The 56,415-nt window shown below is 68.1% G+C and carries 56 protein-coding genes and 1 tRNA gene (2 of these 57 cut by a window edge); 32 read left to right on the top strand and 25 right to left on the bottom strand.

Annotated features, from left to right (window positions below; translation table 11 throughout):
* From SK803_RS27200 to SK803_RS27190, 3 genes are all read right to left on the bottom strand, one after another.
* On the bottom strand, positions 1-157 hold the beginning of the coding sequence (locus tag SK803_RS27200; RefSeq protein WP_319968944.1) for an MFS transporter. Its footprint begins 1,097 nt before the window's first position; only the first 157 of its 1,254 coding nucleotides appear in the window; it begins with the start codon at positions 155-157; the stop codon falls past the left edge of the window.
* A gap of 497 nt (positions 158-654) precedes the next feature.
* On the bottom strand, positions 655-1,329 hold the full coding sequence (locus SK803_RS27195) for a Crp/Fnr family transcriptional regulator (protein ID WP_030477589.1): 675 nt from the start codon (positions 1,327-1,329) through the stop codon (positions 655-657).
* Between the two features lie 179 nt (positions 1,330-1,508).
* Entirely contained in the window at positions 1,509-1,748 is a 240-nt protein-coding gene (locus SK803_RS27190) for a hypothetical protein (protein ID WP_319968943.1), read from the bottom strand.
* Positions 1,749-1,884: 136 nt separating this feature from the next.
* On the opposite strand from SK803_RS27190, the gene nth reads away from it, so the two are divergent.
* Genes nth through SK803_RS27170 form a run of 4 tightly spaced genes read left to right on the top strand, consistent with a single transcriptional unit; the run spans position 1,885 to position 5,011 of the window.
* The gene (gene nth / locus SK803_RS27185) at positions 1,885-2,592 is read left to right on the top strand and encodes an endonuclease III (RefSeq protein ID WP_319969003.1); all 708 of its coding nucleotides are present in this window, start codon (positions 1,885-1,887) and stop codon (positions 2,590-2,592) included.
* Entirely contained in the window at positions 2,589-3,152 is a 564-nt protein-coding gene (locus SK803_RS27180) for a TlpA family protein disulfide reductase (RefSeq protein WP_319968942.1), read from the top strand. The genes nth and SK803_RS27180 overlap by 4 nt, the downstream gene beginning before the upstream one ends.
* On the top strand, positions 3,149-3,808 hold the full coding sequence (locus SK803_RS27175; protein ID WP_319968941.1) for an NUDIX hydrolase: 660 nt from the start codon (positions 3,149-3,151) through the stop codon (positions 3,806-3,808). The genes SK803_RS27180 and SK803_RS27175 overlap by 4 nt, the downstream gene beginning before the upstream one ends.
* 15 nt (positions 3,809-3,823) lie before the next feature.
* Positions 3,824-5,011, top strand: a complete 1,188-nt coding sequence (locus tag SK803_RS27170) for a MarP family serine protease (protein ID WP_319968940.1) — start codon at positions 3,824-3,826, stop codon at positions 5,009-5,011.
* Here the strand turns inward: SK803_RS27170 and SK803_RS27165 are convergent.
* Positions 4,929-5,699: a TetR/AcrR family transcriptional regulator C-terminal domain-containing protein gene (locus tag SK803_RS27165; protein ID WP_319968939.1), complete on the bottom strand. Its 771-nt coding sequence runs from the start codon at positions 5,697-5,699 to the stop codon at positions 4,929-4,931. The two genes, SK803_RS27170 and SK803_RS27165, sit on opposite strands and share 83 nt — an antisense overlap.
* Before the next feature lie 69 nt (positions 5,700-5,768).
* On the opposite strand from SK803_RS27165, the gene SK803_RS27160 reads away from it, so the two are divergent.
* Positions 5,769-7,253 (top strand): FAD-dependent oxidoreductase, encoded by a 1,485-nt coding sequence (locus SK803_RS27160; protein ID WP_319968938.1) that lies wholly within the window; start codon positions 5,769-5,771, stop codon positions 7,251-7,253.
* Here the strand turns inward: SK803_RS27160 and SK803_RS27155 are convergent.
* The 4 genes from SK803_RS27155 to acs all read right to left on the bottom strand — a co-directional run bounded on the left by SK803_RS27155 (position 7,225) and on the right by acs (position 11,854).
* Positions 7,225-8,142, bottom strand: a complete 918-nt coding sequence (locus SK803_RS27155; RefSeq protein ID WP_319969002.1) for an alpha/beta fold hydrolase — start codon at positions 8,140-8,142, stop codon at positions 7,225-7,227. The genes SK803_RS27160 and SK803_RS27155 overlap by 29 nt on opposite strands.
* Positions 8,139-8,579: a phage holin family protein gene (locus SK803_RS27150; protein WP_319968937.1), complete on the bottom strand. Its 441-nt coding sequence runs from the start codon at positions 8,577-8,579 to the stop codon at positions 8,139-8,141. The genes SK803_RS27155 and SK803_RS27150 overlap by 4 nt, the downstream gene beginning before the upstream one ends.
* Positions 8,576-9,742 carry a Na+/H+ antiporter NhaA gene (gene nhaA, locus SK803_RS27145; protein ID WP_319968936.1) on the bottom strand — a complete coding sequence of 389 codons (1,167 nt, stop codon included), beginning with the start codon at positions 9,740-9,742 and terminating at the stop codon, positions 8,576-8,578. Before nhaA ends, SK803_RS27150 begins: the two co-directional genes overlap by 4 nt.
* A gap of 129 nt (positions 9,743-9,871) precedes the next feature.
* A complete protein-coding gene (acs, locus tag SK803_RS27140; protein ID WP_319968935.1) occupies positions 9,872-11,854 on the bottom strand; it encodes an acetate--CoA ligase in 1,983 nt (660 codons plus the stop codon).
* Positions 11,855-12,113: 259 nt separating this feature from the next.
* Here acs and SK803_RS27135 point away from each other — a divergent pair, with 259 nt between their 5' ends.
* Positions 12,114-12,842 carry an oxidoreductase gene (locus tag SK803_RS27135; RefSeq protein ID WP_319968934.1) on the top strand — a complete coding sequence of 243 codons (729 nt, stop codon included), beginning with the start codon at positions 12,114-12,116 and terminating at the stop codon, positions 12,840-12,842.
* Here SK803_RS27135 and kynU read toward each other — a convergent pair.
* On the bottom strand, positions 12,832-13,932 hold the full coding sequence (gene kynU / locus SK803_RS27130; protein WP_319968933.1) for a kynureninase: 1,101 nt from the start codon (positions 13,930-13,932) through the stop codon (positions 12,832-12,834). The two genes, SK803_RS27135 and kynU, sit on opposite strands and share 11 nt — an antisense overlap.
* Positions 13,929-14,744: a tryptophan 2,3-dioxygenase gene (locus SK803_RS27125; protein ID WP_319968932.1), complete on the bottom strand. Its 816-nt coding sequence runs from the start codon at positions 14,742-14,744 to the stop codon at positions 13,929-13,931. Before SK803_RS27125 ends, kynU begins: the two co-directional genes overlap by 4 nt.
* A gap of 106 nt (positions 14,745-14,850) precedes the next feature.
* On the opposite strand from SK803_RS27125, the gene SK803_RS27120 reads away from it, so the two are divergent.
* Positions 14,851-15,291: an Lrp/AsnC family transcriptional regulator gene (locus tag SK803_RS27120; protein ID WP_319968931.1), complete on the top strand. Its 441-nt coding sequence runs from the start codon at positions 14,851-14,853 to the stop codon at positions 15,289-15,291.
* A 125-nt stretch (positions 15,292-15,416) separates the two neighbouring features.
* Positions 15,417-16,541, top strand: a complete 1,125-nt coding sequence (locus tag SK803_RS27115; RefSeq protein ID WP_319968930.1) for a globin domain-containing protein — start codon at positions 15,417-15,419, stop codon at positions 16,539-16,541.
* On the opposite strand, the gene SK803_RS27110 is transcribed toward SK803_RS27115, so the two are convergent.
* From SK803_RS27110 to SK803_RS27100, 3 genes are all read right to left on the bottom strand, one after another.
* A complete protein-coding gene (locus SK803_RS27110; protein WP_319968929.1) occupies positions 16,530-17,441 on the bottom strand; it encodes an N-acetylmuramic acid 6-phosphate etherase in 912 nt (303 codons plus the stop codon). The two genes, SK803_RS27115 and SK803_RS27110, sit on opposite strands and share 12 nt — an antisense overlap.
* A complete protein-coding gene (locus SK803_RS27105) occupies positions 17,438-18,358 on the bottom strand; it encodes a MurR/RpiR family transcriptional regulator (protein ID WP_319968928.1) in 921 nt (306 codons plus the stop codon). The genes SK803_RS27110 and SK803_RS27105 overlap by 4 nt, the downstream gene beginning before the upstream one ends.
* Before the next feature lie 106 nt (positions 18,359-18,464).
* Positions 18,465-18,911 (bottom strand): carboxymuconolactone decarboxylase family protein, encoded by a 447-nt coding sequence (locus SK803_RS27100; protein ID WP_319968927.1) that lies wholly within the window; start codon positions 18,909-18,911, stop codon positions 18,465-18,467.
* Between the two features lie 49 nt (positions 18,912-18,960).
* Here SK803_RS27100 and pdxR point away from each other — a divergent pair, with 49 nt between their 5' ends.
* Positions 18,961-20,298, top strand: coding sequence for a MocR-like pyridoxine biosynthesis transcription factor PdxR (gene pdxR, locus SK803_RS27095; protein WP_319968926.1), 1,338 nt, complete (start codon positions 18,961-18,963; stop codon positions 20,296-20,298).
* Here pdxR and SK803_RS27090 read toward each other — a convergent pair.
* The 4 genes from SK803_RS27090 to SK803_RS27075 all read right to left on the bottom strand — a co-directional run bounded on the left by SK803_RS27090 (position 20,281) and on the right by SK803_RS27075 (position 26,093).
* Positions 20,281-21,804, bottom strand: coding sequence for a serine hydrolase domain-containing protein (locus SK803_RS27090; RefSeq protein ID WP_319968925.1), 1,524 nt, complete (start codon positions 21,802-21,804; stop codon positions 20,281-20,283). The two genes, pdxR and SK803_RS27090, sit on opposite strands and share 18 nt — an antisense overlap.
* 7 nt (positions 21,805-21,811) lie before the next feature.
* Complete coding sequence (locus SK803_RS27085; protein ID WP_319968924.1) at positions 21,812-23,017, bottom strand: exo-beta-N-acetylmuramidase NamZ family protein; 1,206 nt, start codon at positions 23,015-23,017, stop codon at positions 21,812-21,814.
* On the bottom strand, positions 23,014-24,669 hold the full coding sequence (locus tag SK803_RS27080; RefSeq protein ID WP_319969001.1) for a glycoside hydrolase family 3 protein: 1,656 nt from the start codon (positions 24,667-24,669) through the stop codon (positions 23,014-23,016). The genes SK803_RS27085 and SK803_RS27080 overlap by 4 nt, the downstream gene beginning before the upstream one ends.
* Before the next feature lie 629 nt (positions 24,670-25,298).
* Entirely contained in the window at positions 25,299-26,093 is a 795-nt protein-coding gene (locus SK803_RS27075; protein WP_319968923.1) for an HAD-IB family hydrolase, read from the bottom strand.
* 448 nt (positions 26,094-26,541) lie between these two features.
* Here SK803_RS27075 and ssd point away from each other — a divergent pair, with 448 nt between their 5' ends.
* The 8 genes from ssd to SK803_RS27035 all read left to right on the top strand — a co-directional run bounded on the left by ssd (position 26,542) and on the right by SK803_RS27035 (position 32,659).
* Positions 26,542-27,576 carry a septum site-determining protein Ssd gene (ssd, locus tag SK803_RS27070; protein ID WP_319968922.1) on the top strand — a complete coding sequence of 345 codons (1,035 nt, stop codon included), beginning with the start codon at positions 26,542-26,544 and terminating at the stop codon, positions 27,574-27,576.
* A 942-nt stretch (positions 27,577-28,518) separates the two neighbouring features.
* A complete protein-coding gene (locus tag SK803_RS27065; RefSeq protein ID WP_319968921.1) occupies positions 28,519-29,631 on the top strand; it encodes a TadA family conjugal transfer-associated ATPase in 1,113 nt (370 codons plus the stop codon).
* On the top strand, positions 29,625-30,395 hold the full coding sequence (locus SK803_RS27060; protein ID WP_319968920.1) for a type II secretion system F family protein: 771 nt from the start codon (positions 29,625-29,627) through the stop codon (positions 30,393-30,395). Before SK803_RS27065 ends, SK803_RS27060 begins: the two co-directional genes overlap by 7 nt.
* The gene (locus SK803_RS27055; protein WP_319968919.1) at positions 30,392-30,919 is read left to right on the top strand and encodes a type II secretion system F family protein; all 528 of its coding nucleotides are present in this window, start codon (positions 30,392-30,394) and stop codon (positions 30,917-30,919) included. The genes SK803_RS27060 and SK803_RS27055 overlap by 4 nt, the downstream gene beginning before the upstream one ends.
* A gap of 29 nt (positions 30,920-30,948) precedes the next feature.
* On the top strand, positions 30,949-31,110 hold the full coding sequence (locus tag SK803_RS27050) for a DUF4244 domain-containing protein (RefSeq protein WP_319968918.1): 162 nt from the start codon (positions 30,949-30,951) through the stop codon (positions 31,108-31,110).
* A 10-nt stretch (positions 31,111-31,120) separates the two neighbouring features.
* Positions 31,121-31,420: a TadE family type IV pilus minor pilin gene (locus SK803_RS27045; protein ID WP_319968917.1), complete on the top strand. Its 300-nt coding sequence runs from the start codon at positions 31,121-31,123 to the stop codon at positions 31,418-31,420.
* Positions 31,417-31,842: an Rv3654c family TadE-like protein gene (locus tag SK803_RS27040; RefSeq protein ID WP_319968916.1), complete on the top strand. Its 426-nt coding sequence runs from the start codon at positions 31,417-31,419 to the stop codon at positions 31,840-31,842. The genes SK803_RS27045 and SK803_RS27040 overlap by 4 nt, the downstream gene beginning before the upstream one ends.
* 196 nt (positions 31,843-32,038) lie before the next feature.
* The gene (locus SK803_RS27035) at positions 32,039-32,659 is read left to right on the top strand and encodes a bifunctional DNA primase/polymerase (protein ID WP_319968915.1); all 621 of its coding nucleotides are present in this window, start codon (positions 32,039-32,041) and stop codon (positions 32,657-32,659) included.
* A 440-nt stretch (positions 32,660-33,099) separates the two neighbouring features.
* Here SK803_RS27035 and SK803_RS27030 read toward each other — a convergent pair whose 3' ends face one another.
* Together SK803_RS27030 and SK803_RS27025 are read right to left on the bottom strand one after the other, a co-directional pair.
* Positions 33,100-33,867, bottom strand: coding sequence for an aminoglycoside adenylyltransferase domain-containing protein (locus SK803_RS27030; RefSeq protein WP_319968914.1), 768 nt, complete (start codon positions 33,865-33,867; stop codon positions 33,100-33,102).
* 31 nt (positions 33,868-33,898) lie between these two features.
* Positions 33,899-36,136 (bottom strand): DEAD/DEAH box helicase, encoded by a 2,238-nt coding sequence (locus SK803_RS27025; protein ID WP_319969000.1) that lies wholly within the window; start codon positions 36,134-36,136, stop codon positions 33,899-33,901.
* 275 nt (positions 36,137-36,411) lie between these two features.
* On the opposite strand from SK803_RS27025, the gene SK803_RS27020 reads away from it, so the two are divergent.
* From SK803_RS27020 to SK803_RS26970, 11 genes are all read left to right on the top strand, one after another.
* Complete coding sequence (locus SK803_RS27020) at positions 36,412-38,721, top strand: sodium-translocating pyrophosphatase (RefSeq protein ID WP_319968913.1); 2,310 nt, start codon at positions 36,412-36,414, stop codon at positions 38,719-38,721.
* Between the two features lie 64 nt (positions 38,722-38,785).
* The gene (locus SK803_RS27015) at positions 38,786-39,358 is read left to right on the top strand and encodes a hypothetical protein (protein ID WP_319968912.1); all 573 of its coding nucleotides are present in this window, start codon (positions 38,786-38,788) and stop codon (positions 39,356-39,358) included.
* Between the two features lie 29 nt (positions 39,359-39,387).
* Positions 39,388-39,957 carry a hypothetical protein gene (locus SK803_RS27010; RefSeq protein ID WP_319968911.1) on the top strand — a complete coding sequence of 190 codons (570 nt, stop codon included), beginning with the start codon at positions 39,388-39,390 and terminating at the stop codon, positions 39,955-39,957.
* 84 nt (positions 39,958-40,041) lie between these two features.
* Positions 40,042-40,647 carry a hypothetical protein gene (locus SK803_RS27005; RefSeq protein ID WP_319968910.1) on the top strand — a complete coding sequence of 202 codons (606 nt, stop codon included), beginning with the start codon at positions 40,042-40,044 and terminating at the stop codon, positions 40,645-40,647.
* Positions 40,644-41,234, top strand: a complete 591-nt coding sequence (locus SK803_RS27000; protein WP_319968909.1) for a hypothetical protein — start codon at positions 40,644-40,646, stop codon at positions 41,232-41,234. Before SK803_RS27005 ends, SK803_RS27000 begins: the two co-directional genes overlap by 4 nt.
* Positions 41,235-41,239: 5 nt before the next feature.
* Positions 41,240-41,794, top strand: coding sequence for a hypothetical protein (locus SK803_RS26995; RefSeq protein ID WP_319968908.1), 555 nt, complete (start codon positions 41,240-41,242; stop codon positions 41,792-41,794).
* Between the two features lie 48 nt (positions 41,795-41,842).
* Positions 41,843-42,415, top strand: coding sequence for a hypothetical protein (locus SK803_RS26990; RefSeq protein WP_319968907.1), 573 nt, complete (start codon positions 41,843-41,845; stop codon positions 42,413-42,415).
* Between the two features lie 140 nt (positions 42,416-42,555).
* Positions 42,556-45,324 carry a type I DNA topoisomerase gene (topA, locus tag SK803_RS26985; RefSeq protein ID WP_319968906.1) on the top strand — a complete coding sequence of 923 codons (2,769 nt, stop codon included), beginning with the start codon at positions 42,556-42,558 and terminating at the stop codon, positions 45,322-45,324.
* A 42-nt stretch (positions 45,325-45,366) separates the two neighbouring features.
* Complete coding sequence (locus tag SK803_RS26980) at positions 45,367-45,780, top strand: hypothetical protein (protein ID WP_319968905.1); 414 nt, start codon at positions 45,367-45,369, stop codon at positions 45,778-45,780.
* Between the two features lie 57 nt (positions 45,781-45,837).
* A complete protein-coding gene (locus SK803_RS26975; protein WP_406601587.1) occupies positions 45,838-47,889 on the top strand; it encodes a bifunctional MFS transporter/dTMP kinase in 2,052 nt (683 codons plus the stop codon).
* A 24-nt stretch (positions 47,890-47,913) separates the two neighbouring features.
* Positions 47,914-49,110 (top strand): DNA polymerase III subunit delta', encoded by a 1,197-nt coding sequence (locus SK803_RS26970; protein WP_319968903.1) that lies wholly within the window; start codon positions 47,914-47,916, stop codon positions 49,108-49,110.
* Positions 49,111-49,351: 241 nt separating this feature from the next.
* Here the strand turns inward: SK803_RS26970 and SK803_RS26965 are convergent, their stop codons facing one another.
* Genes SK803_RS26965 through kduI form a run of 3 tightly spaced genes read right to left on the bottom strand, consistent with a single transcriptional unit; the run spans position 49,352 to position 51,638 of the window.
* Complete coding sequence (locus tag SK803_RS26965) at positions 49,352-50,092, bottom strand: IclR family transcriptional regulator (RefSeq protein WP_319968902.1); 741 nt, start codon at positions 50,090-50,092, stop codon at positions 49,352-49,354.
* Positions 50,089-50,814, bottom strand: a complete 726-nt coding sequence (locus SK803_RS26960; protein WP_319968901.1) for an SDR family oxidoreductase — start codon at positions 50,812-50,814, stop codon at positions 50,089-50,091. The genes SK803_RS26965 and SK803_RS26960 overlap by 4 nt, the downstream gene beginning before the upstream one ends.
* Positions 50,811-51,638, bottom strand: coding sequence for a 5-dehydro-4-deoxy-D-glucuronate isomerase (gene kduI / locus SK803_RS26955; RefSeq protein WP_319968900.1), 828 nt, complete (start codon positions 51,636-51,638; stop codon positions 50,811-50,813). The genes SK803_RS26960 and kduI overlap by 4 nt, the downstream gene beginning before the upstream one ends.
* A 138-nt stretch (positions 51,639-51,776) precedes the next feature.
* Here kduI and SK803_RS26950 point away from each other — a divergent pair, with 138 nt between their 5' ends.
* Both SK803_RS26950 and SK803_RS26945 read left to right on the top strand, forming a co-directional pair.
* A complete protein-coding gene (locus SK803_RS26950) occupies positions 51,777-52,070 on the top strand; it encodes a hypothetical protein (RefSeq protein ID WP_319968899.1) in 294 nt (97 codons plus the stop codon).
* Positions 52,070-53,260, top strand: coding sequence for a glycoside hydrolase family protein (locus tag SK803_RS26945; RefSeq protein ID WP_319968898.1), 1,191 nt, complete (start codon positions 52,070-52,072; stop codon positions 53,258-53,260). The genes SK803_RS26950 and SK803_RS26945 overlap by 1 nt, the downstream gene beginning before the upstream one ends.
* On the opposite strand, the gene SK803_RS26940 is transcribed toward SK803_RS26945, so the two are convergent.
* Positions 53,214-54,587: a hypothetical protein gene (locus tag SK803_RS26940; protein WP_319968897.1), complete on the bottom strand. Its 1,374-nt coding sequence runs from the start codon at positions 54,585-54,587 to the stop codon at positions 53,214-53,216. The two genes, SK803_RS26945 and SK803_RS26940, sit on opposite strands and share 47 nt — an antisense overlap.
* A gap of 108 nt (positions 54,588-54,695) precedes the next feature.
* Here SK803_RS26940 and SK803_RS26935 point away from each other — a divergent pair.
* Positions 54,696-54,769 (top strand) — tRNA-Thr (locus SK803_RS26935).
* 24 nt (positions 54,770-54,793) lie between these two features.
* On the opposite strand, the gene SK803_RS26930 is transcribed toward SK803_RS26935, so the two are convergent.
* The gene (locus SK803_RS26930; RefSeq protein WP_319968896.1) at positions 54,794-55,165 is read right to left on the bottom strand and encodes a hypothetical protein; all 372 of its coding nucleotides are present in this window, start codon (positions 55,163-55,165) and stop codon (positions 54,794-54,796) included.
* Positions 55,166-55,318: 153 nt separating this feature from the next.
* Here SK803_RS26930 and SK803_RS26925 point away from each other — a divergent pair, with 153 nt between their 5' ends.
* A complete protein-coding gene (locus SK803_RS26925) occupies positions 55,319-56,371 on the top strand; it encodes a hypothetical protein (protein WP_319968895.1) in 1,053 nt (350 codons plus the stop codon).
* On the opposite strand, the gene SK803_RS26920 is transcribed toward SK803_RS26925, so the two are convergent.
* Positions 56,372-56,415, bottom strand: partial view of an HNH endonuclease family protein gene (locus tag SK803_RS26920; protein WP_319968894.1) — the 3' portion only. The gene runs 640 nt beyond the window's last position; the window shows 44 of its 684 coding nt (coding positions 641-684); its start codon lies beyond the right edge, outside the window; the stop codon is at positions 56,372-56,374. It abuts the gene before it with no gap.

The raw sequence follows: 56,415 nt of genomic DNA, 5'->3' as shown, positions 1-56,415 counted from the left end.
CCGCGAACGACCCCGTCGCGCGCTCGACGTAGAGCAGCAGCGAGAGCCCGACCATCGCGATCGGGAGGCGGGCGAGCAGGGACGCGACGACAGGGCCGCGCATGCCGGGGGTCGTCAGGGCAGCACGGTAGTCGGAGAGGCGGGCAGAGTGGGACATGTGTACCAGTATGCCAAACCTGGTACGGATGTACCAGTTCAGGTGCGCAGGGTCACCACGGTTGCGATTCGGTCACAGGAATGGGATGACCGGGTGAAAGATGCAACGAATCAGCCACACACGAGGTCCTTGAGGGTGAAAGGGCTTGAGCGGCTGGGGTGCAGACGTGCGAAAGTTGACTCATCGACCGAGACCAACCTCTGGCCTGAGGGTCGGGGCCTGCGCGCCAGAGGGATGGAAGGCACGGTTCGTCGGGGGATGGGCCGTGCAACACAAAGGACCGGTGCGCCACGTCGGGGGTGGCGCCCGGTCCTCTGTGTTGGTCGCTGCTCCGCAGACTCCGGGCGAGTTCGCCGAGGAGCTGGTCATCCGCCCGCCGCTTCGCCGAGATTAGGCTTCGCCGAATCCCGACGAAGAGGCGAACGGATGACCAGCGCGAACTCGCGAACAGCAACTGGGCCCGCTGGTTACCAGCGAGCCCAGTTCGTGTGCCTTGACTAGCGGGCTCGGCGCGCGAGGCGCTCCGGGTCCAGGATCAGCACGCTCTTGCCTTCGAGCCGCAGCCAGCCGCGGTGCGCGAAGTCGGCGAGCGCCTTGTTCACGGTCTCGCGGGACGCACCGACGAACTGGGCGATCTCCTCCTGCGTCAGGTCGTGCGTGACGCGGAGCAGACCGGCCTCCTGCGAGCCGAAGCGCTGTGCGAGCTGCAACAACGCCTTGGCCACGCGGCCGGGCACGTCCGTGAAGATCAAGTCGGCCAGCATGGAGTTCGTCCGGCGCAGCCTGCGGGCCAGGGCCCTCAGCAGCTGCTCGGCGATCTCCGGCCGGTTGGTGATCCACTGCCGGAGCGCGGGGCGGTCCATCGACACCGCGCGCACCTCGGTCACCGTCGTCGCGGTCGACGTGCGGGGGCCGGGGTCGAAAATGGACAGTTCACCGAACATGTCGGAAGGTCCGAAGATCCCCAACAGGTTCTCGCGGCCGTCCGGCGACTTGCGGCCGATCTTCACCTTGCCGGACTGGATGATGTACAGGCGATCGCCCGGCTCACCTTCCGCGAAGATCACATGGCCACGCGGGAACTCCACCGTCTCCAGGGTCGTCGCCAGCGCCTCTGCGGCCGCCGGGTCAACACCTTGGAAGATGCCCGCTCGCGCCAGGGTCTCGTCCACCTCGTCCCTCCTAATCGACGCGACGGCACGCCTACCACCATCTTTGGTGGAGTCAGCGCCGTGCCGCCGATCACTGCGTTGCAGTCTAAGGGCTGTGTTGTGGATCGCCGCCCGGCTCGCCGTCTTACTAGGAACAACCGCACTGACTCGATCCAGCCCGACGGGCCAGTCTACGCCATCTAGCGGACCCGCTTGCGCGGTGCTCCACGACCGCGACGACGCAGCCGGAACAGCTCAAGGGCGCGACCGATGCCGTGTCCGTAGAGCGCCTTGACCTCATCAGGCCTGGCGGACTCCAGGAACTCCTCGACCTCGTTCTCCTGCACGGCCACGTGCCGGAGCTTCGCTTCGACGCGCTCCATGAAGAGCGCGAAGAACATGATCACGATCGGTACGACGATCACAAACCAGGCAGTCATGATGCTCCGCAGTGTGGCGCAAGTGGGATTCGAGTACGCGTCTAGGGGGTGGTTCCGGCGTGTTGACTACGCTGAATCAGTGCCCGCAACCAAGAAACCGGAAACCAAACTCGGCCTGACCCGCAGGGCCCGCCGGATGGTGCGCGTGCTTGCCGAGGGATACCCCGACGCGCACTGCGAGCTGGACTTCACCACGCCGCTCGAGCTCGTCGTGGCGGTGGTGCTGTCCGCGCAGTGCACCGACAAGAAGGTCAACGAGGTCACTCCCGCGCTCTTCGCGAAGTACCCGACGGCCGCCGACTACGCCGGCGCCGACCGGGTCGAACTCGAAGAGATGATCCGCCCGACCGGTTTCTACCGGAACAAGGCAACGTCTCTGATGGGTCTCGGTGCTGCCCTCGTGGAGCAGTACGACGGTGTGGTTCCGGGCACTCTGGAGGAGCTGGTCAAGCTCCCTGGTGTAGGACGCAAGACCGCCAACGTGGTTCTCGGCAACGCGTTCGATGTGCCCGGCATCACAGTCGACACCCACTTCGGCCGTCTCGTCCGCCGCTGGGGCTGGACCGATCTCGAAGACGCCGTCAAGGTCGAGCACGCGATCGGCGAGCTGATCGAGAAGCGTGACTGGACCATGGCGTCGCACTGGATCATCTTCCACGGCCGCCGCGTCTGCCACGCCAAAACGCCTGCCTGCGGGGCCTGTCTGCTGATGAAGGACTGCCCGTCGTACGGCCTCGGCCCGGAGGATCCGGACAAAGCGGCCAAGCTCGTGAAGGGCGACGAGAAACCACACCTGATCGAGCTCGCCGAGCGGGTTCGGGCCGGTGAGAAGCTGGTGGGGTGAACAACCGCACGCGCTGGCTCGTCCTCGTGCTCGTCCTGGGCGTCGCGGGTGTCGTGGCGCTGTGGCCCCGTGACGAAGCACCGGGACCGCCGCCCACGCCGTCCCGGCCGTCGCAGGACGTGTCGGCGTTGCGCGCGCAGGCCCAGCTACGGCCGTGTGTGCCGGGCGGTGAAGGTGGTGTCGAGGTGACGTGCCTCGGCGACGGCACCCGGACGGCCCTCGCGCTGAAAGGGCCGATCCTGATCAACTTCTGGGCGACCTGGTGCCAGCCGTGCCAGGAGGAGCTGCCAGTGCTGGATTCCTACGCGAAGCAACCAGGTGCCGTCCCGGTCGTCCCAGTTCTTGTGGAGAGCAGGGAAGCCGACGGCCTCGAGCTGCTCGCCCGGCTCGGCGTGCGGCTTCCCTCGGTCCACGACGGGTCCGACGAACTTCGCAAGCGGGTGAAGGCGCCGATGACGCTTCCGGCCACGTATTACGTAGCAGCGGACGGTCAGGTCCGGCAGATCACCGATCCGCCGTACTTCAAGGCGCCAGAGCAGGTGGAGAAGGCGGTTCGATGACGGAGGCAACAGAGCCACCCGACTGGATGCAGCGCCTGGCCAAGGCCACCGAGCAGATCGACGCAGGAACGTTCATGCGGGTCCCGCGCGCTCCGTCCGAGGGTGTGCGCAAGGCGTCCGTGCTGATGTTGTTCGGCGAGGACGAGAACCACGGCCCTGACGTGCTGCTGCTGCGGCGCTCGGACACGCTCGGCTCGCATCCGGGCCAGGTCGCGTTCCCCGGCGGGGCGTTCGACGAGACCGATGACGGGCCGGTGGGCACCGCATTACGCGAGGCTTACGAGGAGACCGGTGTACTTGCGTCAGGAGTGAGACCGCTCGCCCTTCTGCCGGAGCTGTACGTGCCGGTGTCCGGGTTCGTGGTCACGCCCGTGCTCGCCTACTGGGAACAGCCGAGCCCCGTCGCACCTGTCGACCCGGCGGAGACCGCCGCCGTCGCCCGTGTGCCCGTGTCGCATCTCGCCGATCCTGCCAACAGGTTCCGGGTGCGTCACCCCGCGGGTTACGTCGGAGCGGCCTTCTCCGCGCCGGGCATGCTGGTGTGGGGCTTCACCGCGGGGTTGATCAACGGCCTGATCGCACTCGGCGGCTGGGAACAGCCGTGGGATGCGACCGATGTGCGTGACCTTGAACTAGCGTTGCGCGCTACACAGTGAGGCGGAGGTTTCGGGTTGAACTGGGTTGACCTGCTCGTGCTGGGCCTTGCCGCGATAGCCGCGGTGTCCGGGGCCAGGCAAGGCATGGTCGTCGCGCTGCCCGCTTTCGTCGGTGTGCTCGTCGGCCTGATCCTCGGCACGCAGATCGCACCGCTGCTGGTGTCCCAGTTCGAGAACGTCGTCACCAAGGTCGTGTTCGCGGTCGGCATCGTGGTGCTGCTCGTGGCGCTGGGCGAGACGATCGGCGTCTACATCGGCAGGACCATCAAGGCACGAGTCAACGCGTCACCGTTGCGCGGCGCGGACAACGCGCTGGGCGCGATCGTGCAGGGCCTGGTCGTCTTCATCGTGGCGTGGATGATCGCGCTCCCGCTGACCTCGGTCGTCGGCCTGCCCGACCTGACCTCGTCGCTGCGGCAGTCGGTGATCCTCGGCAAGGTCGACAAGACCATGCCGCAGGCCGCCCGCGTGCTGTCCGGCGATCTGCAGAAGCTGTTCGACGTCTCGGGCTTCCCGCAGGCGATGGACCCGTTCAACCGCACGCCGCTCAAGGACGTCGAGCCGCCGAACGACCAGCTCGCGAGCTCGCCCGTGGTGCAGCGGCTGAAGCCCTCCGTGCTGAAGGTCCGCGGTCGCGCGCCGTCCTGCTCGCGTGCCCTGGAGGGCACCGGCTTCGTCATCGCGCCGGAACGCGTCATGACCAATGCGCACGTCGTCGCCGGCACCAACGAGGTGACGGTCGAGGTCGGCCGCGGCCAGTTCGACGCCACCGTCGTCGCCTACGACCCGCGCACGGACATCGCCGTGCTCGCGGTGCCCGACCTGGAGGCCACGCCGCTGCAGTTCCGTTCGGACGAGGTGCAGCCGGGCGAGGACGGCATCGTGCTCGGCTACCCGCTGGACGGCCCGTACATCGCGAAGTCGGCTCGGGTGCGCGAACGGATCCCGCTGCTGCGCGGTCCGGACATCTACGACGCGCAGACGGTCACGCGCGACGTCTACACCGTTCGCGCCGAGGTCCGCTCCGGCAACTCGGGTGGCCCGCTGGTCGATCCGAACGGCCGGGTGATGGGCGTGGTCTTCGGCGCTGCCGTGGACGACCCCGAAACCGGCTTCGTGCTCACCGCCCAGCAGGTGCAGCAGATGGTGCAGAAGGCGCCGACGCTGACCCGCCGGGCGTCGACCCAGGGGTGTGCCTCGTAGCGATGCCGTCGAGCACATAGCTCAGACCGGTGTCGAAGTACGACGCGGCGTTCGTGTGTTCCGCGTCGTACATGACCTTGGCCAGCGTCGGGAACTTCCCGGTGGCCAGCATCCGCTGCATGTAGGGACCGGACGCCGCCTGCCACTGCTCCTCGGTCATGCCGCTGCTCTGCTCGGCGCGGGCCTCGGCGATCTCGTTGCGGACCGCGCCGTGCACGAACGCCATCACGGCGCCGACCGCGCCGAGCACGTGGTCGATTGTCGGGAATTCAGGCTTGCCGTCGAGGGTGCCGAGTGACGCTTCGATGTGCGCGAGGGAGTTCGGTCCCCGGTGCGGGCGGCCGCCGAGCAGGTCGACGAGCCACGGGTGTCGCTTCGCCGCCGCGCGGATGCCGTGGGCGATCTGCGTCAGGGCCGAGCGCCACTCGGTGCCGGGCTCTGGCAGCGCGATCTCGCCGTAGACCTCGTCGACCATGAGGTCGAGCAGTTCGTCCTTGGTCTCGATGTAGCCGTACAGGCGCATGGGGCCGGCGTTCAGCGCGGCGGCGACCTTGCGCAGCGACACCTCGTCCAGCCCGCCACCGTCGGCGAGCCTGATCGCGGCGGTCACGATCAACTCCCTGCTCAACGGGGTCGGCGACGGCTTGCTGGGCGGCTCTGGGCGGTCCCACACGAGTTCGTTCGACATCGGACTGGACAATACATCGTCTCGTCGCGATACAGTGTATTGAGCGATACAGCGTATTGGGAGGATGCGATGAAGACTTCGGTGTTGGTTGTGGGCGGGGGACTGGCGGGGACGTCGGCCGCGCTGTTTCTGGCATGGCGCGGGGTGGACGTGACGCTGGTGGAGAAGCATCCGGGCAGCTCGCCGCACCCGCGGGCGGTCGGCTTCAACGCTCGGGTGGGCGAGTTGCTGCGCGCGGTGGGGATGGAGGACAGGTTGCCGCCGAGCCGGATGACGAAGGGTTTCGGCGTCCGGAGGGTCAGGGCCGAGAGCCTGGTGGGGAAGAGGTTCGACGAGACCTTCTGGACGCCGCCGGCCGAGCTCTCCGACATCGAGTACTCGCCGAGCACGGGCGTCGGCGTGGCGCAGGACCGGATGGAGCCGATCCTGCGGGACAAGGCCCGTGAGCTGGGCGCGGACATCCGCATGAGCACCCGGATGCTGGAGTTCTCGCAGGACGCGGACGGTGTCACGGCGATCGTGCAGGGCGACGGCGAGCCCTACGAGATCCGCGCCGACTACCTGGTCGCCGCGGACGGCCACCGCAGTCCGATCCGCGAGGCGCTCGGCATCACCCGCACCGGCCGCGGGTACATGCACACCTCCCGCAGCGTGCTGTTCCGCGCTCCGCTGCAGGAGTACCTGAAGGACGGGATCGGCCAGTTCGTGATCGACGACGTCGGCTTCCTGACCACCTACGGCGACGGCCGCTGGGTCCTGATGCTCGACGACCGCGAGTACACCGAACCCGAGCTGCGGGAGAAGATCGTCAGGGCCATCGGGCGCGACGACCTGGAGATCGAGATCATCACCACCGGCCGCTGGACGATCTCGGCTGGGGTCGCCGACCGGTTCTCTGCCGGGCGGATCTTCCTGGCCGGCGACGCCGCGCACACGTTGCCGCCGAGCCGCGGCGGGTTCGGGGCGAACGTCGGCATCGAGGACGCGCACAACCTCGCCTGGAAGCTCGCCGCCGTGCTCAACGGCGAGTCACGTCCGGAGCTGCTGGACACCTACGACGTGGAACGGCGCCCGGTCGCGTCGCTGTGCCACCAGCAGATCTTCGCGCGCAACGACGGCCACAATCGAGGCACCGACCCGGAAGACGCGCCGTTGTACGACAACTACGCGATGCACTACGGCATCCTCTACCGATCTTCGGCTGTGCTCGGTGCGGGCGAGGAACTGCCGCCGGCGCAACGGCCAGAGCAGTGGAACGGCCAGCCGGGCACGCGGGCGCCGCACGTGTGGGTCGGGCCCGGGAAATCCACATTGGACCTGTTCCAACGCGGCTGGGTGCTCGTCGCGGACCATCCGGAGTGGGAGGAAGCAGCGCAACAGGCAGGTGTTCAGTACGAACGGGTCGAGCAGCTGGACGTGTTCGGACTGTCCGAAAAGGGCGCTTCGCTGGTGAGGTCCGACGGCTACATCGCGTGGCGCTCCACCGACCTACCGAACGACCCGAGCGAGGTGCTCAGGGCCGCGTTCAGCTCATCTTCTGCAGGAACTCGCTGATCAGCCTGCTCGTGGTGTGGGACGCCTCCTGGTTCGGGAAGTGCCCCACCTCGGGCAGGCTCCGGAACTCCGACCCCGGCCCGAGCCACTGCCGCGACTCGCGCGCGGACGACTCCAGCGTGATCGGGTCCAGCGCGCCGTGGATCTGCAGCACCGGCACCTGCATCGGCTTGTCGACGGCCTCGGTGAACCGGCGGCCGTCGCTGCGGATCTGCGAGCGCACCGCCCAGCGGTAGTACTCCATCGCGCTGTGGGCGACGCCAGGAATCGTCATGGCCTGCCGGCAACGGCGGATGACCTCGTCGAACTCGGGCGCTGACCGCCACTTCGGCCCGGACCACGCGGACAGCAGCCGGGCGACCTGCATGGCGTTCTCGCCGGTCAGCCAGCGTTCGGGGTAGATCGGCAGCTGGAACCGCAGCACGTGCGAGTTCACCCGCGGGTGCCTGCGGAACGCGCGGCGCATCGCCAGCGGGTGCGGTGCGGACAGCACCGAGATCGACGAGACCAGGCGTGGGTGGATCGCGCCGACGGTCCAGGCCGTGGCGCCGCCCCACGCGTGACCCACGAGGTGTGCGCGCTGGGCGCCGAGTGCCTTGATCAGGCCCGCGATGTCACCCGCGAGCGTGTAGCCGTCGTAGCCGCGCGGTGGTTTGTCCGAGTCGCCGTACCCGCGCAGGTCGACGGCCACCGCGCGGTACCCGGCCTCGGCCAGTGCCGTCAGCTGGTGCCGCCACGACCACCAGAACTCGGGGAACCCGTGCAGGAGCAGCACGAGCGGTCCCTCGCCGAGTTCGGCCACGTGCAGGCGGATGCCGTTGGCCGACACGTCGCGGTGCGTCCACGGACCCGCGACCCGCACCACCGACGGGTCGGGTTTGCGGCTCAGTTGTCGTCGCCCCTGCGAGTAAGGGCCGCCACGGTGTCCTTCGCGGCCGCGATCGACTTCTCCGGCGCCCTGATCTTCTTCAGCTTGCGCACGCCGAGGAAGACGCAGGTGATGGTGGTAACGATCATGATGCCGAACACCAGGAAGAAGCCGCCCGACGTGGGCCAGCCGAACCACTCGGAGAACCCGTACCCGAGCGCCATGAACAGGAAGAACAGGCTGAAGCACAGCACTGTCAGCGCCACGATGAAGAAAACGCCGCCCTTGAGGCCCTTCTTGACCTCGGCGGTGACCTCGCCCTTCGCGAGCTCGAACTCCGCTCTGACCAGAGTCGACATGTGCGCGGTCGCGTCACGGACGAGGCCACCGATCGAGGCCTCGGCGGTCGGGTCGTCTGCGGTCAGCGGAATCGACGCGATGTGCTCCCTGGTCGTCACTCGGACATCGTGCCATGAGCCCGGCTGCGACGAATGAGCAACACCGCGGCGAGCAGCGACGAGATCATCGAGGCGATCAGCACGGCGGCCTTCGCCGTCTCGGGTTGATCGAGTGCCAGTTCCGCGATCAGCAGGCTCACCGTGAACCCGACCCCGCCCAGCACGGCCACCGCGATGATGTCCCGCGGCCCCGCTCCCGCCGGCCAGACGGCCGCCTTGATCCACACCGCCAGCGCGGAGGCACCCACGATCCCGATCACCTTGCCGACGACGAGCCCCGCGATCACGCCGATGGCGATCTTGTCAGAGAAGAGCTTCCCGAACGCCTCGGCGCCGATCGGCACACCGGCCGCGAACAGTGCGAACACCGGCACCGCCACCCCCGCCGAGAACGGCTGCAGCCGGTGTTCGAGCCGGACCGCCGGCGCCTCGTGCTCGTACGGGTCGCGCTTGACCCGCGTGAGCAACGCCAGCGCGACACCCGCGATCGTCGCGTGGATGCCCGACTCGTGCATGAACCACCAGGTCGCCAGCACGATCGGCACGTAGAGGAACGGCGTGGTGATCCGCTTGTGCTGGAGGAACCAGTAGAGCGCCAGCAGCAGGACCACGGCCCCGGCCGCGAGCAGGTTGAACGTCGACGTGAACAGGATCGCGATCACGATGATCGCGCCGAGGTCGTCCACCACGGCCAGGCTGAGCAGGAACACCCGCAGGCTCGACGGCAGCCCCGACGCCGTCAGCGCCAGCACTCCGAGCGCGAACGCGATGTCCGTGGCGACCGGGATCGCCCACGCCCGTTCGATCCCCGGCTGTCCCCAGCCGACCGCCAGCGCGATCACCGCGGGCACGATCATCCCGCCGATCGCCGCGACCACGGGCAGGATCGCGGCCTTGAGCTCCGAAAGCTCGCCGACGACGAGTTCGCGCTTGAGTTCGAGCCCGGCGACGAAGAAGAAGATCGCCAGCAACCCGTCCTTGGCCCAGTCGCCGACGGACAGCGGCCCGAGATGCAGATCCCTCAGTCCGAAGTAGGCGGACGACAACGGCGAATTGGCCCAGATCAGCGCGATCGCCGTGGCGACGAGCAGCACGGTGCCGCCGACGGTTTCCGTGCGGAGGTAGCGGGCGAACTCGGTGACTACGGCCTTCTTGCGCGACAACAGGGCTCCCAGGGCGGTCAGCGGATACGACAAATCCTCGTGCCGACCAGACTTCCCGGCTCACCCTGATGGGATCTTAACGCGAACGGGCGCCCCCTTCCGAGGACGCCCGTCACGTTCGAAGCGAAATCAGTCTTCGGACTTGCCCGACTGCAGACCGGCCGAGATCAGGTCCATCACCGACGAGTCGGCCAGCGTCGTCACGTCGCCGACCGCGCGGTTCTCCGCGACGTCGCGCAGCAGGCGGCGCATGATCTTGCCGGACCGCGTCTTCGGCAGCTCCGGCACGACCATGATCTGGCGCGGCTTCGCGATCGGGCCGATCTCCTTGGCCACGTGGTCGCGCAGCGCCTTGATCGCCTCGGCGCCACCGGCGTCGGAGCCCGCGCCACCGCGCAGGATCACGAACGCCACGATGCCCTGGCCGGTGGTCGCGTCGGACGCGCCGACGACGGCCGCCTCGGCCACGGTCGGGTGCGAGACCAGCGCGGACTCGACCTCGGTGGTCGAGATGCGGTGGCCGGACACGTTCATCACGTCGTCGACGCGGCCGAGCAGCCAGATGTCGCCGTCGGCGTCGTACTTCGCACCGTCACCGGCGAAGTAGAAGCCCTGGTCCTTGAAGCGCGACCAGTACGTGTCGCGGTAGCGCTCCTCGTCGCCCCAGATGCCGCGCAGCATCGACGGCCACGGCTCGTCCAGCACCAGGTAGCCACCGCCACCGTGCGGCACCTCGACGCCCTCGTCGTTGACGACCTTCGCGCCGATGCCGGGCAGCGGGCGCTGCGCCGAACCGGGCTTGGTCGACACGACACCGGGCAGCGGCGAGATCATGATCGCGCCGGTCTCGGTCTGCCACCACGTGTCCACGATGGGGGCCTTGCCGCCGCCGACGTTCTCGCGGTACCAGATCCAGGCCTCGGGGTTGATCGGCTCGCCGACCGAACCCAGCACCCGCAACGACGACAGGTCGTACTTGGCCGGGATGTCCGCGCCCCACTTCATGAAGGTGCGGATCAGCGTCGGCGCCGTGTAGTAGATCGAGACGCCGTACTTCTGCACGATCTCCCAGTGACGGCCCTCGTGCGGGGTGTTCGGCGTGCCTTCGTAGACGACCTGCGTCACGCGGTTCGACAGCGGGCCGTAGACGATGTAGCTGTGGCCGGTGACCCAGCCGATGTCCGCGGTGCACCAGTACACGTCGGTGTCCGGCTTGAGGTCGAACACGTGGTGCTGCGTGTACGACGCCTGCGTGAGGTAGCCGCCGGACGTGTGCAGGATGCCCTTCGGCTTACCCGTGGTGCCCGAGGTGTAGAGGATGAAGAGCGGGTGCTCGGAGTCGAACGCCTCCGGGGTGTGCTGGTCGGACTGCGCGTCCACCAGCTCGTGCCACCACACGTCCTTGTCGGTCCACGCCACGTCGCTGTTGGTGCGCTTGACGACGAGCACGTTCTCCACGCTCGGCGCGGCGGCGACGGCCTCGTCGACGGCCGGCTTGAGCGGGAACGGGTTGCCGCGGCGGTACTGGCCGTCGGTCGTGATCACGAGCTTGCACGAGGAGTCCTCGATGCGGGTGCGCAGCGCCTCGGCGGAGAAGCCGCCGAACACCACGCTGTGCATCGCGCCGAGACGGGCGCACGCGAGCATCGCGAAGATCGCCTCGGGGACCATCGGCATGTAGATCGCGACGCGGTCCTCCGCACCGATTCCCAGCGAGGTCAACGCGTTCGCGGCCTTGGAGACCTCGCGCTGCAGCTCGGCGTAGGTGATGGCGCGGGAGTCGCCGGGCTCGCCCTCCCAGTGGATGGCGACCTGGTCACCGTGGCCGGACTCGACGTGCCGGTCGACGCAGTTGTAGGCGACGTTGAGCTTGCCGCCGACGAACCACTTGGCGAACGGCGCGTCCGACCAGTCGAGGACCTGCGTCCACTTGGTGTCCCAGTGCAGCCGTTCCGCCTGCTTCGCCCAGAACGCCTCGCGGTCGGCCTTCGCCTCCTCGTACAGCTCGGGCTGCGCGTTCGCCTGCGCCGCGAACTCTTCGGAGGGCGGGAACGTCCTGCTCTCCGTGAGCAGGTTGTCCAGAGCTTGGCCCTGGCCTGGCGACTGCGTCATGGTGCGAGACCTCCTGGAAAATCCAGACCGGTTGGGGATGCGGGTACTGACCGTAGTGCGAGCCAGTTCACTTCCAACAGGCTCCTCCCCCGAAAGGTTCAGACCAATCTTGGGAGGATGGTTACACGGCCGTCATTGTGTAACCCGTTTTGTCTGGTTGAAGCACGTGTGGCGCGATGAACGGGTGCAGTTGCGCGCCCAGCGGTTCGGGCAGTGAGCTGGATCACGCGTTTCACCTGGTCAGGTACTCTGCGCGACCGTGACCGATCCGCTTGCTCCGCTGCTCTCCTTGCCCGGCGTGGCTGACGCCGCCGGTGCGGCCAAGGACGCCGTCTTCCAGGTGCACCGCCATCGGGTGAATCTGCGCGGCTGGGCCACGACCGCGGCCGAAGCGTCCGTCCGCGCCGCCCGCGCGTCGGCGGCGCTGGAGGGCGGGCCGACCGAGATCCCGGAGTCCGGCGAGGTCACGAACCCCGTCCTGGCAGGGTCTTTGCGCGTCGCCGAGGCCCTGGGCGGTCTGGTGGGCACGTGGCAGCGCGCGCCGTTGCAGGCTCTCGCACGGCTGCACGTTCTCGCCGCCGCAGACCTCACCACCGAAGTCGGACGGCCGCGCGTCTCCGCGGACGTGTCGGCGCGGCTCGACATGATCGGTTCGCTGGTCACCGGCGGAACGTCCGTGCCGGCGCCCGTTCTGGTCGCGGTGGTGCACGGCGAACTGCTCGGCCTGGCGCCGTTCGACGTGGCCAACGGCGTGGTCGCCCGTGCGGCGGCCAGGATGACGTCGATCTCCAGCGGCCTCGACCCCAAGGGGCTCGGCGTGCCGGAGGTGGCCTGCCTGCGCCGATCGGCCGAGTACGAGGCCGCGTCCGTGGCGTTCGCGTCGGGCACGCTCGAAGGCCTGGCCCAGTGGATCCTGTTCGTCTGCTCGGCTTTGGAGGCGGGCGCCCGCGAGGCCAAGAGCATCGCGGACGCCGCACTCACCGGGTGATGTCCGCGAGGACTTCGGCGGCCTTGATCGCGTCCTCTTCGGTCACGTAGAGCGGCGCGAACCCGAACCGCAGGACGTCCGGCGGCCGGTGATCGCCGATGACACCGCGCGCGATCAGTTCGTCCATCACGGCCTTGGCGTCCGGGCAGCGCACCGAGATCTGGTTGCCGCGGACCTCCGGAGTGATCACTTCGAGGTTCGTGAGCTTCTCGACGTGCTCGCGGAACAGCGCGGTCAGCTTGAGGCCGCGCTCGCGCAGCTCGGCGAGGTCGACGTCGTCCCACACGTCCAGGGCGGCGTCGAGGGCCAGCATCGACAGGATGTCCGGCGTGCCGACCCGCGCGCGGACGATGCCGGGGTCCGGTTCGTAGCTCGGTTCCATGGCGAACGGTTCGCGGTGGCCGTTCCAGCCGGACAACGGGTTCTCGAACGTCGCCTGCTTCGCGTGAGGCACGTAGATGAACGCGGGCGAGCCCGGTCCGCCGTTGAGGAACTTGTAGGTGCAGCCGACGGCGAAGTCCACGCCGAGCGCGTCCAGTTCGATCGGCAGCACGCCCGCGCTGTGGCAGAGGTCCCAGACCACTTGTGCGCCAACGGCATGTGCCTGTTCGGTCAGCGTCTTCATGTCGTTCAGCGCGCCGGTCCGGTAGTCGACCTGGTTGAGCAGCACCACGGCGGTGTCCGCAGTGAGGTCTAAAGAGGACGGATGCGCCGCCCGGATCTTCAGGCCTGTCAACGAGGCCACGGACTGCGCGATGTACCCGTCGGTCGGGAACGTCGACTCGTCGCACACGATCTCGCTGCGGTCGGTGCCTTTCACCGCTCCCATCAACGCCTTGAAGACGTTGACCGACGTGGAGTCGCCGACCACGACCTGTCCGGGAGCCGCCCCGATCAGCCGGCCGACGCGGTCACCGATCCGTTGCGGCGCCTCCCACCAGCCCTCGGACCACGACCGGATCAGCCGCGTGCCCCACTGGTGCTTGACGACTTCCTGCATCCGTTCGGCGACGTGCTTCGGTGGCGCGCCGAGGGAGTTGCCGTCGAGATAGATGACCCCGTCCGGAAGGTCGAACAGCTCCCGCTTCACACGTAGCTCCTCGCGGTCCACAGTTCCGGGAACACCGCCCGCTGGGTGCGCTTCTCCAGCCAGGCGACACCGGCGGAGCCACCGGTGCCGACCTTCGCGCCCATCGAGCGGCGGGTCGCGAGCAGGTGGTCGTAACGCCAGCGCGCGAACTCCTCGGCGATGTCCGTCAACGCCTCACCGAGTTCCAGCAGATCGCGGTCGTCGCCGCGGTAGATCTGCGCCCACACCTGCTCGACCTCGGCCGACGGCTCGTACGCCTTGGTCAGGTCGCGGTCGATGACGGCAGCCGGGATGTCGAACCCGCGCCGCTTGAGCGCCGCCAGCACGTCGTCGTACAGCGAAGGCTTCGCGAGCGACTCCTCCAGCTGCGCGTGCATCGCCGGCACCGCGCGGTGCGGCACGAGCATTGACGCGGACTTCTCGCCGAGCAGGAACTCCATCTCGCGGTACATGCCCGACTGGAAGCCCGACCCCTCGCCGAGCGCGTCACGGAACGAGTTGAACTCGGTCGGCGTCATCCGCGCGATCGGCCGCCACGCCGCCGACAACGCCTGAAGGTGCAGGTCAGACCGCCTGAGCGTGCGGACGGCAGCCCTGAGGTCGTTGGCGCGAAGCTCGGTCTGGGCCTGCCGCCACTCGAAGCAGAGCAGGCCGAAGTACAGCTCCATCACCTGCGTGATGACCAGGAACGACATCTCGCGGGGATCTTTGGACCACTGCTGTTGAAGGGTGTGCAACACCGACGCGTGCACGTAGTCCTCGTACGGCGTGGTGCCGCCGAAATCCAGCTTGGGGGACACGGGGCAGCTCATGCCTCCAATCCTCCTGCCTGGGCCCTGTCACCTGAATGGATGACGAAAGGCGTTCGCGCAAAACTTCTTCCAAACGCAAATCAGATCGACAGGTAGCTTTGCGTTCATGTTGGACGAGGTCGACAAGGCCCTGTTGGAGGCCCTCCAAGAAGACGCGCGCCTGTCGTACAACGAGCTCGCACGCCGAGTCCACGTCTCACCGCCAACGGTCGCGCAACGCGTCCGCCGCCTGGAGAACATGGGCGCGATCACCGGCTATCGCGCCGTGGTCGACCCCACCGTCGTCGGACGTCCAGTCGTCGCGTTGGTGCGCATGAAGTGCTACGGCCCGCGGTGCATCACGGTGCACCCGGAGCTGTTGGACGACTGCCCTGAAGTGGTCGAGGTCGTGCGGCTGACCGGCGACATCTGCTCGGTGGTGAAGGTCGTGACGACGTCGATCCTGGAGCTCGAACGGCTGCTGGTGCGGCTCGCGAGCCACGGGGAGACGTCCAGCGCGATGGTGTTGTCGACGCCGATCCCGTGGCGCCCGGTGCTGCCGGGATGACGGCCGTCCCAGCTCGATCAGCCGCCTCGTGCGCGAGCTGGAGGTAACGGCGAGGTCGTCGATCGCGAAGGCGAACTGCCGGGTCCGTTGAGTGCTCAGTCTTCGGCTGAGGTGAGGAGCAGTCGATGCTGTCCCCGAAGTCCGCTGAGCTGGTCGAAGCCACGCTGCCCGCCGTGGGCGCCGCCGTCGGCGAGATCAGCCAGCTGTTCTACCGGCGCTTGTTCGCCGAGCACCCGGTCCTGCTGCGGGTCCTGTTCAACCGCGGCAACCAGGCCAACGGCACGCAGGCCGAGGCGCTGGCCGGTTCGATCGCGGTCTTCGCGTCGGGACTGCTCGCCGGGCAGCAGCCGGACGCGATGTTGCGCCGCGTCGCGCACAAGCACGTGTCGGTCGGCGTCACGGCCGGCCAGTACGCGGTCGTGCACAAGCATCTGCTCGCGGCCGTCGCCGAGGTCCTGAACGTCACGCCGGAGATCGCGGCGGCCTGGAGCGAGGTCTACTGGCTGATGGCCGACACGCTGATCGGCCTCGAGCGGTTCCTGCCGAGGGGGCAGCAGGACTACCGGGTGATCGTCCGGTTCCAGGAGACCGAGGACGTGGTGACGTTCGTGGTCAGGCCGGTGCACGGTCCGGTGCCACTGAGCAAACCGGGCCAGTACGTGTCGGTGCAGGTTCCGCTGCCCGACGGCGCCAGGCAGATCCGCCAGTACAGCCTTTCCGGACGGACCGACGACGCGCTGCAGTTCTCGGTGAAGCGGGACGGCGAGGTGTCCCGGTACCTGCACGACTTCGCCCCGGTGGGCAGCACTCTGCGGCTCAGCCGGCCGGCCGGGGACGTGACGCTGGAGCCCGGTGACGGTCCGGTGCTGTTCGCGTCGGCGGGGATCGGCTGCACGCCGATGATCTCGATGCTCGCGGAGCTGGCCGCCACCGACTCGCCGCGGCGGGTGATCGCGGTGCACGGAGACCGCGACCAGTTGACCCATCCGTTCCGCGCCGAGCTCGCGCAGCTCGCGGCCAAGCTCGAGAACGCGCAGGCGCACGTCTTCTACGAGCGGCCCATCGGGGACTGGCCTGCCGAGCGGACCGGGCTGGTCGACCTCAAGGGCGTCTCTGTGCCGGAGAACGCCACCGCCTACCTGTGCGGGCCGGTGCCGTTCCTGCGCGCGGTGCGGGCCCAGCTGCTCGAAGCGGGTGTCACCGACATCCACTACGAGGTGTTCGGGCCGGACGTCGTGTCAGCCGGCTAGCCGGTCCAGGGCGTTGCGGACGTGGCCCTTGGTGTCTTCGAGGGCGGCGGCCGCACGTTCGGTCGGTACCCCGGACAGCAGGTGCACCAGCGCCACCTTGAGGTCGCCGGACGCTTCCGCCAACGCCCGTTCGCAGGCGTTCTCGGGCTGTCCGGTGGCCTCGTGCAGGATGCGGATCGTCCGCCCGCGCAGCTTCGCGTTGGTGGCGCGCATGCTGACCATCAGGTTCGAGTAGGTGCGGCCGAGCTTGATCATCACCGCGGTGGAGAACGACGTCAGCACCAGCTTCTGGGCCGATCCCGCCTTCATCCGGGTCGAGCCGGCGATGGCCTCCGGGCCGGTGTTCAGCGCGACCAGGACGTCCGGCGTGAACGGCACGGACGCGTTGTTCGAGACGAGCACGGTGCGGGCGCCAAGCGTTTGCGCCTCTTGCAGCGCGCCGATCACGAACGGCGTGCGCCCGGACGCCGTCACGCCCACCACCACGTCCTTCCCGGTGGCGTGCCGGCGGATCTGGGCCGCGCCGGAGCTGTCCTCGACCTCCTCGACCGCGCGGACGAGGGCCTCGGAGCCGCCCGCGTGGTGGGCGACGAACCAGTCGGACGGGGCGTTGAACGTGGGCACCAGCTCGGCGGCGTCCAGCGTCGCCAGGCGTCCTGACGTGCCGGCGCCGACGTAGTGGACGCGGCCGCCGGACATGATCGCGGTGACGCCGAGGTCGACCGCTCTGGCCAGCTCCGGCAGTGCTTCGGCGACGGCGGACGGGACCGTGCGGTCCTCTTCGTTGATCATCCGCAGCACGTCGATCGTCGAGACCCGGTCGATGTCCGTGGTGCGAGGGTTCCGTTGCTCGGTCGGAGATTCCACGTGCACCACCACACCGTTCCGGGGGGAGATCATTTAGTCGTCTCCCGCGGCCGCCGCCGGCCGTCTGGTCTCGCGCCCAGGCGATGACCGGACACCGCCTCGTAGGTGGCCTCCAGCGCCGTCTTCGCCGAGTCCACGTGGTGCTGGGCGACGCCGATGAACAGGCAGTCGATCACGGTGAGCTGCGCGATGCGGCTCGCCATCGCGCCGGAGCGGAACGTGGTCTCGCGCGCGGCCGTGGTCAGCACGTGGTCGGCGACCTCGGTGATGGGCGAGCGCGGGAAGTTCGTCAGCGCGACGGTGGTGGCGCCGGTCTCGCGGGCGACGCGGAGGGCCTCGACGGTCTCCGAGGTCGAGCCGGTGTGCGAGATGCCGACGGCGACGTCCGCCTCGGTCAGCACGGCGGCCGACGTCAGCGCGATGTGCGTGTCGTTCCACGCGAAGCAGGTGAGGCCGATGCGGTGCAGCTTCTGCTGCATGTCGAACGCCACGAACGCGGACGCGCCGAAGCCGTAGACGTCGACCCGGCGGGCGCCCGCGACGGCTTGGACGACCTTGTCGAGCGACTCGATGTCGAGCTGCTCCGCGGTCTCCTCGACGGCGCGGGCGTCGGCGAACGCGACCTTGCCCACGACCTGCTTGAGGTCGTCGCCAGGCAAGATGTCGCCGCCCATGTCGTGGTTGGCCCTGGCCTGGCTGCGAGCGGTGTCGGCGGCGAGCGCGATGCGCAGCTCCGGATATCCGCCGACGCCGATGGCCTTGCAGAACCGCGTCACCGTCGTCTCACTCGTGCCCGCCTGCTCGGCGACCTCGGTGATGCTGCGGTGCGCGACAGTTCCGGGGTTCTCCAGGACCACCTTCGCGACGCGCTGTTCGGCGCGCGCGAGACCCGGCAGCAACGACCGGATCTTCACCAGGGGACTGGACTCGGCACTGCTTTCAGTGGACACGTGGGAAACTTACTAACCGCCACACCGGGGGTCAACGGAGTGTGGGCGCAACTCACCCCAACTGTGTCCGAAAGTCACCCCGTCGGCGCGAATTTTCGGCGGCGTGTCACCGAACGTCGGGCTTCTTCCTGGTGGAGACGGCGATCCGGTTCCACGAGTTGATGGTGAAGATGAGCGCGATGAGCTGCGCCAGCTCCTCCTCGCCGAAGTGCTTCGCGGCCTGCTCGTAGACGTCGTCGCTGACGTACTCGTGGCTGCTCAGGACGGTGATGGCCTCGGTGAGGCGCAGCGCGGCCCGCTCCTTCTCGGTGTAGATCTCACCGGCTTCCTCCCACGCGTTGAGCAGGTAGATGCGGGCCTCGGACTCACCACCCTTTCGGGCGTCGACCGTGTGCATGTTGAGGCAGTAGGCGCAGTGGTTGAGCTGGGAGGCGCGGATGCGGACGAGCTCGGCGAGCTGCTCGTCGAGACCTTCGCGGGCGGCGGCGTCGAGGGCGATCATGGCGCGGTAGACCTTCGGGGCCTTCTTGGCGAGGTCGATGCGGTTCGTCATGACACAAACATATGGCGCTGATTGGCTCTGGGCGTGGTGCAATTTGATCGTGGAATCGTGGGCCAATCTTGACTTCCACCTGGACCTGTCCGGGCCGGGTGGGCTGCGGCACCGGTTGACGGCGTCGCTGCGGGAAGCGGTCCGTTCGGCGCGGCTGCCTCCCGGGACCCGGCTGCCCGCCTCGCGGTCGCTCGCCGCCGATCTCGGGATCGCGCGGAACACCGTCGCGGAGGCGTACGCCGAGCTCGTGGCGGAGGGTTGGCTGACCGCCCGCCAGGGTTCGGGAACCGTTGTCGCGCAACGGGTTTCACCGCCACCGCCGGTGAAGCGCGCGGCGACGGGACCGGACGTGCGGTTCGACCTGACCGTGTCGACGCCGGACATCACCGAGTTCCCGCGCGCGGAGTGGATCCGCTCGACGCGGCGGGCGTTGACGGCGGCCCCCTCGGAGGCGTTCGGGCCCGGTGATCCGCAGGGACGGATCGAGCTGCGCACCGTGCTGGCCGAGTACCTGGCGCGGGCGCGGGGCGTGCGGGCCGATCCCGGAAGGATCGTGATCTGCTCGGGGTTCGCCGACGGCATCCGGATGTTCAACCGGCTGCTCAAGCCACCGGTCGTCGTCGAGGAGTACGGGCTGGGTCCGCACCGCGATCTGTGGAAGTCGACGGTGCCACTGGCGGTGGACGACCACGGCGCGAACACCGAGCAGCTGCCGGACGACCGGCGTGCCGTGGTGCTGACGCCGGCGCACCAGTTCCCGTTGGGCGGCCCTCTGCACCCACGGCGTCGCGCGTCGGCGGTGGAGTGGGCACGGCGTGTTGGTGGCCTTGTGCTGGAGGACGACTACGACGGCGAGTTCCGTTACGACCGGCAGCCCGTCGGGGCGGTGCAGGGCCTCGATCCGGAGCACGTCGTCTACCTGGGCACGTCCAGCAAGGCGTTGTCGCCGGCGTTGCGGATCGGGTGGATGGTGCTGCCGGACCGGTTCGTCGATCCGATCCTGGCGTTGAAGACCGATCGTGAGCAGTACATCAGCATGCTCGATCAGCTGACGTTGGCGGACTTTCTCGAGTGCGGGGCGTACGACAGCCATGTCCGGCGGATGCGACTGAAGTACCAGCGGCGTCGTGATCGGCTCGTGGAGGCTGTCTTGCCGTACGCGTCGGTGTCCGGTATCGCGGCTGGCATGCACGCCGTGCTCGACACACCGCACGAGACTGCCATCGTGCAGACGGCGCGAGAACGTGGGATCGAGGTCAGTCCTCTCTCGTGGTTCCGGCACGAGCTGAGCGACGACGACCGCACGGGGATCGTGGTGAGCTTTGGAGCGCCCGCGTTTCCACGGGCGCTCCCGATGTTCACCGAGGTGCTAGCGGCGTGCCACTGACCAGCCCTCGGCCGTGACGTCACCGCGGGCGTGGACGTAGACGCCACGGCCGTTGTACTGGCCCGCCTTGGTGTAGACGAACCTGGACTTCACGGATTCCGTTGGCACCCAACGACGTCCGGTCGTCGTGATGGTGCGAGCGTCCTGCCAGTCGGTGCCGTTCCAGTGCTGGATCGTCAGCTTGTCGCCCTTGTCGACGTCGACGAAGACCTCGACCGGGCGTTCCGCGGTGAGAGTTCCGCCGGAAGTCGTTGCCCGCCACTGCTTTCCGTGCGACTTGACCGCGAGTGCGTTGGCCAGGCCGTCGGCGACCGCCCGGCGCGCCGGGTTCACGCTGCCCCAGTCACGGCTCGGGTGCACGCGGTTGGTCAGCAGGATCGCGATCGACCGCGAGGCCCTGTCGATCACGAACGACGTGCCGGTGTAGCCCGTGTGACCTGCGGTTCCCTGCCCGCTCAGACCGCCCATGTACCAGCGCTGGTCGAGCTCGAAGCCGAGCCCGTGGGCGTTGTCGGGGAACTGCTGGTTGAAGTTCGTGAGCATCAGCTCGACGGAGTGCTCGGTCAGGATCCGGCGACCCTGGTACGTGCCGCCGTTGAGGATCGTCTGGCCGAGGACGGCGAGGTCTTTGGCCGTGCCGAACACACCCGCGTGGCCGGCGACCCCTCCGAGGGACCACGAGTTCTCGTCGTGCACCTCGCCGCGGACCATGCCGCGTGGCGGTGCTGCCTGGAACTCCGTCGCAGCTGTCCGGTTCGTGGCCTTCGGGTTGTAGCCGGTGTCCTTCATGTTGAGCGGCTTGGTGATGCCGTCGCGCACCGCCTGGTCGAGCTTCTTGCCGCTGACCCTGTGGACCAGTTCGCCGAGCGTGATCAGGTTCAGGTCGGAGTAGACGTACGTGGTGCCGGGCGTGGACTTCGGCTTCACGTCCATCACGGCTTTGATGCGTGAGGGTGCGTCCGGGTACAGCTTCCACAACGCGATGAACGGTTCGAGACCGCTCGTGTGTGTGAGGAGCTGCTTGACGGTGATGTTCTCTTTGCCGTTCACGCCGAACTCAGGCAGGTAGGTGGCGACCTTCTCGTCGATGTTCACCCGGCCCTGTTCGACCTGCTGGATCACCGCGATCGACGTGAAGAGCTTCGAGATCGAGGCGAAGTCGAAGATCGTGTCCTTCTGCATGGGGACGCGTTCTTCTTCTGGCAGCTGGGTTTGCTGGTCCTTGTAGAGGACCGCGTAGCCCGTGCGGTCGTGCGTGACGATCTTGCCGTCGTGCACGTACATCGTGACGGCGCCGGCGAACAGCGGTTTGCCGTTGGCCTGGGGTTTCGTGAAGTCGCGGACCTGGCGCAGGGCCGCGTTGATCGGTTCCGGGTCGAGGTTGGCCCAGTACGGGTTGGATTCGCGCAGGGTGGTCCACGGCTGCGCGAAACCGTCCTGGGGCTGGTCGAAGTGGCCGGGGATCGCGGCTGTCACGAGTGCGACGGCCAAGGCAGGGATGAGCATGGCGTCCTCACCGGTAGCGCAGGTAGGGCAGGCGGGTGCGGCGGAACTGCTGCAGTTCCTGTTGCCACGCACCGACGATCTCGTTCAGCGGCGCCTGGGCGTCGATCATCTTGCGCAGCCGGTCGGAGCCGCTGAGCTTGTCGATCCAGTTGTCGGGCCGCCACGCGAACACGGCGGGGTACAAGGACTTCGCGGTGATCAGCATGGCGACGGCCGCTTCGATGGCGTCGAACTCGGCTGCGTTGGTGACGTGCAGGGTGACACCGCCGCAGGTCTTGCCCTGGAACTTGTTGAACGTGGGCGCGAAGTAGGTCTCGCGGAACCTGATCCCCTTGAGGCCCAGGGCGTTGAGTTCTTCTGCCCAGCGCCAGTCGATGCCGGGTGCGCCGACGGTTTCGAACGGGCGGGTGGTGCCGCGGCCCTCGGACAGCACGGTGCCCTCGAACAGGCACGTGCCGGGGTAGACCAGCGCGGTGTCCTGGGTGGGCATGTTGGGGCTCGGCGGTACCCACGGCAGACCGGTGTCGAGCTGGTTGCGCCGCCAGTTCCTGACGTTGACCACTTCGAGCCTCGTGGTCAGGTCGAACTCGCCCTTGAAGAGGCGGGCCAGTTCGCCGACGGTCATGCCGTGCTGCTGGACGATCGGCTTCAGGCCCACGAAGGTCGCGTAGGCGGGGTCCAGCTGCGGGCCGTTCGCGGTGCCACCGATGGGGTTCGGGCGGTCGAGGACGATGAAGTCCAGGTCCTTGGCCGCTTCCATCGCCTGGTACAGCGACCAGATGTAGGTGTAGAAGCGCGCGCCCACGTCCGCGATGTCGAACACGACGGTGTCGATGCCCGCCTTCGTGAACATCGCCTGGATCTTCGTGGGGTTGGCCTGGTACGTGTCGTACACCGGGATACCGGTGCGTGGGTCCGCGTAGTCGCCTTCGGAGCCGCCTGCCTGTGCCGTGCCGCGGAAGCCGTGTTCCGGGCCGAACACCGCGGTCGGCTTGGCGTTGTGGGCGACCATCGAGTCGACGATGTGGGTCTGGTCTCTCAGGATGCCGGTCGGGTTGGTCATCACGCCGACCTTGCGGCCCTTGAGCTTGCGCCAGCCGTCGCTCGCGAGTTGTTCGGAGGCGGTGGTGAGCTTCGGGGTCGCGGTGGCGGTCGCTGTGCTGACGAGCGGGACGGACAGTGCGCTTGCTGCGAGGAAGCTCCGCCTTCTCACCAGGTCACTCCGTGTCCGAACGGGTAGGGGGTCGGGCCGGGCACGTCGACCGGGAGCTTGCCCTGCGGCTTGACCTCGCCGAGCAGGATCCTGGCCAGCGCCTCCATCGAGACGGTCGTGGTCGAGTAGGTGGCGAGCCACGTCTTGGCGTTGCTGTGGGCGACGTCGTACGGGTTGCCGGTGGCGGCCGCGACGACCGGTTTGCCGGTGGCGACCAGCTGGTTGAGCAGGTCGAGCTGGGCGGGCCGGGTGCTCAGGTTGTTGGTCAGCACGACGATCTTGTCGGCGTTCGCCGCCGCGGCCAGTGCCTGCTGGATCTGGGCCGGCGTGGGGCTCGTCGCCGTGACGACCAACGTGGCCTTGAGCCTGGTGGCGAGCGCTGTCGTCGGTGCGTCGCTGGTGCCGACGACCAGGGGAGCGGTGGCGCCCAGCGGGATCGCCTGGGCGTCGTTGCGGACGACGGTGACGGTGCGGTCGGCGATGCCCTGCGCGGCCTGGGTGTTGGAGCCGACGACCTGGTCGACCTCGTTCTCGTCGACTTGGGCGTTGAGCATGACGCCGCGCAGCAGCTTCATCTTGAGGATGCGCAGAACGCTCTGGTCGATGCGCTGCTCGGTGATCTCACCGCTGCGGACGGCCTTGATGACGCTGTCGACGGCGAGCCCGAGGTTCGGCGGCATCAGCAGCTGGTCCACGCCGGCCTTGATGGCCAGCACGGGGATCTCGGCGTCGGAGTGGAGCTTGCGGACGCCCGCCATCTCCAGCGAGTCGGTGACGACCACACCGTCGTACTTCAGCTCTTCGCGCAGCAGGCCCGTGATGACCCTCGGGCTCAGCGTGGCCGGGTTGCCGGACGGGTCGATCTGCGGCACCTGGATGTGCGCGGTCATGATCGAGTCGATCTTGGCGGCGATGGCGGCCTTGAACGGCGGCGCGTCGATCTGGCGCCACTGGTCGAGGCTGCGGTTCGAGACCGGCAGGCTGGTGTGGCTGTCCTCGGCCGTGTCGCCGTGGCCCGGGAAGTGCTTGGCGGTAGAGGTGACCGAGTCCGGGTCGAACCAGTGGCGGCCCTCGTAGCCCTGGACCTGGGCGCTGACCATGTCGGCCGCGAGCTTCGGGTCGCTCGAGAAGCTGCGCACGCCGATGATCGGGTTGGCCGGGTTGGAGTTCACGTCGGCGTCCGGCGCGAAGTTCTGGTTGATGCCCATCGCCCGGAGTTCCTGGGCGGTGATCTTCGCGGCCAGTTCGGCGTCCTGCGTGCTGCGGCCGGCGCCGAGGGCCATGTTGCCCGGCAGCTGCGTGGCCGGCGGGCCGATGCGCGTGACGAGGCCCATCTCCTGGTCGGTCGAGATGAGCAACGGGATGGGGCTGGCCTTCTGCAGGCCGTTGGAGAGCTGAGCGATCTGCTTCGGGGTGTCGATGTTGTCGCGGCTCGAGTTGTTGAAGTAGATGACGCCGCCGGGCTGGTACTTGCGCACCATCTCCGCGGCCGTCGCCACTCCGAAGTCGGTCTGGTTCTTGGGGTGCGGGACGTCGGCGGCCTGGCCGTTGACGTAGGTGACGAAGAGCTGGCCGACCTTCTGTTCCAGCGACATCCCGCGCAGCGTGGTCACGGAGGCGTCCGCTCTCGCCACCGGCGTGAGGGCGACCATGGCTGTGACCAGCGTGAACGCGGCGATTTTCCGCACTTGGAAGTGCCTCCCGGTGATGTTCCCACAGATAACTGGCGTATTTCGCAAGTTACTCACGGCTGCGAGGCGGGTCAACGGGTGGACATTCTGCCGTTCGGCGGCACTTTTTGACGCACAAGCAAACGGGGCACCCTCGGAAGGGTGCCCCGTCGACAGCGCGGGCTAACGAGTTACCAAGCGTGCAACTCTGGTCGTACAACCCTGGCCTCGGCGTCCGGCGTCCCGGTACGCAGGCCCTAGACGACAAGCCTCCCGCGGCGTGCTGCGCGTGGGTACTCGAAGTCCGCGCACGGAGCTTGGCCGGGGTGGATCCTGACTTCTCTTCGTCTGGTCCCTGGCCGACCGGAGGTCCGCACCACCTATTTAAGTGCGTGGGCCCGGTCACAGCAAGGGCTCGGACGGGTGCACCGTTCAAGCCACGTTCAGTAGTGAAAGTACTGCGGTTTCAGCGTTTGTGAGGTCGTGTCCATGTTCGGGTACCGCTGACAGGGCGTTGCGGTGCACTCACGCGGCCACCACGTGTGCGCGCCGTTGCCGCTACTCGCCAGTACCGGTCTCTAAGGGTTCGATTTGGCCCCTAGGGCTTGACTTCAGTCGCGGCTTCGCTTGCGCCGGAGGCCGTACCAAGCCGCGCCGGCCGCCGCCACCGCGCCGAGGCTGATGGCCGTGACCGCGACCGCCTTGCCCGACGGGGTGGGGATGCGGGAGCGCAGGCTCACCGGGTCGACGAACTGCAGCACCGGCCAGCCCTTCTCGACGGCGGTGCGGCGCAGGCCGCGGTCCGGGTTCACGACCGTCGGGTGGCCCACGACCTCGAGCATCGGCAGGTCCGTGACGCTGTCCGAGTAGGCGTAGCTCTTGGAGAGGTCGTAGCCGTGCTCGGCGGCGAGCTGCTTGATGGCGACGGCCTTGTTGTCGGCCGCGCAGTAGAAGTCCACGTCGCCGGTGTAGCGCCCGTCCTGGACGACCATCTTGGTGCCGACGCTGAAGTCCGCACCGATCATCTGGGCGATGGGGGCGACGAGTTCTTCGCCGGACGCGCTCACGATGACGACGTCGTGGCCTTCCGCTTTGTGGTCGGCGATCAACTGCGTCGCTTCTTTGTAGACGAGTGGATCGACGATGTCGTGCAGCGTCTCGTTCACGATGCTGCGGATCTGCTCGACGTCCCAGCCCGCGGCCAATGCGGTGATGTGCGCGCGCATGCGGTCCATCTGGTCCGCGTCCGCGCCGGCCAGCATGAACACGAACTGCGCATAAGCGCTCTTCAGCACGGCGCGGCGATTGATCAACCCCTCCTGGAAGAAGGGGCGGCTGAACGCCAGCGTGCTCGACTTCGCGATCACGGTTTTGTCGAGGTCGAAGAAGGCGGCGATCCGGCTCATGTAGCTCAGCTTAGGTGTACTCGTCAGTAGGCCGTTCGGGCGGCATTTCGTTCGTGTACGAAACCGTTGTGCGACACGGTTACCGAAACTTGGCCCGCAGCTGTTGCCGAAGTTGCGCGCAGCACTGGCGCAGGGGGATACAGTAGGAGAGTCCGGTTCGACGGACGGGTTCAGTCCGACCCCCCGGGACTGAACCATTGACGACCCCCGTCCCTCCCCCCTGGCGGGGGTCGTCCCATATCCGGACCCGGTTTCCCCGTGGGTGCGACTGGACCTCTGCGGCGCTTGACGCGGGCTCCGACCCCCAACCCCTCAGAGTCGCACACGACCCCGACAGTTCCTGCGCGCCAGGGCTTTCAAGATCTCGACTTGTCCACACCCCGCGATTTGTCCACATCTGGATCTTCGCCCGTTGTGTCGTTCATCACGACTCAGCACCGTGGACCCCATGACCAACCCGATCGCCCTGCTCACGGACTCCGACCTCCTCGACGAGGTCCTCCGCATGGCCGCCGCGGCCGACTGCGACCTCTCCTGCGCTTCGGACATCACGGCCCTGCGCGCGGAGTGGCACAGCGCCCCCTTGGTCCTGCTCGACCCGGCCGCCGTCTCCGCCTGCCTGTCCGCGAACTTCCCCCGCCGCTCCGGCGTCCTGGTCGTCCACGGAGGCGACCCGCCCTGGGCGCCCGCCGTGGCCCTGGGCGTTGACGGAGTCCTGGAACTGCCGGTGGAAGGCCGCGTCCTGGTGAGCGCTCTCGCCGACGTGGACGAGGGCCCGCCCTCCGACCGCGGCCGAGTGGTCTCGTTCGTGGGCGGCCGAGGAGGCTCCGGCGCCTCGATCCTGGCCATCGCGTGCGGCCGCGAGGCGATAGCGGCCGGCGGCGAGGCCATGCTCGTCGACTGCGACCCGCTGGGCGGCGGCATAGACCTGGCACTGGGCACCGAGTCCGACGAGGGCGCCCGCTGGCCGGGCGTGCACTGCAGCGGCGGCCGAGTCCCGATGTCGGCCCTCCGCGCCGCCCTGCCCACCGCGGGCAGCCTCAGCATCCTGGCCTGCGACCGAGCAGGCCCAGACCCCGAACCGGCAGCGGTAGCCGCCGTCCTGGACGCAGGCCGCCGCGCCGGCTGCACCGTCCTGTGCGACCTACCGCGCCACCCCACCGCCACCGCCTCAGCCGCCCTGGACCGCACCGACCTGACGATCCTGGTGGTGCCCGCCGAAGTCCGCGCCACCGCCGCGGCCACCAGAGTCGCCTCCCGCCTCCAGACCCAGGGCCGCAACATCCGCCTGGTGGTACGCGGCCCGTCGCCAGGCAACCTGCAAGCCGCCGAGATGGCCGACGTGATCGGCGTGCCCCTGCTGACCCAGATGAGGCCCGAACCAAGCCTGGCCGAGGCACTGGAACGCGGCCGCTGCCCGCGCAACGCCAAGGGCCCTCTCGCCACAGCGGCCCGCCTGGTGCTGAAGGAGCTGCGCCCATGACCGCCCCGGATCGGATCCGCCGAGCGTGGCCGGCCTGGCGGGTCGAAGGGCGCCCGTCCAAGCCTGCGCCAGCGGCCGGGCAAGCCGTCGCCGTGCCCGCTGTGGTTGCCCGTGGCGGATCCGGCGTGGAGGGCACAGGTCAGTCGCGGCGGGTCGAGGTCCCGTTCGTGCGAAAGGGGCCGCGCCCATGAGCTGCCCGGACTGCGTTCGCCTGACGGTGATCCTCCGGCGGGTCTGGCGCGCTCGCTCTGGGCCCCGAGCCGATGCGGTGAGGGCATCGCTGACGACCGATGCGGTCACCTGCCATCGGTGCGGTGGAGAAGCTGCCGCGGAACCTGTCCGGCTCGCTCGCCTTCTCGGGGTCGCTCGACTTCCCAGGCTCGCGCGGACTTCCCGGTCCGTTCAACCTCCACTGCCCGAGATCCCTCCCGAACGAAAGGAGTCGCGGCCATGACTCGCTTTCTGCTCCACCCGGTCAGGTCTCTGCGCTGCGGGATCCCTTTCGTGGCAGGGAGGCGCGGTCATGAACCGCGTTCTTCCCGAGCCCGCCTGGTCTCGGTGCCGCCGGATCCTGTTCGTGCGGAAGGAACCGTGCCCGTGACGCTGCCATCGATGCCGGCGTGCCCGGTCGCTGGGCCGTGGATCCCGTCCGCAGCTAGGGAGGCGCGGCCATGACCCCACCCCGTTCCAGAGCACGCCCGGCTCCTCCACCGCGAGACCCCTCGCAGGCAAGGGAGAACGCGGCGGTGACCGTCCTCCGCATCTTGGGGCGAATGGTGCGCAACCTCTTCGTCTACGGCCGTCCCTTCCCGCCTCCCTTCGTCTTCAAGAAGGAGCCACCGGCATGAGCCGCTTCCTCGTCTGGTGCCACGAAATCTGGCTTCGCCTGACCGGCCGCGAGATCACCTACGGCCGTCACGCCCAACGCCCGGAGGCCGCCACGTGACCTCTGGCCTGATCGATCGCGTCCGCCACCGCCTGGCCGGCGCGGACATCGAGATGACCGCGGCCGTCGTGGCGGACGCGGTCCGGTCCGAGGCGGGCGGCGTGCTGGCCGACTCGGACGTCTTGGAAGCCCTCCAAGTTCTTCGCCAGGAGTTCAGCGGCACCGGGCCGCTGGACCCGCTGCTGGCTGATCCCGGCACCACCGACGTCCTGGTCACGGCGCCGGACCAGGTCTGGGTCGACGGCACGGCGGGCCTGCGCCGCACCACCGTCACGTTCCCCGACGAGGCCGCTGTCCGGCGCCTGGCCCAACGTCTGGCGGTGGCGGCGGGAAGGCGGCTCGACGACGCCTCGCCCTGCGTTGACGGCTGGCTGCCGGGCAGCGGGGTCCGGTTGCACGCGGTGCTGCCGCCCATCGCGGACCGCACCTGCCTGTCCCTGCGTGTGCTCCGGCCCGCTACCCACGATCTCGCGGCACTCCAACGGCTTGGCACGTTCGACGCCGAGATCGCTGAAGTTCTGCGCACGATCGTCCGCACCCGCAAGGCCTTCCTGGTGATCGGCGGCACCGGGTCTGGCAAGACCTCGCTGCTGTCCGCTCTGCTCGCATGTGTTCCGCCGGCAGAACGCATCGTGTGTGTGGAGGACGCGGGCGAGCTCGACCCGGATCATCCGCAGTTCGTCCGGTTGGTCGCGCGGCCGCCCAACGTGGAGGGCGCAGGCGAGATCACCGTGCGATCGCTGGTGCGGGAGGCGCTGCGCATGCGGCCGGATCGGATCGTCGTGGGTGAGGTGAGAGGGGCGGAAGTCCGCGAGTTGCTCACCTCGCTGAACACCGGCCACGAAGGCGGCGCCGGAACTCTGCACGCCAACTCGCCGGCCGAGGTTCCGGCGCGGCTCGAAGCGCTGGGTGCGTTGGGCGGGCTCGACGCGCAGGCGTTGCACAGCCAGGTAGCTGCCGCGGTGCAACTGGTCTTGCACATGCGCCGGGACGGCAACACCAGGTATCTCAGCGAGATCGGGGCGTTCGTGCGCAACGAGAAGGGGCTGACTGTCCGTCCTGTATGGACGAAAGACGGCGGGTGGCACGAGAAGGAGTTGCTGTGCTGAGCCTGCTACTGCTGGCGACCGCGTTGCTGGTGTGGCCCCAGCTCAAGCCCCTCCGCAGGCTCAGACCTGCAGGCAAACGGGAAATCGTCGTGCCGCGGTACATCTGGTTGGTCGTGGTGGTCGCGGGAACCTACCTGGTGGCAGGGATCGGCGGACTCGTAGCCGGAGCGTTGCTCGCTGCCGTCATCTCTCGAATCCTCAAGCAGGGAAAGCGAAACCGCGCGCTCCGGGCGGCGACCGAAGCGCTCAGCAACGGTCTGGGTGGCGTGGTCGACGAGCTGCGGGCGGGCGCCCATCCCGCCGCCGCGGCGGAGGGTGCGGCCCAGGACACGCCGGCGCCGGCGGGCGAGGTGCTGAAAGCCGTGGCGGCCACCGCGAGGTTGGGCGGCGACGTCGAGCGGACGCTGCGGGACCTTCGCCAGCCGTTGCTCAGGACCGCGGTGGATCAGCTGGCCAAGGCGTGGCACGTGTCGGCGAAGCACGGTGTGGCGTTGGCGGATGTTCTGGACGCCACCAGACGCGATCTCGATCAGCGGGCGGCGTTCGCGCGGCAGGTGCACGCACGGATGGCGGGTCCGCGAGCCAGTGCGGCGGTGTTGGCCGGGTTACCGGTGTTCGGGATGTTGCTGGGCGAGCTGAGTGGGGCCCGGCCCACGCGGATTCTGCTCGGCACCGCGGCGGGACAGTTGTTGCTGGTGCTCGGGGCGATGTTCCTGGCGGCCGGGCTGTGGTGGACGAAGCGGATCACGGAGGTGGAGCCGTGACGTTCCTCCTCCTGGCGTTGGCGATCCTCGTGGTTCCGGTGCCGCGGAGAGCGATTGATCGGTTGCGGTCCAAGGCGCACGACCCGCCGCAGGACGAAGCCGAACGCACCGGGTCGTTCGAACGGGCTGCCGCTTGGGACCTGCTGGCCGCCTGCCTCGAGGCCGGGTTGCCGGTGCCGACGGCGATCCAGGCCGTCGCGATGAAGGAGCTGAGCCAGGTCGCGGAGCTGCTCCGGCTCGGAGCGGATCCGGTCACCGCGTGGGCGCCCGCGCTGGATCGGCCGGAGACGGCCGCGCTGGCCAGGGCGGCGCGCAGGACCGCGCGGTCAGGGGCCGCGCTGGCGCGACAGGCGGCTGAGCTGGCCGAGCGGACCAGGGCCGAGGCGACGAACGAGGCCGAGGCGAAGGCGCAGAAGGCCGCTGTGGCGGTGGCGGCGCCGCTCGCGCTGTGCTTCCTGCCCGCGTTCCTGTGCCTTGGCGTCATGCCGGTGGTGCTGGGACTGGCCGATCAATTCCTCAACTGACGGATTTCTCTGCTGACAAGGACGAACACATGGAACTGCTGAACGACGACAGCGGCATGAGCACGGTGGAGTACGCGATCGGGACGCTGGCGGTGGCCGCGTTCGCCGGCGTGCTGTACGCGCTGGTCACCAGTGACTTCGTGCAGAACCTGTTGCAAGGGCTGATACAGCGTGCGCTGTCGTCGGTCTGATGACAGCGGCATGGTCACCGTGGAGGCGGCGATCGCCGTGTGCGCGTTGCTGGTGGTCATGGGGTTGGCGGCGGCCGGGCTCACGGCGTTGGTCGAGCAGATGCGGTGCGCCGACGCGGCACGGGAGGCGGCGCGGCTGGCAGCGCGAGGTGAACGGCAGCGCGGGGAGGAGTCGGCCGGGGAGGTCGTGCCGGGAGCGACCGTGGTGTTCCAGGTGGAAGGGGATGCCGTCCGGGTCGTCGTCCGCAAGCGGGGGCCGTTGGGCTTGCCGCTCAGCGCGCAGGCGTTCGCCGTCCTGGAGCCGCGATGAACGGCGAACGGTCGGGTTGCGACCGGGGTTCGGCTGCGGTGAGCGGTGTCGTGGCGATGTTGTTGCTGATCATCGTCACGGTGGCCGGTGCGCAGGCCGGTGCGGCGGTCGTCGTGCGGCACCGGGTGACCGGTGCGGCCGATTTGGCGGCGCTCGCGGCTGCCGCGCGTCTCAGCGACGGCGATGAAAATGCTTGTGAGCAGGCAAAACGAGTGGCGGAAGCCAATCGGTCGACTCTCGAACGCTGCACGGTGAGCGGCTGGGAGGTGGTTGTGGAGCTGTCGGCGATTACGCCGTTCGGCCCGGTGAGCGCGAGGGCCAGGGCAGGTCCGGCCGAAGATCGAAGCGTTTGGAGCACGACGAGCGGTCGACTCGCAGCGGTGAGCGGACTCACACCGCCGCCAGGACATGCTGAACGGTGATCGAACCAAACGTGGACAGTTCAGTTGCTCGGTCTGGCAAAGGGCGTTCGCCGTCTCGTAGCTACCAGTTGTCGAGCGGGGGTTACGGAGGCCGGTGCCGGTGTCGTTAGTTGTAGTGGCGGCACCGACGCGGTGTCTTACGAAAACCGACACCTTGTCGATGTCGAGTCAGAGCCTAGGAAGAAGGCGACGAAAGATGGATTGGTCGGACAGCTGGCGCGGGGCCTTCCGCATCGAACTGCGTGCCGAGGCGATCAGCCTCGCGTACCGCGGTTGGCCCGTACTGCCCGGCACCTACCCGGCCGGTTCGGAGCAGGGCGTCACCCAGTGGGCGGGCCGCAGCGGGCTCGAGCTCCACGGCCCCATCCCGGTGCACCGCGACTGGGTCGACCGCATCGGGACGCGTCCCGAGCAGGTCGCCACGTGGTGGGCGGGTCGCTCCTACAGCCTTCTCGTCGCCACCGGCCACGTGATCGACGCGATCGAGGTCGGTACCGACCTCGGCCGCCGCGCGGCCGTCGCACTGCGCTCGATCGGTGTTCCCGTGCCGATCGCGGCGACCCCGTCCGGCCGGTGGATGTTCCTGGTGAAGTCCGGCTCGAAGCTCAACGCCGAGCTGGGCAACAACGCGGACGTCCACCTGTACGGCAAGGGCGAGTCCATCCCGCTGCCGCCCACCCCGTTGGCGCACGGTGTCGTGCACTGGAGGGTCAAGCCGTCGATCTGCGGCTGGAACCTGCCGGACGCGCACATCGTGCAGGACGCACTCGTCGAGGCGCTCCACACCCCGGCGGGCTACCAGCTGGAAGCCGCTTGACAACTACAAAGCCCGGCCGTGCTGGGTGTCGTCGTGGACTCTCCCCGACAACCCCGAAGGCGATGCCCTGCACGGCCGTTCCAACCCAGCCCGATCCGATGTCGGTCTCCGTACCCCGCTTTGGGAGACCGCGCAGGTGAGGGCGAAAAGCCGAACACGCACCCCGAAGGACAGCCTCCCGCAGCACGACCGGACCGAGGAACGTTAGTGGCAGGGCGCCAGCTCTGCCGCGGTCGGTGAAGCCGGCTCCTCCCCGGAGTTCGTCCCAAGACAGTCGACACCGTCGCCTCCCGCGTGTCCTGTCGAGACGAACAACCAGATTCCACCGATGTTCCAAGGGATCCGGTCGAGCAGCGGTAGCAGGCGGGAAAACAGTGTTCGGCACGTGGAGAGGGCGCGTCGCGGGTACCCGTGAGCCTGCGACGCGCCCCCACGAAAAGTCAGAAACGCTCGGCGTAGGTAGCGAAAGCGCGTGTCGCCTCCATGCTTCCCGGGCGAGGTACCGCGTCTGCGTCCCAGCCGAGATCGCGGTCCGCCAAGACTTGCTCGATCAGCGGGTGCCACCGCTGATCGAGCACATTGAGTGCCCAGAGAAGGGCGCCGCGCTTCGACTCCACCTCTCCCGTGTGGATGGTGTAGAGCGTGCGGCAGTACGTCGAAACGATGTAGCGCTGAGTCCAGGCATTGCCCATCGGCGCCCACTCCTCGATGCCGGACAGCACATGCGGCAGTTCGGCGCGCATCGACGACCGCAGAACGTCCGCCGGGACCTCGTCCACCAGCGAGGTGATCGGCGGGCCGTCCAGCACGATGCCGTGGTTGCGCAGGATCCAGCGGGCGTGTGGTGAGTTGCAGTGCAGGTCCCACACCAGAGTTCGGGTGCCGTGGTCGTTGAACAGCCACGGAACTCCGAGGCCCGCCACCGAGCGCAGCGACTCCACGTCGGCGTACGAGCCCTCGATCTCGGTCGACCAGTGGCCGGGACGGGTCGGGATCTCGTCGTGCAACCGCCGCAACCCCGCCTCACGGTCGCCGGACGGCAACTCGGTGCAGGCGACGATGAAGTCGCAGTCGCTGTGGATGTCACCGGCGCCCAGGGCGAACGAGCCCTGGACGTAGGCGCCCACGTAGGTGGGGCCGAGGATCTCGCGGACCGACGAGACGAAGTCGGCGAGCAGTTCGTTCAGCTCGGGGAACCGCGTGGGCATCCAAAAACCGTAGCGAGGCGCACGACCACCGTCAGGTGATTTTGCTCAGCACCACGTCCAGCACGAGCACCGCACCGGCCTTGTCCAGCGGTTCGTTGCCGTTGCCGCACTTGGGCGACTGCACGCAGGACGGGCAGCCCATCGGGCACGAGCACGCGCTGATCGCCGACCGCGTGGCCGAAAGCCACGCCCGCAGCGCCGAGTGGCCGCGGTCCGCGAAGCCCGCGCCGCCGGGGTGACCGTCGTGCACGAAGACCGTCGGCATGCCCGTGTCCGGGTGCACGGCCGTCGACACGCCGCCGATGTCCCAGCGATCGCACGTCGCGAACAACGGCAGCAGCCCGATCGCCGCGTGCTCGGCGGCGTGCAGGGCGCCGGGGATCCGTTTGCCCTCAACACCGGCGGCGACCAGCAGCGACTCGTCGACGGTGTACCAGACGGCACGGGTCCGCAGGCTCTGCTCCGGCAGGTCCAGCGGGATCTGGTCGAGCACCACGCCGGACGGCAGCCGGCGCAGGTAGCCGACGACCTGCGTGGTCACCTCCACCTCGCCCAGGCACACCGACACACCACCGAAATCGGTGCGTTCGACCTCGCGCACCACGGTGATGTCCACGCAGTCACGCGGCTGTGTCGTCCACTCCGGGTCCTCGCGGTGCACCATCGCGAGGCCGCTCTCCAGGTCGAGCTCGTCGACCACGTACGCCCGCCCCTGGTGCAGGTAGACGGCACCGGGATGCACCTGCCAGCAGGCGGATCCGGGATCGACGGTGCCGAGCATCCGGCCGGAGTCCGACTCCACGACGGCTACCTGGTCACCGCCGGAGCCGCGGATGTCCACCCCGGCGTGCGGGCGGTCGTGCGACGCCCAGTACCACCCGGCCGGACGCTTGCGGAGCAGCTTCTCGGCCACCAGCTCTTCCAGAACGGCCTCCGCGAGCGGTCCGCCGAAGTCGTCCAGACACGCCGGGGTCAACGGCATCTCGGATGCGGCGCACGCCAGCTGCGGACCTAATACATAGGGGTTCAACGGATCCAGCACCGTCGCCTCGACGGGCCGGTCCAGCACCGCGGAAGGGTTGTGCACCAGGTACGTGTCCAACGGGTCGTCTCGCGCAACGAACACCACGAGTGCGCTGTCACCGGACCGGCCCGCGCGACCCGCCTGCTGCCAGAACGATGCCAGGGTCCCCGGGAAACCGGCCACCACCACCGCGTCCAGCCCGGCGATGTCGACGCCGAGCTCCAGGGCGTTCGTGGTCGCGACGCCGAGCAGATCGCCAGTGGACAGCGACTTCTCCAACGCGCGCCGCTCTTCGGGCAGGAACCCGCCCCGGTAGGCGGCCACCCGAGGAGGCAGTTCACTGTCCACTTCGGACAGAATGCGCTGGGTGCCCATGGCGGTCAGCTCGGCACCACGGCGTGAGCGCACGAAGGCGAGCGAGCGTGCGCCCTCGACGACCAGATCGGCGAGAATCCGCGACGTCTCGGCGCCGGCCGACCGCCGGATCGGCGCGCCGTTCTCACCCTCCAGAGAGGTCAGTGGCGGCTCCCACAGCGCGACGGTCCGCGAGGCGCGCGGCGAGAAGTCGTCCACGACAGCGGAAACCGGCACACCGAGCAATCGCTGCGCGGAAGCAGAAGGATCAGCCACAGTGGCCGATGCCAAAACGAAGATCGGATTCGCACCGTATTTGCGCGCCACTCGCCGCAACCGCCGCATCAACAACGCCACGTGCGAACCGAAAACACCGCGATAGGAATGGCACTCGTCGATCACCACGTACTTCAGCCGGCGGAAGAAACGCAGCCATTTCGGGTGCTGCGGAAGGATTCCGCGGTGCAGCATGTCCGGGTTGGTGAAGACCCAGTTCGCGTGCGCCTTGACCCAGTCGCGTTCGGCCATCGGGGTGTCCCCGTCGTAGGCCGCCGCGCGCACGCCCTTGATCCCCAGCTCGTCGAGCGAGCGGAGCTGGTCCGCACCAAGGGCTTTGGTCGGTGACAGGTACAGCGCCGTCGCCTTCGTGTCCGCCAAAAGAGTGGAAAGCACGGGCAACTGGTAGGCAAGTGACTTGCCCGACGCGGTGCCCGTCGCGAGCACCACGTGCTGTCCGGACCACGCGAGCGACGCCGCCTCGGCCTGGTGCCGCCACGGCTCGCGCACGCCGATCTCGGTGAACGCCGAGACCACCGGCTCGGCGGCCCACGAGGGCCATTCGACGTGATCAGCCTGCCGCAACGGCAGATCGCGTGCGTGGGTGAGAGGCATCTCACCGGCGGGTACCCCGGCCAGCACGCGGTCCAGCAACCGCCGTCCCTGATCCACCACGACCCGAGCTTCGCACACGGCACCGACACTTCCGGCTGGGCCGTGCTCGACTTCCTGCGCAGATAACGGTGTGTGCACGGATCGGGACAGTTCGTTGCCCCGTTGCAAGTACCCCCTAGACTCCCCGCTCATCGCATCCAATGAGGGATGCGTCACGTCGCGCTGGGCGGCTGGACTGCCTTGGCGCTGCACATGGCAACTCACCAGGAGGACGGATGTCCCGGCAATTCCTCGCGGAGAGCCTCGAGCTCTCCGGGGGTGATCGCGGCGTCGTAGCCGTGGTCGCCGTGGTCGCCCTGGCTGCTCTCGCCGTCGGGTACGTGCTGCTCAAGGAGGTGCTGGCCGCAGGCCAGGGCACCCCCAAGATGCAGGACATCGCCAAGGCGGTTCAGGAGGGCGCAGCGGCCTACCTCAACCGGCAGTTCCGCACGCTCGGCATCTTTGTCGTGATCGTGTTCGTACTGCTGTTCGCGCTACCGGCGGATGATTTGGCCGAACGAATCGGCCGATCTTTGTTCTTCCTCGTCGGTGCCGCGTTCTCGGCGACTATCGGCTACCTGGGCATGTGGTTGTCCACGCGCGCCAACGTGCGTGTCGCCGCCGCCGCGAACGAAGAAGGCGGTCGCGAAAAGGCGACGCGCATCGCGTTCCGCACCGGTGGTGTGGTCGGCATGACCACGGTCGGTCTCGGCCTCTTCGGTGCCGCGCTGGTCGTGCTCGTGTACGCGGGTCAGGCCCCGAAGGTCCTGGAGGGCTTCGGTTTCGGCGCCGCGCTGCTCGCGATGTTCATGCGTGTCGGTGGTGGCATCTTCACCAAGGCCGCCGACGTCGGCGCCGACCTGGTCGGCAAGGTCGAGCAGGGCATTCCCGAGGACGACCCCCGCAACGCCGCCACCATCGCGGACAACGTGGGTGACAACGTCGGTGACTGCGCCGGCATGGCCGCGGACCTCTTCGAGTCCTACGCCGTCACGCTGGTCGCCTCGCTGATCCTCGGCACCGCCGCGTTCGGTGCGCAGGGCCTGCTGTTCCCGCTGATCGTCCCCGCGATCGGCGTGCTGACCGCGGTCATCGGCGTCTACACGACGAAGGCGAAGGCGGGCGAGAGCGGCCTCACGGCCATCAACCGCTCGTTCTACATCTCCGCGGTGATCTCCGCGGTGCTGTGCACGATCGCCGCGTTCGCGTTCCTGCCGAGCTCCTTCGCGGACCTCAACGGCATCAGCGACTCGATCAAGGCCACCAGCGGCAACCCGGCGCTGATCGCGTCCGTCGCGGTGATCATCGGCATCGTGCTGGCCGGCGTCATCCTGTGGCTGACCGGCTACTACACCGGCACCGAGCACAAGCCGGTGCAGGAGGTCGGCAAGACCTCGCTGACCGGTGCCGCCACGGTGATCCTGTCCGGTATCTCGGTCGGTTTCGAGTCCGCTGTGTACACCGCGCTGGTCATCGGTGCGGCTGTGTACGGCGCGTTCCTGCTGTCCGGTTCGGTCGTCGTCGCACTGTTCGCGATCGCGCTGGCCGGTTGTGGTCTGCTCACGACCGTCGGTGTCATCGTCGCGATGGACACCTTCGGCCCGGTCTCGGACAACGCGCAGGGCATCGCCGAGATGTCCGGTGACGTGCACGGCGAGGGCGCGCAGATCCTCACCGAGCTCGACGCGGTCGGCAACACCACGAAGGCCATCACCAAGGGCATCGCGATCGCGACCGCCGTGCTCGCCGCGACGGCGCTGTTCGGCTCCTACCGCGACGCGATCGAGCAGGCCATCGTCAAGGTCGGCAACGTCGCGGGCGACCTGCCCGTGTCGTTCACCAACCTGGTGTTCAGCCCGAACATCCTCGTCGGCATCACCATCGGTGCGGCCGTCGTGTTCATGTTCTCGGGCCTCGCGGTCAACGCCGTGACGCGTGCCGCCGGCGCCATCGTGTTCGAGGTGCGCCGTCAGTTCCGCGAGAACCCGGGCATCATGGACTACTCGGTCAAGCCGGAGTACGGCAAGGTCGTCGACATCTGCACCAGGGACTCGCTGCGTGAGCTCGCGACTCCGGGTCTGATGGCCGTGCTCGCCCCGGTCGCCGTCGGCTTCGGCCTCGGCGTCGGCCCGCTGGCCGGTTACCTCGCGGGTGCGATCGCGACCGGCACGCTGATGGCGGTGTTCCTGGCCAACTCCGGTGGTGCCTGGGACAACGCCAAGAAGCTGGTCGAGGACGGCAACCACGGCGGCAAGGGCTCCGACGCCCACGCCGCCACGGTCATCGGCGACACCGTCGGCGACCCGTTCAAGGACACCGCCGGCCCCGCCATCAACCCGCTGATCAAGGTCATGAACCTGGTCTCCGTGCTGATCGCGCCGGCCATCGTCACCTTCTCCATCGGTGACAACGCGTCCGACCCGATCCGGATCGCGATCGCCCTGGTCGCGACCCTGATCATCGTCGGCGCGGTGGTCGTGTCGAAGCGTCGCGGCACCGCGATCGCGGACACGCCCGCGGAGAGCGTCAGCAACGGCGCCGCGTAGTTCCGCCCTCGGTCGGGGTACGTTCGGGTTTCCCCCCGACGTACCCCGACCGAGGAGTTACGACATGAGGCTCAGCCTCGTCGCCACTGCCGTTGTCGCCGCCGCCTGTGCGCTGGCCGGGTGCACCAATGGCGGCAACTCCGGCACTTCATCGACGCCCACCAGCGGCGCGGCCAGCCCCGAGGCCGTCGCCTACATGGACAAGGTGTGCGGCGCCGCCTCCGAGTTCGCCAAGATCGAGAAGACGGCCCCCAAGCTCGACGCCGACTCCACCAAGCTCAAGGCCGAGATGGCCGCCTACATGGGCCAGCTCGCCGACGCCTTCACCAAGTCCGCGGAAGGCCTCAAGAACGTCGGCCCGTCACCCGTCGCGGGTGGCGACGAGGCCGTCAACAAGATGGCCGAGACGTTCACCTCGCTCGGCGCGGTCTTCGCGGACGCCAAGACGAAGGTCGAGCAGGCCGACGCGAACAACGCCACCGGTGGCATCCAGGCCGCCGGAGAGGCCATCGCCAAGCTCTCCGAACTCGCTGACCCGCTGCGGGACCTCAAGGCCAACCCGGAGCTGCAGAAGGCCACGCAGACGGCATCCAAGTGCCAGGAGATGCAACGCCTCAACGTCACGCCGACGAGCTGAGCGAGGCGGTCCGGAGTAGCTTCCGCGCCATGCGTCGCACAGTCATCGCGCTCCTGACGGGCCTGCTCGCGCTCACCGCGTGCAGCACCGGAGGCACAGGCTCCTCCACGTCCTCGGCACCGGCCAGCGAGGCCGACGTCGTGGCGTGGATGGACAAGGTCTGCGGTGCCGTCGACGGCACCGTGAAGGCCATGTCGGACGAGCCGAACATCGACATGACCGACCCGTCCAAGCTCAAGACGGGCCTCTCCGAGTGGCTCGACACCTTGGTCACCGCGGTAGACAAGTCGATCGCGGACCTCAAGGCGCTCGAGAACGGCCCGCACCCGAAGTCGAAGGAGCTGGTCAGCACCGCAGAGGAGGGCATGGGCCAGATCAGGACCCTGCTCGGCGACACCCGGTCGAAGGTGGACTCGGCCACCGACTCGACCCAGGTCGTCACCGCCTTCACCGAGATGGTCACCAAGGCCGCCGCGCTGGAGGGGGCCGGTGCCGAGGTGCAGAAGAAGCTCACCGAGACGGGACTCGCGCAGGCCGCTCAGAAAGCGGGCAACTGCAAGGGCCTGGCGGTCGTTCCCACCTCCCCGCCGACTACCTGACGAACCCCGAAACCTGTCTGGCCGGATCGCCCGAACGTGTACCGTTCGGCGGTCCGGTTCGACCTGTCCTGGGGGATTTTCACCGTGAACGCACGTTTGAGATTCGTTGCCGCCTGCGCTGGTGCCGCTCTTGCCCTCGCGGGGTGCTCCAACAGCGCCGCGCCGTCCACGCAGAGCACGGCACCCACCACCACGTCCACCACTCCACCTGCCGCCGACCCGGTCAAGTGGGCCGGCGCGTTCTGCAGCGGCACCACGCCGGTGCTGCTGGGCGTGGTCGAGCTCATCACCGTCGTCGGCACCAACTCCGGCAACCCCGTCGCCCTCAAGGAGGGCATGCTCAAGATCCTCGACACCGGCTCGACGTCGCTCGCCGCCGCCGAGAAGAAGCTCAAGGACGTCGGCGCGCCCGGCCCGGAGGCCCAGGCCCTGCACGACGAGCTGGTGAAGCTGTTCGGGGAGAGCGCCAAGGAGTACAAGTCGGTCGCCGAGCAGGTGAAGAAGATCGACGCCAACGCGCCGGACTTCATGGACCAGGTCGAGAAGATCGGCGGCGACTCGGCCGACCCGTCGAAGTTCTCCGACCAGATCAAGAAGCTCGACGCCGACCCGAAGTACAAGGACGCCATCGCGAAGGCGCCCGAGTGCACCGAGATGCGCACCAAGCTCGGCAAGCTGCTCGGCCAGTGACGAACTTCCGCCTGATCGCGGCCGTGCTGAGCGCGGCCGCGATCTCCGCGTGCGGCACGCCGCCGCCCGCTCCGATCCAGCAGGCCGCACCGACGACCACTACGACGGCGGACGTTCCCGGCGCCGATCCAGCGGCGTGGTTCGACGCCTACTGCGGTCCGATGGGCGTTGTGGAGATCGCCCGGCGGGAGATCCAGGGCAAAGCCGCACAGGGCATGGGTGCCGTGAAGGACGCGGTGGTGCGCTGGGCCTCGACAGCCGCGCTGTCGGATCGCAAGATCGCGGACGACCTGGAGAAGCTCGGCCCACCGGGTTCCGGCGTGCAGAACCCCCACGAGCGTCTGATCAAGGCGGTGCGTGAGCGGGCCAAGGGCTTCGAGGAGGCGTCCACGAGGTTGAGCGCGCTGGCGGCCGACGACGTGTTCCCTGAGCGGTACGAGCAGGTCATGGCCAGCAGTGGAACGGGTGCGGGTCGCGAGAACGCGGAACTGATGTTCAAGCAGATCGTGGGGACCCCGAAGTACGCAGAGGCGTTCCGCGCGAACAAGGTGTGCGCGGACTGGCAGGCGATGGCCGGAGCAAAATAGCCCGGATGAGGACACGTCTGCTCGCTGCCCTGCTGACCGGTGCCGTCGTGCTGACCGCCTGCGGTTCCGACGCGGACAAGCCGATCACCGACACGCAGCGGCAGTGGGTGGACGCGTTCTGCGGCGGTGTGCTTCCGGGCCTGGAAGCAGGCCTTGACCTGCGCAAACAGGACCCGGCGAACGTCGCCGCGGTCAAGGCCGCGTACGTCAAGCTCGTGACGTCCAACGCCACCGCGTTCACCGGTGCGGAGAAGAAGCTGAAGGAGCTCGGCGCGCCCGACGACGAGCTCAAGAACGTGCACGAACGGCTGGTCAAGTTCGTCACGGAGTCCGCCAAGTCGTACGGCGACGCGCAGGCTCCCGTGCAGGCGCTGGAGCCCAACGCCCAGTTCCTGGAAAGCGCCGAGAAGGTGCTGGCCGACACGAACGTGGTGACCAGTCCGGAAGACCTCCGCGCGACTTTCCAGGAACTGCAGAAACGACCGAAGTACGCCGACGCGCTGGGCAGGTCGGCACCCTGTTCGGAGATCAGGTCGAAGGGGCAGCAGCTCGGTCAGTAACAACTGTCCCACTGGCCACAGTCGAACGTCTGTTCTACCCTGTGGGCCGTGGTTGGGCAGCTGTCCTTCTTCTCGGCCGAGGCGCGCACGCCGGCCAAGGCGGACCTCGCCGGCTTCCTCTGCGGGCCGGGGCAGGCCGTCAGCTTCGCGCGCGGTACAGCCGCGCGCGTCTACGTCGAGCTGCGCGACGAGTGGCGTCACCGGCCGCTCAAGCAGGCCTGCACCGAGCGCGGGGTCACGACGGAGCTGTGCGTCAACGAGGCAGGCACGCACTTCGTCCGCACACCCTTCCGCACCGACCTCACCCCTCTGGCCGCCCGCTGGCTGGACGGATCCGTCAAGACCGTGCCACCGGACTTCGAGCTGAACGGAGCAGTGCTGCGGGTCTGGGCGCTCGCCGCGGGCAGCTGGATGGAGTCCGCGTACCTGCTCGGTTTGGACCCCAACGCACCGCAGACACACGAACCATTGCAAAATGCCCTGCTTGCGTCGGGACTTCCGTGCACCCTGGTAGGGGCTCCCGCGTTGCGGGTAACCGGCCGACGGAGGCTGGCACGGCTCGCTGAGCTGGTCGGAAGCCCTCCGCACGGAGTGGCGATGAGCACCTGGCCGGCAGCCTGAGCGGGCGGTCAGGCAAGGTTGTGTCACTCTGTCTCGTCGTACGGGCGTCGCGGAGACATGACGGATGGTGTGCTTTTCGGCCGACGCTGGGCAACACTGGCGGGCCTGGGAACCGGGTTTGGAAGAGAGCGGGACGGCGAGTGGCTGGATCGACACGGACGAGAAAGAGCAGCGGAGGCGGGGGCAACATCCGACGATTGGTGATCGTCGAGTCGCCCACGAAGGCGCGCAAGATCGCCTCATACCTCGGCGCCAACTTCGTCGTGGAGTCCTCCAGGGGACACATCCGGGACCTGCCGCGCGGTGCTGCCGACGTCCCCGCGAAGTTCAAGGGCCAGGCCTGGGCCAGGCTCGGCGTGGACGTCGACCACGACTTCGAGCCCCTCTACGTGATCTCCGCGGACAAGAAGTCGCTGGTCACGGAGCTGCGGGAAGCGTTGAAGGACGTCGACGAGCTCTACCTCGCGACAGACGGTGACCGCGAGGGCGAGGCCATCGCGTGGCATCTGCTGGAGACGCTCAAGCCGAAGGTCCCGGTTCGCCGGATGGTGTTCCACGAGATCACCGAGTCCGCGATCCAGGCCGCCGCCGCGAACCCCCGTGACCTCGACCAGGACCTGGTCGACGCCCAGGAGACCCGCCGCATCCTCGACCGCCTCTACGGCTACGAGGTCAGCCCCGTGCTGTGGAAGAAGGTCATGCCGAAGCTTTCGGCTGGCCGCGTGCAGTCCGTGGCGACGCGTCTGGTCGTGGAGCGCGAACGCGAGCGGATGAAGTTCGTCTCAGCGAGCTACTGGGACATCTCGGCGCAGATGGACGCCGGTGCCGAAGCCACGCCGCGTCAGTTCGGCGCGCGTCTCGTGGCCGTCGACGGCACGCGTCTCGCCACCGGCCGTGACTTCGGTTCGGACGGCAAGCTGACCGGCAAGGCCGACGTCGTCGTGCTGGACGAGGCACAGGCCAGGGCCATCGCCGCCGGGCTGCAGAACGCGCCGGTCAAGGTCGCCTCGGTCGAGGAGAAGCCGTACTCGCGCAAGCCGTACGCGCCGTTCATGACCTCGACGCTGCAGCAGGAGGCCGGCCGCAAGCTGCGGTTCTCCGCCGACCGCACGATGCGCACCGCGCAGAAGCTGTACGAGAACGGCTACATCACCTACATGCGTACCGACAGCACCACGCTGTCGGAGACCGCGATCAACGCGGCCCGCACGCAGGCAACGGACCTCTACGGCGCGCAGTACGTCGCCAAGGAGCCGAGGCAGTACACGCGCAAGGTCAAGAACGCGCAGGAGGCCCACGAGGCGATCAGGCCGGCGGGAGAGGTCTTCCGCACGCCCGGCCAGGTGGCCGCCGAGCTCGACGCGGACGAGTTCAAGCTCTACGAGATGATCTGGCAGCGCACGATCGCCTCCCAGATGGCCGACGCGCGGGGCAACACGACCAGCATCCGCATCCAGGGCCGGGCCGCGACGGGCCAGGAGGTCACGTTCGCCGCCTCCGGTCGCACGATCACGTTCGCCGGCTTCCTCAAGGCCTACGTCGAGACCGTCGACGCCGAGGCCGGTGGCGAGTCGGACGACGCGGAGTCGCGCCTGCCGCAGCTGGTCAAGGACCAGGACCTGACGATCGCGGAGCTGTCCGCGGACGGTCACTCCACCTCGCCGCCCTCGCGCTACACCGAGCCGTCGCTGATCAAGACGATGGAGGAGCTCGGCATCGGCCGTCCCTCCACCTACTCGTCGATCATCAGCACCATCCAGGACCGCGGCTACGTGTGGAAGAAGGGCGCGGCGCTGGTCCCGTCGTGGGTGGCGTTCGCCGTGGTCGGGCTGCTGGAGGGTCACTTCGGCCGCCTGGTCGACTACGACTTCACCGCCGCGCTCGAGGACGAGCTCGACGGCATCGCCGCAGGTCGCCAGCAGCGCACCACGTGGCTGTCCGGCTTCTACTTCGGCGGCAGCATCGGCCCCGACGGCTCGATCGGCCGCTCCGGCGGTCTGAAGAAGCTGGTAGGGACCGGTGTCGAGGACATCGACCCGCGCGAGGTCAACTCGATCCCGCTGTTCAGCGACTCCGAGGGCCGCACGGTCGTCGTGCGCGTCGGCCGTTTCGGGCCGTACCTGGAGCGCGAGGTCGACGGGGCCGCGCAGCGCGCGAACCTGTCGGACGACCTGGCGCCGGACGAGCTGACCGCGGAGATCGCCGAGAAGCTGTTCTCGACGCCGCAGGAAGGCCGTTCCCTGGGCACCGACCCGGTCTCGGGCAACGAGATCGTGGCCAAGGAAGGCCGCTTCGGTCCGTACGTGACCGAGGTGCTGCCCGAGCCGTCGGAGAACGGGGCCGCGCCGTCGAAGGCGAAGGCGCCGAAGCCGCGCACCGGTTCGCTGTTCAAGTCGATGTCGCTGGACACGGTGTCGCTGGAGGACGCGCTGAAGCTGCTCTCGCTGCCGCGCGTCGTCGGCAAGGACCCGGAGACGGGTGCCGAGATCACCGCGCAGAACGGCCGCTACGGCCCGTACCTGAAGAAGGGCACGGACTCGCGGTCCCTCGTCGACGAGAGCCAGATCTTCACGGTCACGCTCGAAGAGGCGCTGAAGATCTACTCCGAGCCGAAGAAGCGCGGCCGCGCCGCCGCCGCTCCGCCGTTGCGCGAGATGGGCAACGACCCGGTGTCCGGCAAGCCGATGGTGATCAAGGAGGGCCGGTTCGGGCCGTACGTCACCGACGGCGAGGCGAACGCGTCGCTGCGCAAGACGGACAGCGTCGAGTCGATCACCGACGAGCGCGCGGCCGAGTTGCTGGCAGAGAAGCGCGCCAAGGGGCCGGTCAAGAAGAAGGCTCCTGCCAAGAAGCCGGCCGCGGCGAAGAAGCCCGCGGCCAAGAAGGCTCCGGCGAAGTCCAAGAGCTGAGCCGCGTGTGACGCACGACTGATGTACGCCTAGGAGGCGGCGGTGCCGACGAACGAGTTCGGTCCGGACGGGACTCAGCCCCCGCCGCCTCCCAGGCTGTTCCCCGACCCGTTGGCCGGGCTGGTCACCGCCGACACCTGGATCGCTCCTCAGTGGACTGGCGGGTACTCCACGTCACGTGTGTCGGCGCCTACACCGCCGGTGCCGACGGAGGAGATGCGGCAGGCCATCTGGTCGGCCATGGAGCAGGAGCGGCGCCGACCACGTGGCAAGCGTCCGCCGGCGCCTCAGCACCAGGTGCTGCAGCAGTACATGCAGACGACGCAAACTCCTGGTGTGCAACAACAACAGCCCGCCAAGCAGTCGAGTGGCGTGGCCGCGTTCATCGGCTGCCTGATCGTGATCGGCTTCTTCGTGCTGGTCGTGGTCAACATTCTCGGGGCGATCTTCAGCTAGCTGTGCTGAGAGTCCGGCAACGTCACCCACCCCATCCGGTTACCCTGATCCCACGGGATGGGCCGAGTAGGGGTGACTGAGATTCAGGACGCGGACACAGGAGTGACCGAGGCAGGCCAGACAGGGCAGGCCCAGTCCAGCGTGTCCACGGTCCACCAGCTGCGCTCGGTGCTGGCCATCCGGCCGTTCCGCCGGCTGTGGCTCGTCACCTACCTGTGCAGCGTTGGTGACTGGCTGTCACTGCTCGCGCTGACCGGTCTGGTCTCCGAGATGATGAGCAGCTACCAGTGGCAGTCGTTCGCGCTGTCGCTGGTCGTGCTGACGCAGCTGCTGCCCGGCATCCTGTTCGCGCCCATCGGTGGCGTGCTCGCGGACAAGTTCGACCGCCGCAAGGTCATGGTGGTCTGCGACGTCCTGCGCGGCTCGCTGTTCATCTCGATCGCGCTGATCGGGTCGCCGATCTGGCTCTTCGTCGCGAACTTCCTGGTGGGCTGCTGCGCGATGCTGTGGATCCCGGCCAAGGAGTCGGCGGTCCCGAACCTGCTGCGCCGCCCCGATCAGGTGGAGTCGGCGAACCAGCTCGGCCTGGTGATGACCTACGGCATCTCGACGATCAGCGGCTTCGGCCTGTACTCGCTGATCGCGGGCATCCCCGCCTACCTGAACCTGCAGGGCGGGAACCTCGAGTTCAACATCGCGACCATCGCCGTGATCATCAACGGCCTGCTGTACTTCACCTCCGCGATCCTGATCGCGACCAGGCTGCCGGAGCTGTCCGGCCGCACCGCGGCCAAGAAGAAGGAAGTCGAGGCCGACAAGCCTGGCTTCGTGGCCATGTTCCGCGAGGGCATCAGGTTCGCCGCCGCGACGCCGCTGGTCCGCGGCCTGGTGATCGGCATGATCGGCGCGTTCGCCGCGGCCGGTGTCGTGATCGCGACGGCGAAGCTCTACGCCCAGTCGCTGCTGGGCGGCGCCTCGACGTTCGGCCTGCTGTTCGTGGCGGTGTTCGTCGGTCTGGCGATCGGCATGGCGACCGCACCGCGACTGGCCAGGCGGCTCGCCTACAACCGGCTGTTCGGCGTCACGATCGTGGGCGCCGGCGTCACGCTGGTGCTGGTCGCGCTGGCCCCGCACCTGTGGATCGCGCTGCTGGCGGTGGCGCTGGTCGGCACGTGCGCCGGTGTCGCGTTCCTGACCGGCCTGACCATCGTGGGGTCGCAGGTCGAGGACGAGATGCGCGGCCGCACGGTCGCGTTGATCCAGTCGTTGCTCAAGATCGTGCTGTTCGGTGCCTCCGCCGGGGCCCCGCTGCTGGTCGCGTTGCTGCAGAAGCGCACGGTCAGCGTGTTCGGCCACCCGATGGAGGTCGACGCGACCCGTCCGGTGATGCTCGGCGGCGCGGTGATCGCGATCGTCCTGGGCCTCGTCGCGTACCGGCAGATGGACGACCGCCGCGAGGAGCCGGTGCTGACGTCGCTGTTCGCGGCGATCCGCGGCCGCCGGGCCACCAAGGGCATGCTGATCGCGGTCGAGGGCGACACCCGCGAGGACACGTCGGTGCAGGCCCGCCGCCTGGCCGCCGCTTTGCGTGCCGAGGGTGTCGAGGTGCTGCTGGCCGCCGATCCCGAGCACGACGAACGCCGTCTGCGCACGATGCTGTCGTCCGTCGAGCTGGCCGGTGTGCGCGCGCAGGCTCTCGTCGCTGCCGCGGTCCGTGCCGATGTCGTCGAACGGCAGGTGCGTCCTGCCTTGGACGAGGGCTCTGTCGTCGTGATGGAGCGGTACGTCGACTCGCCTTTGGCGCACTTCACCGCTACTTCCTCGCTGGAAACCCAGGAGCTCGAGGGGCTCGTCGACTGGGCCACCGGGCGGCTGCGGCCTGATCTGACGATTCTGCTGGACCGGCCGGTCGTCGACGGCAAGGCGATCGGGCTCGAACACCACTGGCGCGTGCAGCGGCTGCTGAGCGAGATGGCCGCCGCCGACCCGGACCGCTACGTCGTGGTCGAGGCCGACGGTGACGCGGACGAGGTGGCCGAACGGGTCCGCTCCGCCGTGCTGCCGTTGCTGGCGACTCGCAAGCGTGCGGTCCCCGAAGCCGCGGTCTGACCGTTCGCTGGAAGACTGCTAGCCATGAGCGTGTGGGACGAGGTCGTCGGCCAGCCGGACGCGGTGGCTGTTCTGTCCGCGGCTGCTGAGGCCGCTTCCACGATCGTCGCGGGTGGCACTCCTGCTCCGGGTGTGATGACCCACGCTTGGCTGTTCACGGGACCGCCTGGGTCTGGCCGGTCGTCCACCGCGCGTGCTTTTGCCGGGGCGCTGCAGTGTGTGGTGGCCGATGACCGGCCTGGGTGCGGTGAGTGCAGTGGGTGCCGTACCTCGTTGCACGGGACGCACGCCGACGTTCGGGTTGTTGCGCCTGAGGGGCTTTCCATCTCGGTTGCCGAGATGCGGTCGCTGGTTCAGATCTCTGCTCGCCGTCCCACTTCCGGGCGGTGGCAGGTGGTGATCATCGAGGATGCGGATCGGCTGACCGAGGGTGCTGCCAACGCCTTGTTGAAGGCTGTCGAGGAGCCGCCGGCGCGGACTGTGTTCCTGTTGTGTGCGCCTTCTGATCATCCTGACGATGTTTCGGTGACCATTCGGTCGCGGTGCCGGTTGGTTTCGTTGGGGTCGCCTCGGCCCGCATCCATCGCCTCGGCGTTGGAGTCGCTCGAAGGTGTGGAGCCTGCGATGGCTCAGTGGGCTGCCTCGGTTTGTGGTGGGCATGTCGGGCGTGCGCGGCGGCTGGCGGTGGACTCCGAGGTTCGTGCGCGTCGCGAGGCCGTGCTGCGGATTCCCTTGGCGTTGCGGAAGCCTGCTGATGTCTTCACGTGTGCCGACGAGTTGATTCGGGCTGCTGAAGAGGATGCTTCTACGGCCAACGAGGCTCGTAACGAGGTTGAGCGGTCGGCGTTGGAGACGGCGATGGGGGCTGGGGGGACCGGGAAGGGGACCGCTGCTGCGTCTCGGGGCGCCAAGGGGGCGTTGAAGGATTTGGAGAAGCGGCAGAAGTCTCGGGCTACTCGGACTCAGCGTGACTCGCTGGACATGGCGCTGGTGGATTTGGCTGGGTTTTATCGGGATGCGTTGGTGGTGCACACCGGGTCTGAGGCTGCGTTGATGCATCCGGATCGGGCTTCGGATTCTCGGACTGCGGCCGCCCAGTGGTCGCAGGAGTCGATATTGCGGCGGTTGGAGGCGGTGTTGGCTTGCCGGGAGGCTATTGAGGTCAACGTGAAGCCTCGGATCGCTGTTGAGGCGATGGTTACTACGTTGCATCGCGGGTAGCTGGTCCGGTTGGCTGCGTCGGGTCCCGTTTAGGGATTTCGGGGCTCCGCCCCGGACCCCGCCAATCTGATCAAGGACCTTGTCCACGCCACCGGCGGGTTGATGGCACGCCTGTTGCGCTGGGCGGAGTTGCGTTGCGTGGGTGGTGCGGTTCGGGCGGGACCACCCACCGGAACCTCCCGTTTCAAGCGTTAAGGACGCCTCGGCTTCGCCATCGGGTCGGCTCGCCTTCGGCTTCGCGTTAGAAGACCCAGCCGAGGGCTGCTGATACCTCGTCTGCCGCTCGTAGTACCCGTGGGCCCAGTGCGATGAGTTCCTGTAGTGAGTGCTCCATTGCCAGGGATGAGGCGGACAGGCCGCCTATCACTGTGCCTGTGTGGTCTTTGATCGCGGCGCCTACGCAGCGCACGCCTACCTCGTTTTCCTCGTCGTCCAGGGCGAATCGTGATCGGCGGACTCGGGACAGTTGCGATTTCAGGCGTGAGGAAGAGGTGATCGTGCGCGGTGTTCGGCCGGGTAGCCCCGCTCGGGTGATGTACCCGTCCAGTTCTGAGGGTGGGAGCGAGGCCAGCACTGCTTTGCCGATGGCTGTGCCGTGGGCTGGGAGTGACATGCCCAGGCGGGAGGCCATGCGGTAGGGCTTGTTGGCCTCGATCTTGTCCACGTAGACCAGTTCGTCGCCGAACAGCACGGCCAGGTGCACTGTGCAGCCTGTGGATTCCTGTAGTGCTCGCAGGAATGGCCGTGCTCGCTCCACTGTGTCCAGAGGGCGCAGGACTTTGCCTGCCAGGGCCAGGACTCTTGGGCCGGTGAGGTAGCCGTCTGAGCTCAGGGTGGCGAAGCCTCGGTCCACCATTGTCTGGAGGAGGCGGTGGACTGTGGATTTGGGCAGGCCGGTTACTCGCGCGATGTCCGTGATGCGCGTGTGGTCGGCCAGGGCCTCCAGCACGGCGAGCGTTTTTTCGACGGCGGTATCGGTCATCTCGCCAGCCAGCCTCCATCGACCACCAGTACGTGTCCGGTCACATAATCGGACGCGGCGGACGAAAGGAACACCGCTGGGCCCACGAGATCTTGTGGGGTGCCCCAGCGGCCGGCTGGGATTCGGCTGCTGATGGCTTGTTCGCGGTCTGGATCGGCGCGGAGCGGGGCGGTGTTGTTGGTTTCGATGTAGCCCGGGGCTATGGCGTTGACCTGCACGTTTGAGGATGCCCACTCGTTGGCGAGGAGTTTGGTCATGCCTACGAGGGCGTGCTTGGAGGCGGTGTAGGCGGAGACGAGGATTCCGCCCTGAAAGGACAGCAGGGAGGCGATGTTGACGACCTTGCCGCCGCCGTTCGCGATCATCTGACGGCCGCAGGCCTTGGAGATCTCGAACGCCGAGTCGAGGTTGACGGCCATGACTCGTTGCCAGTCGGAGAGCGAGACGTCCACGGCGGCGCCTCGGTGGATGGTGCCCGCGTTGTTGACGAGGATGTCCACGCGGTGTTCGGCGAGGACTGGGGCCAGGGCCGGCTCGATCGAGGCCGGGTCCGAGAGGTCTGCTGAGACTGTGGCCAGGGCTGGGGCCACGTCGGAGAGGTCGCCTCGGCCGATCAGGATCAGGTTGGCGCCTGCGTCGTGGAGGCCTTGGGCGATGGCGCGGCCGATGCCGGTGCGGGCGCCGGTCACTACGGCCGTTTTGCCTTCGAGGGAGAAGTTCACCGGAGCTCCGTCACGGCTACCGGGTCCATGTCGTCGTAGGCCTGGTTCTCGCCGCCCATGGCCCAGACGAACGTGTAGGAGTGCGTGCCTGCTCCACTGTGGACGGACCAGGACGGGGAGATCACGGCTTCTTCGTTGCGCACCACGATGTTTCGGGTGTTCTGCGGTTCGCCGCAGAGGTGGATCACGCGGTGCTCTTCCGGCAGGTCGAAGTAGAGGTAGCACTCGGTGCGGCGGTCGTGGGTGTGTGGCGGCATGGTGTTCCAGACGCTGCCGGGGGCCAGTGACGTCACGCCCAGGACCAGTTGGGACGAGCGGATGCCGTCGGCGTGCACGAACTTGCGGATCTCGCGGACGTTCGCGGTGCTCTGGTCGCCCAGTTCGAGGACGTCGACCTCGTCGAAGCGGGCTACCGAGGTGGGGAACGAGGCGTGCGACGGGGTGGAGAAGAGGTAGAAGCGGGTGTCCTCGTCGGCGGCGCGGAACTCGACGTCGACGGCGCCTTGGCCCACGTAGAGGCAGTCGCGCGTACCGAGTTCGTGTTCGGTTCCGTCCACGGCAACTGTTCCGGTACCGCGGATCGCGAGCACGGCGAGTTCGCGGCGTTCGCAGAAGTGCGCTGAACGGAGCGGGGGAGCGCTCTCAAGCTTGAGCGGATTGCCTGGTGACGGGGTCGCTCCGCCGAGCACGATGCGGTCTTCGTGCGTGTAGACGGTTCGGATCTCGCCCGGTGCGAAGAGGTCGTCCACGAGGTAGTGCTGCCGCAGCCCGTCCGTGTCGAAGCCCGGCAACTGCGCCGGATGGGTCGAGTGCCTGATTTGCATCTGAGGATGCCTTCCGATCGGGGCGGCGGAGTGACACGATGTGCGCCGACCAACATGGAACTACGTTCCGTGTTATGGAACAAGGCTCTCGTCTCCACGCCGCCGGAGACGAGTTCAGGCATGTGAAAGGCGGCCTTGGTGTACCAGCAGAACCCGAATCCGACGGGCTCGCTGTTCCTGTCGGCTCTGCTCGGCGGACTCAAGTGGAAGGCTCATTGGGCGGGTCTGACCGCGCTCGCGCTCGCCATCGGCGTCGCGATCGTCGGTTACTCGATGCCGCTCGGCCAGGCGCTCAACTCGGCGGCGGGTCTCGTGGGACGTGAGTGCGACCTGTTCCGCAAGGTGTTCGGTTGGAGTCTGTTGCTGTTGCTGGCGATGTGCGTGATCGCCTATCTCCAGTCCACCCCCGTGCTCGGATGGATGGTGCCATGATGTTCAGTCGCAGAACGCTGCTCGGTGTGGCCGCGGCGGGTTCCGTCGCGGTGGGTCTTCCGGGAGAGGCGTCGGCTTCGTCCAGCCGCTTGTTCCGCGAGTCGCTGGACTACGCGCTGGGCAAGCTGCGCCAGGTCGCGCCGAACGTCACCTCGTTCCCCGAGGAGACGAAGTTCGAGAAGTGGATCTACGTCAACTCCGGCGGCTGGGTCGGCGGGTTCTGGCCGGGCATGCACTGGCTCGCGTACCTGGACAGCGGTGACGAGCAGTTCAGGAAGTGGGCGGTGGAGTCGGCGCTGCGGTTGTCGCCGCGGCGCACCGACACGTCGATCCACGACCTGGGCTTCCTGTTCTACCCGTCGTGGGTGACGGCGTACCGGCTCACGGGCGACGTCTCCTGGCGGGACGGCGCGGTGCAGGCAGCGTCGTCGTTGATCCAGCGCTACAACGACAAAGGCCGCTTCATCAGGGCGTGGGGAGCGCTCGGCACGCCGAACAACGCGGGCCGGGCGATCATGGACACGATGATGAACCTGGACCTGCTGACGTTCGCGTCGGAGCAGACCGGGGAGTCGCGGTTCCTGGACGTGGCTGTGCAGCACGCTTTGACCACGCGCGCGAAGTTCATCCGCCCGGACGGGTCCACGCCGCACGTCTTCGACTTCAACCCGGACACGGGCGAGGACATCGGGCCCAACACGAACCAGGGCTACAGCCCGACATCGTGCTGGTCGCGCGGACAGGCGTGGGGCATCTACGGGTTCACGACGATGTACCGGCGTACTCGGCGTCGTGAGTTCCTTGATGCTGCTCGCAAACTCGCGGACTTCGCTCTGGACGCCCTTACGCCGGACCACATCCCGGTGTGGGACTACCGCTCACCGTTGGCGCCCAACGACGTCAAGGACTCGTCGGCGGGCGCCATCATGGCGTGCGGGTTGATCGACCTCTTTCACGCCACGGGTCGAGCTTCCTACTACGTGGCGGCCCTGCGCATCCTGGATGCGTTGTGCCGCACGTGTTTGACGACCCGTTCCGAACGGCACGAGGCCATCCTGGCGCGCGGCACCCGCAACCGCCGCATCGAGGTGGGCATCGAGGTTTCCCTGCCCTACGGCGACTACTACCTCATGGAGGCGTTGCTCAGGGTTCTGAAACCTCGGGAGCTCGGCCGCGCGATCGGCCTCTGACCGGCAGCGCGGCGAAGATCACCACGCCCGCGAGCAGCAGTCCCGTGCCGGTCCAGAACAGCGGGATCGACTGGTACGCGGCGTTGGTGTAGGCGAGCGGCGGCGCCTTCTGCGCAGGAGGCGCCGCCGGGCCGCCGGGCTGCTCGGGAACGGTCTGCGGCGGCTGCGAGGTCCCGCAGACCACGCCACCCTGCGGCGCCGCGGCCCGCACGATCTGCTCGCCGAGCGAGATCTGGGCGAGCGCCGTCGGCAGGTTCGGCAGCTTCAGCTTGTCCGTCGGCAACAGCTGCACGTCGAGCATCCGCGCCGTGGCCCCGAGCTGGAACCCGCTGAACCCGTTGCCCGTGAAGCTCGCCTTCTTCTCGTTGAGGCCCGCGACCTGCAGCCTGACGACGACCAGATCCAGCAACAACGGAACGTCCAGCGTCGGATGCGCGGCATCCAGCGTGCCGAGCTCCTTGCCGTTCTGACTGACCCTGAGCACCGGCGCCGTGTACGTGATCTTCGAAGTCTTCTCGTCCCCCGTCGCCGTGGCCGTGAGCGTCGGCGGCGTGGCCACGTCGATCTTGATCCCACCCGTGAGCTCGACGCTGACCGCGCGCATCGTCGACGTCGACTCGACCGCCTTGTTCTTGCTGCCGGGCAGATCGACGAGCTTGACGACGGAGTTCGCCTCGAACGCGTCCGGAACGCTGAGCAGGCTGGTCTTCACCGGCAACGGCACCTCGGCCGGCAGCGCGCTCAACACCTCAAGGCCGGCCAGCGACGTCTTGGCCGTGGCCAGCGGACTGACACACGGCCCGAGCTTCTCGTCCCACCGTGCGTGCACGCTGCCGTTGAGCAGCTTCAGCTTGCCGAGCGGCGTCTCCGGGATCGGCAGCCCACCGTTGGTCGGCTGCGGGTTGTCCGGAATGGCCGTCTGCACGAGCGTGCCCGGCGACTGCGGCGACCGCCCGGCCACCGCGAACCCGAACGGATTGGCCTGCGTCACGACCCGCTCGGTGCTCAGGAACGCCTCGGTGTTGACCTGCGCACTGGCCAGCCCGAACCCGAACTCGGTGACCGACTGCTTGGGCAACTGGTCACCCAGCCCAGGCAGGATCGTGTTCGTGGGCACCCCCTGCGGCCCGAGCCGAATCATCGTGAGCCCGGTCCCGGCATCTCCAACGGCATGCGCAAGCGGTTGCGGCCCATTCGGCGCCGATGCCGGCGGCTGATTCGGGTCGCGCGGCCCAGGCACCGGCGTGGTGGGAGGCTGCGCGAGCGCGGGCGCTGCAACGAGCGCGAGCAGCAACCCGGCCAGCGGCACGGACAACGATCGGCGCATGAACCACTCCTCGGCGGTTAGGAGGTGGTGACATCGGTCACGGTCCGTACAACGAAGCCGACCCCCGTGAGTGACGGGTCTGTGTGTCGGCTATAGTTATCGCGTCTCGCCGCCTTAGCTCAGTCGGCCAGAGCGGCTCACTCGTAATGAGCAGGTCATCGGTTCGATTCCGATAGGCGGCTCGGTGAGATGACCGGCGGGTCCTCCTAGGAGGACCCGCCGGTTTTTGTTTGACCTCGTAACGTTGTGATGCGTGTCACGATCTCCAATGTGTGCTGCGGATGCGAGGCCTCACCTCCCTGGAACGCAAGCTTGTGCTGACGGCGCGCCATGGGCAGCAGCTCCGGTGTCGCGGAACTCAGGTCGTTCGCGCGGACGTCATCCGTGATCTTCTGCTTGGCCGCCACGGGGCGGTGGACCCGAAGGGCGTACGGCTGATCGGAGCACAGATCGAGGGCGCCTTGGATTTGGAGGGTGTGCTCAGCACGGCCGGCCTCAATTTGACTGATTGCCGGATGCTCGATCCGCTGATCGCGCGAGACGCGCAGTTTCCTTGGCTCGAGCTTGAGGGTTGCCATGTTGCCAGAGTGTCGGCGGACAAGATTCGAGTAGCGGGAAGCATGTTCTTGCGGAAGGGCTTCACCGCAGTCAGTGCGGAGGGCAGGGCAGTAAGGTTGCCTGGCGCTCGCATCGGAGGAAATCTCGAATGCGACGGAGCGACACTCTCTGGCGTGAACGGACCTGCGCTGCACGCAGAGGACATTCGGATTGAAGGAAATCTCTTTCTACGCGACGGATTTTCTGCGACAGCTGATTCGCCGCTAGGTGCTGTTGTGTTGAATGGTGCTTTTGTCGGTGGTGGTGTCAACCTCGTTCGATCGACGTTGGTGAACTCGTCCGGGCCGGCGTTCAGTGCGCGTGGACTCAGGATCGAGGGAGAACTGGTGTTGGGCGGGGACTCCTCGTTTCAAGGGCGGAGTCGAAATTTCATCGTTGATCTGGCAGGTGCGACTCTGGGGGCCGTCCGCTGGAACAAGTTCGATGCGGACAACTCTGAAGCGGATGGCGCACTGTTCGGCCTGGAGAACGTGTCAGCAGGCTGGGTGGCCATCAGTGGCGAAATCTTGTGTCGTGCTGACACTCGCGGGGACTGTGCTGCCGGCGAGTTGTCGATCAGCGGGCTGACCTATCGATCCCTGGCGGCAACGGGTGCTGACTGGCGGGACTGGCTCCATTGGATCCGTTCGCACACTCGTGATTACACGGCTCAGTCTTACTGGCAACTTGCTGGTGTGGAACGAGCTGCGGGCAATGATGTAGCGGTTCGTCGGATTTTGATCGCTCAACAAGACGATCGCAGGATTCGGGGTGAGTTTGAAAGTCGGTGGTCTAGGTTGAGGCACCGTCTTTGGGGATTGTTGTCGGGTTATGGTTACCGCATCGGACGGACTGTAGTTGCGACGCTGATGGTTCTTGTGCTGGCGGGCCTTCTAGGGCTTTGGGCCGGGCACACGCCGATTCGAGACAGTAGGTACGCGGCGGGTCATACCAGTCGTTCCGAACAGCCGTTCACGCCGTGCTCGACATTCGAGCAGATCGGTCTTGGGGTCGATCGAGGACTTCCCCTGGCAGCGACCGGTGTGCGCGAGAGGTGCGACCTCGACACGATTAGCCGTCGCGGTCAGGCTTTTGCGATGGCGATCTGGCTACTGCAAGTCGCAGTGTGGATCCTTGCAACACTCGTTGTCGTCGGGTACTCCAGCATGATCCGGAGAACGGATTGATCATGTCGCAGGCGGTGTGTCACAGGTGGTGAGCGCTCGCTCCA

The sequence above is a fragment of the Lentzea miocenica genome, from assembly GCF_033949945.1.
Classification (GTDB): domain Bacteria; phylum Actinomycetota; class Actinomycetes; order Mycobacteriales; family Pseudonocardiaceae; genus Lentzea; species Lentzea miocenica.
This window is presented reverse-complemented; position numbering and strand designations above follow the sequence as displayed.

Coding starts and splice junctions, on each gene's coding strand:
- SK803_RS27040 (WP_319968916.1), top strand. CDS start 31,417: ATGAACGGCGAACGGTCGGGTTGCGACCGGGGTTCGGCTGCGGTGAGC.
- SK803_RS27090 (WP_319968925.1), bottom strand. CDS start 21,804: ATGCTCATCCCTGCCTTGGCCGTCGCACTCGTGACAGCCGCGATCCCC.
- SK803_RS27030 (WP_319968914.1), bottom strand. CDS start 33,867: ATGCCCACGCGGTTCCCCGAGCTGAACGAACTGCTCGCCGACTTCGTC.
- SK803_RS26995 (WP_319968908.1), top strand. CDS start 41,240: ATGAGGACACGTCTGCTCGCTGCCCTGCTGACCGGTGCCGTCGTGCTG.
- SK803_RS26975 (WP_406601587.1), top strand. CDS start 45,838: ATGGGCCGAGTAGGGGTGACTGAGATTCAGGACGCGGACACAGGAGTG.
- acs (WP_319968935.1), bottom strand. CDS start 11,854: ATGACGCAGTCGCCAGGCCAGGGCCAAGCTCTGGACAACCTGCTCACG.
- SK803_RS27025 (WP_319969000.1), bottom strand. CDS start 36,136: ATGCCTCTCACCCACGCACGCGATCTGCCGTTGCGGCAGGCTGATCAC.
- SK803_RS26940 (WP_319968897.1), bottom strand. CDS start 54,587: ATGCGCCGATCGTTGTCCGTGCCGCTGGCCGGGTTGCTGCTCGCGCTC.
- ssd (WP_319968922.1), top strand. CDS start 26,542: ATGACCAACCCGATCGCCCTGCTCACGGACTCCGACCTCCTCGACGAG.
- SK803_RS26965 (WP_319968902.1), bottom strand. CDS start 50,092: ATGACCGATACCGCCGTCGAAAAAACGCTCGCCGTGCTGGAGGCCCTG.
- SK803_RS27100 (WP_319968927.1), bottom strand. CDS start 18,911: ATGACGAACCGCATCGACCTCGCCAAGAAGGCCCCGAAGGTCTACCGC.
- SK803_RS26970 (WP_319968903.1), top strand. CDS start 47,914: ATGAGCGTGTGGGACGAGGTCGTCGGCCAGCCGGACGCGGTGGCTGTT.
- SK803_RS27050 (WP_319968918.1), top strand. CDS start 30,949: ATGGAACTGCTGAACGACGACAGCGGCATGAGCACGGTGGAGTACGCG.
- SK803_RS27160 (WP_319968938.1), top strand. CDS start 5,769: ATGAAGACTTCGGTGTTGGTTGTGGGCGGGGGACTGGCGGGGACGTCG.
- SK803_RS26945 (WP_319968898.1), top strand. CDS start 52,070: ATGTTCAGTCGCAGAACGCTGCTCGGTGTGGCCGCGGCGGGTTCCGTC.
- SK803_RS27015 (WP_319968912.1), top strand. CDS start 38,786: ATGAGGCTCAGCCTCGTCGCCACTGCCGTTGTCGCCGCCGCCTGTGCG.
- SK803_RS26930 (WP_319968896.1), bottom strand. CDS start 55,165: ATGGCAACCCTCAAGCTCGAGCCAAGGAAACTGCGCGTCTCGCGCGAT.
- SK803_RS27175 (WP_319968941.1), top strand. CDS start 3,149: ATGACGGAGGCAACAGAGCCACCCGACTGGATGCAGCGCCTGGCCAAG.
- SK803_RS27075 (WP_319968923.1), bottom strand. CDS start 26,093: ATGAGCCGGATCGCCGCCTTCTTCGACCTCGACAAAACCGTGATCGCG.
- SK803_RS27045 (WP_319968917.1), top strand. CDS start 31,121: ATGGTCACCGTGGAGGCGGCGATCGCCGTGTGCGCGTTGCTGGTGGTC.
- SK803_RS27115 (WP_319968930.1), top strand. CDS start 15,417: ATGCTGTCCCCGAAGTCCGCTGAGCTGGTCGAAGCCACGCTGCCCGCC.
- SK803_RS27165 (WP_319968939.1), bottom strand. CDS start 5,699: ATGTCGAACGAACTCGTGTGGGACCGCCCAGAGCCGCCCAGCAAGCCG.
- nth (WP_319969003.1), top strand. CDS start 1,885: ATGGTGCGCGTGCTTGCCGAGGGATACCCCGACGCGCACTGCGAGCTG.
- SK803_RS27080 (WP_319969001.1), bottom strand. CDS start 24,669: ATGGTCGCCCTCACGCCGGTGGCGAGAGCGGACGCCTCCGTGACCACG.
- SK803_RS27020 (WP_319968913.1), top strand. CDS start 36,412: ATGTCCCGGCAATTCCTCGCGGAGAGCCTCGAGCTCTCCGGGGGTGAT.
- SK803_RS27010 (WP_319968911.1), top strand. CDS start 39,388: ATGCGTCGCACAGTCATCGCGCTCCTGACGGGCCTGCTCGCGCTCACC.
- SK803_RS27125 (WP_319968932.1), bottom strand. CDS start 14,744: ATGAGCTGCCCCGTGTCCCCCAAGCTGGATTTCGGCGGCACCACGCCG.
- SK803_RS27190 (WP_319968943.1), bottom strand. CDS start 1,748: ATGACTGCCTGGTTTGTGATCGTCGTACCGATCGTGATCATGTTCTTC.
- SK803_RS27120 (WP_319968931.1), top strand. CDS start 14,851: ATGTTGGACGAGGTCGACAAGGCCCTGTTGGAGGCCCTCCAAGAAGAC.
- kduI (WP_319968900.1), bottom strand. CDS start 51,638: ATGCAAATCAGGCACTCGACCCATCCGGCGCAGTTGCCGGGCTTCGAC.
- SK803_RS27035 (WP_319968915.1), top strand. CDS start 32,039: ATGGATTGGTCGGACAGCTGGCGCGGGGCCTTCCGCATCGAACTGCGT.
- SK803_RS27110 (WP_319968929.1), bottom strand. CDS start 17,441: ATGATCTCCCCCCGGAACGGTGTGGTGGTGCACGTGGAATCTCCGACC.